The sequence below is a fragment of the Sinorhizobium sp. BJ1 genome (assembly GCF_002531555.1).
Taxonomy (GTDB): Bacteria; Pseudomonadota; Alphaproteobacteria; order Rhizobiales; family Rhizobiaceae; genus Sinorhizobium; species Sinorhizobium fredii_B.
In genome coordinates this window covers 1-54,929 of record NZ_NWTH01000035.1, presented here as the reverse complement: position 1 = coordinate 54,929, position 54,929 = coordinate 1, and the positions used below count along the sequence as shown (strand labels likewise).

The 54,929-nt window shown below is 63.2% G+C and carries 57 protein-coding genes and 1 pseudogene; 28 read left to right on the top strand and 30 right to left on the bottom strand.

Annotated features, from left to right (window positions below):
• The first annotated feature begins 116 nt into the window (after positions 1–116).
• The gene (locus CO676_RS28595) at positions 117–2,732 is read left to right on the top strand and encodes a TIGR02302 family protein (protein WP_097523574.1); all 2,616 of its coding nucleotides are present in this window, start codon (positions 117–119) and stop codon (positions 2,730–2,732) included.
• Between the two features lie 31 nt (positions 2,733–2,763).
• Here CO676_RS28595 and CO676_RS28590 read toward each other — a convergent pair whose 3' ends face one another.
• From CO676_RS28590 to CO676_RS28580, 3 genes are all read right to left on the bottom strand, one after another.
• A complete protein-coding gene (locus tag CO676_RS28590; protein ID WP_014765705.1) occupies positions 2,764–3,123 on the bottom strand; it encodes a response regulator in 360 nt (119 codons plus the stop codon).
• 269 nt (positions 3,124–3,392) lie between these two features.
• On the bottom strand, positions 3,393–3,938 hold the full coding sequence (gene hpt, locus CO676_RS28585) for a hypoxanthine phosphoribosyltransferase (RefSeq protein WP_014765706.1): 546 nt from the start codon (positions 3,936–3,938) through the stop codon (positions 3,393–3,395).
• Between the two features lie 164 nt (positions 3,939–4,102).
• Complete coding sequence (locus CO676_RS28580) at positions 4,103–4,756, bottom strand: hypothetical protein (protein ID WP_097523573.1); 654 nt, start codon at positions 4,754–4,756, stop codon at positions 4,103–4,105.
• 500 nt (positions 4,757–5,256) lie between these two features.
• On the opposite strand from CO676_RS28580, the gene ftsE reads away from it, so the two are divergent.
• From ftsE to CO676_RS28560, 4 genes are all read left to right on the top strand, one after another.
• Positions 5,257–5,880, top strand: coding sequence for a cell division ATP-binding protein FtsE (ftsE, locus tag CO676_RS28575; protein ID WP_231698945.1), 624 nt, complete (start codon positions 5,257–5,259; stop codon positions 5,878–5,880).
• Positions 5,873–6,877, top strand: coding sequence for an ABC transporter permease (locus tag CO676_RS28570; RefSeq protein ID WP_097523572.1), 1,005 nt, complete (start codon positions 5,873–5,875; stop codon positions 6,875–6,877). Before ftsE ends, CO676_RS28570 begins: the two co-directional genes overlap by 8 nt.
• Before the next feature lie 93 nt (positions 6,878–6,970).
• On the top strand, positions 6,971–7,630 hold the full coding sequence (locus CO676_RS28565) for a YdcF family protein (RefSeq protein WP_097523581.1): 660 nt from the start codon (positions 6,971–6,973) through the stop codon (positions 7,628–7,630).
• Positions 7,631–7,774: 144 nt separating this feature from the next.
• Positions 7,775–8,563: a 1-acyl-sn-glycerol-3-phosphate acyltransferase gene (locus tag CO676_RS28560; protein WP_014765711.1), complete on the top strand. Its 789-nt coding sequence runs from the start codon at positions 7,775–7,777 to the stop codon at positions 8,561–8,563.
• Here the strand turns inward: CO676_RS28560 and CO676_RS28555 are convergent.
• On the bottom strand, positions 8,554–9,108 hold the full coding sequence (locus CO676_RS28555) for a gamma-glutamylcyclotransferase (protein ID WP_097523571.1): 555 nt from the start codon (positions 9,106–9,108) through the stop codon (positions 8,554–8,556). The genes CO676_RS28560 and CO676_RS28555 overlap by 10 nt on opposite strands.
• A 344-nt stretch (positions 9,109–9,452) precedes the next feature.
• On the opposite strand from CO676_RS28555, the gene CO676_RS28550 reads away from it, so the two are divergent.
• On the top strand, positions 9,453–10,466 hold the full coding sequence (locus CO676_RS28550; protein WP_097523570.1) for a DUF2125 domain-containing protein: 1,014 nt from the start codon (positions 9,453–9,455) through the stop codon (positions 10,464–10,466).
• A gap of 15 nt (positions 10,467–10,481) precedes the next feature.
• Here CO676_RS28550 and CO676_RS28545 read toward each other — a convergent pair whose 3' ends face one another.
• The 3 genes from CO676_RS28545 to CO676_RS28535 form a co-directional block, all read right to left on the bottom strand.
• A complete protein-coding gene (locus CO676_RS28545) occupies positions 10,482–11,408 on the bottom strand; it encodes a prephenate/arogenate dehydrogenase family protein (RefSeq protein WP_014765714.1) in 927 nt (308 codons plus the stop codon).
• Positions 11,405–12,511 carry a histidinol-phosphate transaminase gene (hisC, locus tag CO676_RS28540; RefSeq protein ID WP_014765715.1) on the bottom strand — a complete coding sequence of 369 codons (1,107 nt, stop codon included), beginning with the start codon at positions 12,509–12,511 and terminating at the stop codon, positions 11,405–11,407. The genes CO676_RS28545 and hisC overlap by 4 nt, the downstream gene beginning before the upstream one ends.
• Before the next feature lie 82 nt (positions 12,512–12,593).
• On the bottom strand, positions 12,594–13,364 hold the full coding sequence (locus CO676_RS28535) for a class I SAM-dependent methyltransferase (RefSeq protein WP_041414639.1): 771 nt from the start codon (positions 13,362–13,364) through the stop codon (positions 12,594–12,596).
• Positions 13,365–13,448: 84 nt separating this feature from the next.
• Here CO676_RS28535 and gloB point away from each other — a divergent pair, with 84 nt between their 5' ends.
• Together gloB and CO676_RS28525 are read left to right on the top strand one after the other, a co-directional pair.
• A complete protein-coding gene (gene gloB / locus CO676_RS28530; protein WP_097523569.1) occupies positions 13,449–14,219 on the top strand; it encodes a hydroxyacylglutathione hydrolase in 771 nt (256 codons plus the stop codon).
• Complete coding sequence (locus CO676_RS28525; RefSeq protein WP_014765717.1) at positions 14,219–14,671, top strand: cupin domain-containing protein; 453 nt, start codon at positions 14,219–14,221, stop codon at positions 14,669–14,671. Before gloB ends, CO676_RS28525 begins: the two co-directional genes overlap by 1 nt.
• Before the next feature lie 127 nt (positions 14,672–14,798).
• Here CO676_RS28525 and CO676_RS28520 read toward each other — a convergent pair whose 3' ends face one another.
• Positions 14,799–15,590 carry a DUF3108 domain-containing protein gene (locus CO676_RS28520; protein ID WP_179875686.1) on the bottom strand — a complete coding sequence of 264 codons (792 nt, stop codon included), beginning with the start codon at positions 15,588–15,590 and terminating at the stop codon, positions 14,799–14,801.
• Between the two features lie 450 nt (positions 15,591–16,040).
• Between CO676_RS28520 and rpmB the strand changes: the two genes are divergently transcribed.
• Together rpmB and CO676_RS28510 are read left to right on the top strand one after the other, a co-directional pair.
• The gene (rpmB, locus tag CO676_RS28515) at positions 16,041–16,331 is read left to right on the top strand and encodes a 50S ribosomal protein L28 (protein ID WP_014329560.1); all 291 of its coding nucleotides are present in this window, start codon (positions 16,041–16,043) and stop codon (positions 16,329–16,331) included.
• Between the two features lie 141 nt (positions 16,332–16,472).
• Positions 16,473–17,111 carry a VUT family protein gene (locus CO676_RS28510; RefSeq protein ID WP_097523568.1) on the top strand — a complete coding sequence of 213 codons (639 nt, stop codon included), beginning with the start codon at positions 16,473–16,475 and terminating at the stop codon, positions 17,109–17,111.
• Positions 17,112–17,156: 45 nt separating this feature from the next.
• Here CO676_RS28510 and CO676_RS28505 read toward each other — a convergent pair whose 3' ends face one another.
• The 4 genes from CO676_RS28505 to CO676_RS28490 form a co-directional block, all read right to left on the bottom strand.
• Positions 17,157–18,206, bottom strand: a complete 1,050-nt coding sequence (locus tag CO676_RS28505) for an esterase-like activity of phytase family protein (RefSeq protein WP_014765721.1) — start codon at positions 18,204–18,206, stop codon at positions 17,157–17,159.
• Positions 18,207–18,308: 102 nt separating this feature from the next.
• Positions 18,309–20,204 (bottom strand): cobaltochelatase subunit CobT, encoded by a 1,896-nt coding sequence (cobT, locus tag CO676_RS28500; protein WP_097523567.1) that lies wholly within the window; start codon positions 20,202–20,204, stop codon positions 18,309–18,311.
• A gap of 31 nt (positions 20,205–20,235) precedes the next feature.
• Entirely contained in the window at positions 20,236–21,231 is a 996-nt protein-coding gene (cobS, locus tag CO676_RS28495) for a cobaltochelatase subunit CobS (RefSeq protein ID WP_014765723.1), read from the bottom strand.
• Positions 21,232–21,307: 76 nt separating this feature from the next.
• A complete protein-coding gene (locus CO676_RS28490) occupies positions 21,308–21,943 on the bottom strand; it encodes a J domain-containing protein (protein ID WP_097523566.1) in 636 nt (211 codons plus the stop codon).
• A gap of 123 nt (positions 21,944–22,066) precedes the next feature.
• Between CO676_RS28490 and CO676_RS28485 the strand changes: the two genes are divergently transcribed.
• A complete protein-coding gene (locus CO676_RS28485) occupies positions 22,067–22,348 on the top strand; it encodes a BolA family transcriptional regulator (RefSeq protein ID WP_014765725.1) in 282 nt (93 codons plus the stop codon).
• A gap of 15 nt (positions 22,349–22,363) precedes the next feature.
• On the opposite strand, the gene CO676_RS28480 is transcribed toward CO676_RS28485, so the two are convergent.
• Genes CO676_RS28480 through CO676_RS28470 form a run of 3 tightly spaced genes read right to left on the bottom strand, consistent with a single transcriptional unit; the run spans position 22,364 to position 25,382 of the window.
• Positions 22,364–23,671 carry an HlyC/CorC family transporter gene (locus CO676_RS28480; protein WP_097523565.1) on the bottom strand — a complete coding sequence of 436 codons (1,308 nt, stop codon included), beginning with the start codon at positions 23,669–23,671 and terminating at the stop codon, positions 22,364–22,366.
• Positions 23,668–24,798, bottom strand: a complete 1,131-nt coding sequence (aroB, locus tag CO676_RS28475) for a 3-dehydroquinate synthase (RefSeq protein ID WP_097523564.1) — start codon at positions 24,796–24,798, stop codon at positions 23,668–23,670. The genes CO676_RS28480 and aroB overlap by 4 nt, the downstream gene beginning before the upstream one ends.
• Entirely contained in the window at positions 24,795–25,382 is a 588-nt protein-coding gene (locus CO676_RS28470; RefSeq protein ID WP_014765728.1) for a shikimate kinase, read from the bottom strand. The genes aroB and CO676_RS28470 overlap by 4 nt, the downstream gene beginning before the upstream one ends.
• Positions 25,383–25,538: 156 nt before the next feature.
• Here CO676_RS28470 and CO676_RS28465 point away from each other — a divergent pair, with 156 nt between their 5' ends.
• The 7 genes and pseudogenes from CO676_RS28465 to CO676_RS36390 all read left to right on the top strand — a co-directional run bounded on the left by CO676_RS28465 (position 25,539) and on the right by CO676_RS36390 (position 30,020).
• Positions 25,539–25,688, top strand: a complete 150-nt coding sequence (locus tag CO676_RS28465; protein WP_014765730.1) for a hypothetical protein — start codon at positions 25,539–25,541, stop codon at positions 25,686–25,688.
• Positions 25,685–26,626, top strand: coding sequence for a site-specific tyrosine recombinase XerD (gene xerD, locus CO676_RS28460; protein WP_097523563.1), 942 nt, complete (start codon positions 25,685–25,687; stop codon positions 26,624–26,626). The genes CO676_RS28465 and xerD overlap by 4 nt, the downstream gene beginning before the upstream one ends.
• A gap of 64 nt (positions 26,627–26,690) precedes the next feature.
• Complete coding sequence (locus CO676_RS28455) at positions 26,691–27,644, top strand: acetyl-CoA carboxylase carboxyltransferase subunit alpha (RefSeq protein WP_014765732.1); 954 nt, start codon at positions 26,691–26,693, stop codon at positions 27,642–27,644.
• A 281-nt stretch (positions 27,645–27,925) separates the two neighbouring features.
• The gene (locus tag CO676_RS28450) at positions 27,926–29,353 is read left to right on the top strand and encodes a murein L,D-transpeptidase family protein (RefSeq protein WP_097523562.1); all 1,428 of its coding nucleotides are present in this window, start codon (positions 27,926–27,928) and stop codon (positions 29,351–29,353) included.
• A complete protein-coding gene (locus CO676_RS28445; RefSeq protein WP_014765734.1) occupies positions 29,353–29,589 on the top strand; it encodes a sulfurtransferase TusA family protein in 237 nt (78 codons plus the stop codon). The genes CO676_RS28450 and CO676_RS28445 overlap by 1 nt, the downstream gene beginning before the upstream one ends.
• 38 nt (positions 29,590–29,627) lie before the next feature.
• Positions 29,628–29,705 (top strand): annotated as a pseudogene (locus CO676_RS36870) (hypothetical protein); the annotation flags it as partial.
• An 87-nt stretch (positions 29,706–29,792) separates the two neighbouring features.
• The gene (locus CO676_RS36390) at positions 29,793–30,020 is read left to right on the top strand and encodes a hypothetical protein (RefSeq protein WP_245424522.1); all 228 of its coding nucleotides are present in this window, start codon (positions 29,793–29,795) and stop codon (positions 30,018–30,020) included.
• A gap of 30 nt (positions 30,021–30,050) precedes the next feature.
• Here the strand turns inward: CO676_RS36390 and CO676_RS28435 are convergent, their stop codons facing one another.
• The gene (locus tag CO676_RS28435; protein WP_097523561.1) at positions 30,051–31,172 is read right to left on the bottom strand and encodes a GTP-binding protein; all 1,122 of its coding nucleotides are present in this window, start codon (positions 31,170–31,172) and stop codon (positions 30,051–30,053) included.
• 66 nt (positions 31,173–31,238) lie between these two features.
• Positions 31,239–32,315 carry a D-alanyl-D-alanine carboxypeptidase family protein gene (locus tag CO676_RS28430; RefSeq protein ID WP_179875685.1) on the bottom strand — a complete coding sequence of 359 codons (1,077 nt, stop codon included), beginning with the start codon at positions 32,313–32,315 and terminating at the stop codon, positions 31,239–31,241.
• A 170-nt stretch (positions 32,316–32,485) separates the two neighbouring features.
• Here CO676_RS28430 and CO676_RS28425 point away from each other — a divergent pair, with 170 nt between their 5' ends.
• On the top strand, positions 32,486–33,649 hold the full coding sequence (locus tag CO676_RS28425; RefSeq protein WP_097523559.1) for a M20 aminoacylase family protein: 1,164 nt from the start codon (positions 32,486–32,488) through the stop codon (positions 33,647–33,649).
• A 20-nt stretch (positions 33,650–33,669) separates the two neighbouring features.
• On the top strand, positions 33,670–34,134 hold the full coding sequence (locus CO676_RS28420; protein WP_014329579.1) for an Lrp/AsnC ligand binding domain-containing protein: 465 nt from the start codon (positions 33,670–33,672) through the stop codon (positions 34,132–34,134).
• Between the two features lie 18 nt (positions 34,135–34,152).
• On the opposite strand, the gene CO676_RS28415 is transcribed toward CO676_RS28420, so the two are convergent.
• Positions 34,153–35,199 carry an NAD(P)-dependent alcohol dehydrogenase gene (locus CO676_RS28415; protein WP_097523558.1) on the bottom strand — a complete coding sequence of 349 codons (1,047 nt, stop codon included), beginning with the start codon at positions 35,197–35,199 and terminating at the stop codon, positions 34,153–34,155.
• A 219-nt stretch (positions 35,200–35,418) separates the two neighbouring features.
• Between CO676_RS28415 and CO676_RS28410 the strand changes: the two genes are divergently transcribed.
• The gene (locus tag CO676_RS28410; RefSeq protein WP_041414645.1) at positions 35,419–36,360 is read left to right on the top strand and encodes an AraC family transcriptional regulator; all 942 of its coding nucleotides are present in this window, start codon (positions 35,419–35,421) and stop codon (positions 36,358–36,360) included.
• A 2-nt stretch (positions 36,361–36,362) separates the two neighbouring features.
• Here CO676_RS28410 and CO676_RS28405 read toward each other — a convergent pair whose 3' ends face one another.
• Positions 36,363–39,293, bottom strand: a complete 2,931-nt coding sequence (locus CO676_RS28405) for an aminotransferase (protein ID WP_179875684.1) — start codon at positions 39,291–39,293, stop codon at positions 36,363–36,365.
• A gap of 28 nt (positions 39,294–39,321) precedes the next feature.
• Complete coding sequence (hutC, locus tag CO676_RS28400; RefSeq protein ID WP_097523557.1) at positions 39,322–40,065, bottom strand: histidine utilization repressor; 744 nt, start codon at positions 40,063–40,065, stop codon at positions 39,322–39,324.
• 129 nt (positions 40,066–40,194) lie between these two features.
• On the opposite strand from hutC, the gene hutF reads away from it, so the two are divergent.
• The 6 genes from hutF to CO676_RS28370 all read left to right on the top strand — a co-directional run bounded on the left by hutF (position 40,195) and on the right by CO676_RS28370 (position 46,500).
• Positions 40,195–41,571, top strand: coding sequence for a formimidoylglutamate deiminase (gene hutF, locus CO676_RS28395; protein WP_097523556.1), 1,377 nt, complete (start codon positions 40,195–40,197; stop codon positions 41,569–41,571).
• Positions 41,572–41,606: 35 nt separating this feature from the next.
• Positions 41,607–42,641 (top strand): ABC transporter substrate-binding protein, encoded by a 1,035-nt coding sequence (locus CO676_RS28390; RefSeq protein ID WP_097523578.1) that lies wholly within the window; start codon positions 41,607–41,609, stop codon positions 42,639–42,641.
• 135 nt (positions 42,642–42,776) lie between these two features.
• A complete protein-coding gene (locus CO676_RS28385) occupies positions 42,777–43,634 on the top strand; it encodes a proline/glycine betaine ABC transporter permease (protein ID WP_014765746.1) in 858 nt (285 codons plus the stop codon).
• Complete coding sequence (locus tag CO676_RS28380) at positions 43,627–44,454, top strand: betaine/proline/choline family ABC transporter ATP-binding protein (RefSeq protein ID WP_097523555.1); 828 nt, start codon at positions 43,627–43,629, stop codon at positions 44,452–44,454. The genes CO676_RS28385 and CO676_RS28380 overlap by 8 nt, the downstream gene beginning before the upstream one ends.
• A complete protein-coding gene (gene hutH / locus CO676_RS28375) occupies positions 44,447–45,928 on the top strand; it encodes a histidine ammonia-lyase (RefSeq protein ID WP_097523554.1) in 1,482 nt (493 codons plus the stop codon). The genes CO676_RS28380 and hutH overlap by 8 nt, the downstream gene beginning before the upstream one ends.
• Positions 45,925–46,500: a HutD family protein gene (locus CO676_RS28370; protein WP_097523553.1), complete on the top strand. Its 576-nt coding sequence runs from the start codon at positions 45,925–45,927 to the stop codon at positions 46,498–46,500. Before hutH ends, CO676_RS28370 begins: the two co-directional genes overlap by 4 nt.
• Positions 46,501–46,506: 6 nt before the next feature.
• On the opposite strand, the gene CO676_RS28365 is transcribed toward CO676_RS28370, so the two are convergent.
• The 3 genes from CO676_RS28365 to CO676_RS28355 form a co-directional block, all read right to left on the bottom strand.
• Positions 46,507–46,755 carry a hypothetical protein gene (locus CO676_RS28365; RefSeq protein WP_097523552.1) on the bottom strand — a complete coding sequence of 83 codons (249 nt, stop codon included), beginning with the start codon at positions 46,753–46,755 and terminating at the stop codon, positions 46,507–46,509.
• Between the two features lie 35 nt (positions 46,756–46,790).
• Complete coding sequence (locus tag CO676_RS28360; RefSeq protein ID WP_097523551.1) at positions 46,791–46,979, bottom strand: hypothetical protein; 189 nt, start codon at positions 46,977–46,979, stop codon at positions 46,791–46,793.
• An 80-nt stretch (positions 46,980–47,059) separates the two neighbouring features.
• Positions 47,060–47,455 carry a low affinity iron permease family protein gene (locus CO676_RS28355; RefSeq protein ID WP_097523550.1) on the bottom strand — a complete coding sequence of 132 codons (396 nt, stop codon included), beginning with the start codon at positions 47,453–47,455 and terminating at the stop codon, positions 47,060–47,062.
• A gap of 191 nt (positions 47,456–47,646) precedes the next feature.
• On the opposite strand from CO676_RS28355, the gene CO676_RS28350 reads away from it, so the two are divergent.
• Positions 47,647–48,045 (top strand): hypothetical protein, encoded by a 399-nt coding sequence (locus tag CO676_RS28350; protein ID WP_097523549.1) that lies wholly within the window; start codon positions 47,647–47,649, stop codon positions 48,043–48,045.
• Between the two features lie 34 nt (positions 48,046–48,079).
• Here the strand turns inward: CO676_RS28350 and CO676_RS28345 are convergent, their stop codons facing one another.
• The 7 genes from CO676_RS28345 to CO676_RS28315 form a co-directional block, all read right to left on the bottom strand.
• Positions 48,080–48,658, bottom strand: a complete 579-nt coding sequence (locus CO676_RS28345; RefSeq protein ID WP_097523548.1) for a hypothetical protein — start codon at positions 48,656–48,658, stop codon at positions 48,080–48,082.
• 252 nt (positions 48,659–48,910) lie between these two features.
• Positions 48,911–49,147: a hypothetical protein gene (locus CO676_RS28340; protein ID WP_037470299.1), complete on the bottom strand. Its 237-nt coding sequence runs from the start codon at positions 49,145–49,147 to the stop codon at positions 48,911–48,913.
• A 531-nt stretch (positions 49,148–49,678) separates the two neighbouring features.
• Positions 49,679–50,680 (bottom strand): aldo/keto reductase, encoded by a 1,002-nt coding sequence (locus CO676_RS28335; protein ID WP_097523547.1) that lies wholly within the window; start codon positions 50,678–50,680, stop codon positions 49,679–49,681.
• Between the two features lie 150 nt (positions 50,681–50,830).
• Complete coding sequence (locus CO676_RS28330; RefSeq protein ID WP_097523546.1) at positions 50,831–51,820, bottom strand: PQQ-dependent sugar dehydrogenase; 990 nt, start codon at positions 51,818–51,820, stop codon at positions 50,831–50,833.
• 105 nt (positions 51,821–51,925) lie between these two features.
• Positions 51,926–52,693, bottom strand: coding sequence for a TIGR04290 family methyltransferase (locus CO676_RS28325; RefSeq protein ID WP_097523545.1), 768 nt, complete (start codon positions 52,691–52,693; stop codon positions 51,926–51,928).
• Between the two features lie 2 nt (positions 52,694–52,695).
• The gene (locus tag CO676_RS28320) at positions 52,696–53,736 is read right to left on the bottom strand and encodes a UDP-glucuronic acid decarboxylase family protein (protein WP_097523544.1); all 1,041 of its coding nucleotides are present in this window, start codon (positions 53,734–53,736) and stop codon (positions 52,696–52,698) included.
• A gap of 18 nt (positions 53,737–53,754) precedes the next feature.
• A complete protein-coding gene (locus tag CO676_RS28315) occupies positions 53,755–54,873 on the bottom strand; it encodes a glycosyltransferase (protein WP_097523543.1) in 1,119 nt (372 codons plus the stop codon).
• Between the last annotated feature and the right edge of the window lie 56 nt (positions 54,874–54,929).

Genomic DNA, 54,929 nt, shown 5'->3' with positions numbered 1-54,929 from the left:
GTCGTCGGGCAATCACGGTTTGTTTTTCTATCCGCCCTCGCCTTCGCCACAAAGGATGTTATCCTGACCGCTGACCGCCGGGGCGGTCAAAAGGAATGGAAAGGGAATTTGGGCGGATGACGCAATTCCGGCAGGATGAAACGCCACAACCGCGGTCATTCGTCAGGATGCTGGCGACGAAGCGGTTCCTGGCGCGCCTGATCCTGCTGGCCGAACAGCTCCTGCCCCGGGCGCTTGCACCCGCCTCGCTCGTGCTCCTTTTCCTCTCCGCCGGCTGGCTCGGCTTATTCCGTGTTGCGCCGTTCTGGCTGCATGTCGTGGTTCTGCTCGCCTTCGTGGCCGGGCTCTTCCTGACGCTCCTGCCGCTCACCCGTGTTCGTTGGCCGGATATCACCGAAGCCGACAGGATGCTCGAAGACCGCAATCAACTGCCCCATCAGGCGATCCGCGTCCAGGACGACGCCCCGGCAACGGAGGGGGCCGTCGGTGCGGCGCTGTGGCGCGAGCATCAGGCGCGAATGGCCCGTCTCGTCCACGGCCTCGACACGGGCCTGCCGCGGCCCGACGTCGCACGACACGATCCCCTTGCGCTGAGGGCGGTGCCGATACTGCTCGCCTGCGTCGCCTTCGCCTATTCCTACTCGAATCGCGCCGGACTGATGTCGGATGCGTTTCGGCTGCCTGAGCGTCAGGTCACCGCTCCCGATATCCGCATCGATGCCTGGGTGACGCCACCGGCCTATACCGGTCGCGCACCGATTTTCCTGACCGGCCGAGAGGATATGGCGGCGGTCGAGGGGCAGGCTTCAATCACCATACCTCAGTTCAGCGATGTGACGGTTCGTATAACAGGCGCCGGACAGGATACGCAGGTCAGCTATGCCGACACGGGCAGCCCGCAGGCGACGGTCATCCCGGCCACGGCCGGGAAGCCGTCGTCGCAGCAACCGGCGGCAACGGAAGCGGCCGGAGCGCCTCCGAATGGCGCGCGCAATCATCTCTTCAAAATCACCCGGGACGGGACGCTCTCCGTCTCCGGACAGCGCTGGAACTTCAAGATCATTCCCGACAGCGTCCCAGGCATCGCCTTCGATGGCGCGCCTCGTCCGACAGCGAACGCGTCGCTTGAGATCAGCTTTCTCGGCCATGACGACTACGGCATTTCACAGGCGTGGGCGGAGATTAAACCTGTGGACGAACCCGCAGCCGATGCCCGGCCGCTTTATCCGCCACCGGAATATCGCCTCGACCTGCCGCGCCGCAATCCACGTGAAGCCAAGGGAACGACAAGCCGGAACTTGAGCGAGCATCCGCTCTCTGGAAAGCGCGTGCAGATCACCCTCGTCGCCCGCGATGCTGCCGGACAGGAGGGCCTAAGCGTGCCTGAGGAAATAGTATTGCCGGCACGGCGCTTCTTCGAACCGCTTGCCGGCGCGGTCGCCGAACAGCGGCAGGTCTTTGCGCTCGACGCCAACCAGCTGCCCCGTGCCATCGACCTCAACGATGCGCTGACGCTCTACCCCGAGGAGACGATCCCGAACCTTACGCATTTCTTGTTGATCCAGTCGGCCCGGACGCGGATGGAACTGGCGCGCAACGACGACATGCTGCGCGACGCGGCCGAGCATCTCTGGGAGATCGCGCTCGGCATCGAGGACGGCGACCTGTCGCTCGCCGAGCGCCAGCTGCGCGATGCCCAGCAGGCGCTCTCCGATGCGCTTGAACGCAACGCCTCGGACGAGGAGATCGCCAGGCTGATGCAGGAGCTGCGCCAGGCGATGCAGGAATATATGCGTGCGCTCGCCGAGCAGGCCGCCAAGAATCCGGCGATGGCCGCCAATCCGGACCTCAACAATATGCTGCGCCAGCAGGATCTGGAAAAGATGATGGACCAGATCGAGAACCTGGCGCGTTCCGGCGCGCGCGACCAGGCGCGCCAGCTGTTGTCCGAACTGCAGCGGATGATGAACAATCTGCAGGCCGGCCGCATGCAGCAGGGCGGCGAGCAGAACAATGCCATGCGCCAGCAGATGGACAAGCTCGGCCAACTGATGCAGCAGCAACAGCAGCTGATGGACGAAACATTCAAGCTGGACCAGGCCCTGCGCGACCGTATGCAGCGCGGCGATCCGCTCCAGGGCGAGGACAATGAGCTCTTCGGCCAGGATATGCCTCAGGATCCCGGACAGCAAAGCGATCCGAACGGACAGCCCAACCCGCTCGACGATATGACCGCCGAGCAGTTGAAGGAAGCCCTGAAACAGCTCCGGCAGCAGCAGGAGGCGCTCGGCAAGCAACTGGGTGAGTTGCAGAAGGGACTCGAGGATCTGGGCATAAAGCCAGGCAAGGGCTTCGGCCAGGCTGAGCGCGAAATGGGCGACGCCGCCGGCGCATTGGGTGAGGGTCAGGGCGAACGGGCCGTCGGCAGCCAGGGCCGGGCGCTGCAGGCGTTGCGCGAAGGCGCTCAGGACATGATGAACCAGATGCAGGCCCAGGGACAGGGGCCGGGCCCCGGACAAGGTGTTCCTCAATACGGTCAGAACGGGCGCGACCCGCTCGGTCGTCGCCAGCAGAACGCCGGACCGGATTTCGGCAATCAGGTGAAGGTGCCGGACGAGATCGACACACAGCGCGCTCGGCAGATTCTCGACGCGATCCGGCGCAAGCTCGGCGACAACCTGTCGCCGGAAGTGGAGCGGCAATATCTCGAGCGCCTGCTCGATATGCGCTGAGGCCCTGCAGGGGCAGAGCCTCAAGACGTCGTCAGGCGGCCAAAGCGTGCGCGACCGCCTTGCGGATGTCGGGCAGGGAAAACGGCTTGGAGATCACATCCACGACCTTGCCGGAAATATCATCGGCGCGCTCGCGCTGCTCGGCATAGCCGGTCATCAGCAAAATCTTGAGCTGCGGAAAGGCGGCCGATGCCTGATGCACAAGCTCGATGCCGTCCATGACCGGCATGCGGATATCGGATAGCAGCAGGTCAAAGCGCTGGTCCTTGAGCCGGGCGAGCCCGTCGGCTCCATCCCCCGCCTCGACTGTTTCGTGTCCATCGAGCTGCAACGCCCGCGCCACAAATGAGCGCAAGGCATCCTCATCCTCGGTAATCAGGATTTTCGCCATCATGGCCTCCCGTGTTCGCTCTCACAGAGCGCCGGCGTCATTCGCAAGAAGACGCTCCACGTCGTTGAACATATGTATCCCACGCCGCCTGCGGCCGTGACACCGTTCCAACCAAACAGCTTTGTGTTTGCTTTCGGTAAACGCGATCACTGCAATTTTCGGGATTCCGCGCTGCTAGGTAGAGAATTCGCAATTGCTCGCCCATGAAGAGCAAGGAGCCGTTGATATCCTGTAGCCGCGGCAACCGAGGATGGCGATACGGTGAAGCGCTATTCCGCGTCGCCCGTGACCACGCCGACGAAGGGTAGTTCGCGGAAGGCATAGGCGACGTCCATGCCGTAGCCGACCACAAAGTGATCGGGGCAGTCGAAGCCGACATAGTCCGCCTCCAGATCGATGCGGCGCTTCATGCGCTTGTCGAGCAGCACGGCGACCCTGACATTGCGTGCGCCGCGCTCGTAGAGCAGATCCTTGGCAAAGCGCAGCGTCCGTCCGGATTCGAGAATGTCGTCGATCAGGAGCACGTCTCGGTCGTGCACGTCGCTGTCGATATCCTTGGTGATCTTCACGCCCTTGGATTCGGTCCCGGTGCCGTAGCTCGAAAGCGTGATGAACTCGACCTCCGGCGCAAGCCCCGCCCCGTGCATCGCACGGATCAGGTCAGCCGCAAAAATGAAAGAGCCCTTGAGGATCGAGATGACGAGGAGGTCCTTGTGCGGCCCGCGCATGATCTCTTCCGCCATGTCTCGATTGCGAGCGGCGATCGCCTCGGGGCTGTAGAGGATCTCGATTTTCTTGCCGCGAACGACGGGCATGGCGGGTCTCCCTTTCCTACAGTGCCGTGCGTCTTTCGAGACGCACAATAGGTCGCCGTAGCACTTTGATTTGCTGCATGTTTTCATCTTTAAATCGGCTACGATCTAAGGAAACCTGCAGTCGGAAGAACGCCTGCCCTCCCTTCAAGCGCCGATTAGCACAATCAGCGAGGCGAAACACTGTTTTCCGCAAAGGAAACGGTGACGTCCGGCATTTTTCCACCCGCATAGGGAAGGCGAGTAACGAAGCGGCGGCTTTCGCCGGGCGCGATGGCGGCGCCCTCGGGCATCAGGCGCGTCGCCGTCACGGGCCGTCCGTTGCTCATGACTTCGACGACCACGGGCGGCAGACGCTGTTCGAGATCGGAGCGATTGTCGATGGCCCCGTAGACGGAAAGCACGTGCATGCCGCCGGTATAGCCGAGCGAGGTGGTGACCCCGTCGATCGCGAGCGGATGGGCGTCCGCCTCGCTTTGACCCCCGAGCCCTGCCATCAGCAGGAAGGCCGCCAAGCCAAGGCCGGCGGCGAGGCCGGCGAAGCGCCGCGCCGGCATTGCGCACAGTCGCGCCTGCGCGATCGCCAGCAACCGGGCTGCGGCTCCGCTTCGAATGGTCGTCGTCGGATGCGGCTCGGGCCGCGGGGCCGATCGCCGGTTGTCGTTGAAGACCGGATAGGGACTGGGTCGTGGACCAGGAACCACGGTCTCGAACTCGACGTCGATATAGTCGAGTTTCCGGGCCGCAGGGGTGTCCGAGCGCGGCACGCGCTCAGGCGGAATGAGGTCGATACCGGCCGTCCTCGTGCGAAATGCCTGCATGGGGCTCTCCCATCGGAGTGCCGCGCCCACTACAGCGCCGTGCCTCATTGCAGATGCACGAAGGTCGCTGCAGCACCTCTGGCCGCTGCATCTTTTTTCCTTTATCGGCTTCGATTCAAGGAAACATGCAGTAGGCGCGCCACACTCGCTGCGGCAATACTCCTGCAAGAAACAGGGCATTGCATCAAATCCTGACGAAACGTAAACCGGAATGGTTAATGTTTCGGAAAGAGCCGCGAAAGCGGCGTCTTTTCCTGGGACATTAACCGTCGCTTAACCATGGTTCCGCACTCGGTTTTGCCTTGGCACGCGCGCTGTCCTACTGCATGGTCCTTCAATCGGCACCGCAGTTCAAAACGATGCAGCGCGCTTCGTGCGCCCGGCGAGACGGTACGAACGCTGGATGTGCGAACGGCCGGTTGCGGCGGTTGTTGAGGGTCGTGACGAGAGATTGGGCTGTCCCGTTGATTCATTTTGAGAACGTCGGATTGCGCTATGGCATGGGACCGGAAATTCTCCGGGACCTGACATTCGACATTCCACGCCGGTCCTTTCAGTTCCTCACCGGCCCTTCCGGGGCCGGCAAGACGACGCTGCTGCGGCTGCTGTTTCTTTCGCTCAAGCCGACGCGCGGACTGATTCGCATGTTCGACCGCAACATCTCCTCTATCCCGCGCGAGGAATTTCCGATGCTGCGCCGCCGCGTTGGCATAGTCTTCCAGGACTTTCGCCTTCTCGACCATCTGACGACCTATGAGAACGTCGCCCTGCCGCTCAGGGTGCGCGGCAAGGAGGAGACGAGCTATCGCTCGGACGTGCTCGAACTTCTCAAATGGGTCGGCCTCGGCGAGCGCATCAATGTGCTGCCGCCGGTGCTTTCGGGCGGCGAAAAGCAGCGCGCCGCAATTGCCCGGGCGCTGATCGACCGCCCGGAAATCCTGCTCGCCGACGAACCGACCGGCAATGTCGATCCGCCGATGGCGAGGCGGCTGTTGAACCTTTTTCTCGAACTCAACAGGCTCGGCACCGCCGTGGTGATCGCCACGCACGACCTGTCGCTGATGGACCAGGTCGAGGCCCGGCGCATGATCCTTTCACAGGGGCGGCTCGATATCTATGAATGAGCACCAGCCCCGCCACGAGCCAGACCCGCCGCAGCAGCGCCGCAGCGAGATGCGCGTGCGCCCGACCGGGCCGATCGTACCCTCGACCAATGTCTCCGGCCATGCCCTGATGTGCGTCATTGCCATCATGTCTTTCCTCGCCTGTCTCACGCTCGGCGGCGTCAGCATGGTGCGGGCGACCGCGCAAAGCTGGCAATCGCAGATCTCTCGCGAGATCACCATCCAAATCAAGCCGGACGAGAATCTGGACATGGAGAAAGCGCTTGCCGACGCGCGCGATCTCGCCTTGACCTTCCCCGGCACGACGGGCGGCAACATCATCGACCGTGCCGCAACGGCCCGGCTCCTTGAACCGTGGCTCGGCGGCGGCCTCGACCTCGATGAATTGCCGGTGCCGCGGCTCGTCGTGATAACAATCGACGAAAACAACCCGCCGGACTTCGGCGCGATGCGCAAGGCTCTGACGGAAACGATCCCCGAAGCCTTCCTCGACGATCACCGTACCTGGGTCGACCGCCTGGTCGCCATGGCGAACACCACGACGATGATCGGGACCGGCGTGCTGGCGCTTGTTTTTTCGGCCATGGTGCTGACGGTCGTCTTCGCCACGCGAGGCGCCCTGTCCGGCAATCGCCATATCGTCGAGGTCCTGCATTTCGTCGGCGCTGAGGCGAGCTTCGTGGCGTCAGAATTTCAGAAACACTTCCTCAGAATCAGCCTCAAGGGCGCCGGCGCCGGCGGGCTGCTTGCGGCGCTGTCTTTCGCGATTGCCAGCTTCTGGCAATCTCGGACGCTCGCAACCCCGGAGACGGATCAGGCGACGGCCCTCTTCGGCACTTTCGCCATCGGCTATACCGGCTATCTGGGCATTTTCGCCATCATCATCGTCATTGCCCTGCTGACGACGCTGACGGCGCGGCTGACCGTGACGCGGACGATCTACGAGATCGACCTCATCCGGTCGGACCCTGGCCGGACGGACACTTATCAAGGTTGAGAGCCGTGATTCGCCCTTTATCCATCTATTCCCTGCCGCAATCGGCGGCTATGTGAGAGAATCACGATGGTTGAGGAGCTTCGCGAGAGCGGAATGGCCGACAGGGGCAAATGGCGGGACAGGGCCGCGCGCCGTCGGCGGTCTCGCAGCCTGCTGCGGAAAATTCTGCGCCGCGGCTTCTTCGCGCTGCTGGCCCTTCTCGCCGTCTTCGTCGCCGGCTTCCTGCAATTCGCCGACACGGTTGCCTCGATGCAACCGCCTCCAGCGCCCCGTGCGGATGGGATCGTCGTCTTGACAGGCGGCTTCCAGCGTATCGAGCAGGCGGTCGAGCTTCTGAAGTCCGGCGCCGGCAGGCGGCTTCTGATTTCCGGCGTCCATCCGACGACGACGGGGAGCCAGATACGCCGCAACACGCAAAGCTCGGCCGACCTCTTCAGATGCTGCGTCGATATCGGCCATGAAGCGATCGACACGATCGGCAACGCAACCGAGGCCGCGCAATGGATTCACGACCGCGGCTATCGGAGCATCCTCGTCGTCACCAACAACTACCATATGCCGCGCAGCCTTCTCGAATTGCGCCGCGTCCGGCCGGACACGGAGTTCATTGCCTATCCGGTCGTCAATTCGGATTTGAAGACGTCCAACTGGCTGCGCAATCCGCTCTTCATCAAGGCCATCCTGCTCGAATACGCCAAGTATTCCATCGCGTCATTGCGGGATCTTGCGAGCGAGCACTTGGGAAATAATTAGAGAATCAACGTCTCGCACGCCATCGGGCGGAAGAGTAGCGCACTGGACCTGAAGAACTGTTTTCCTCCGTGCGAGTTTCGTGTAGGCAGCGGAACGGCCAACCGTCTCGCGGTCAGCGTCGCGTTCCCATCGAGAGCCTGCCTGATGATCATCCTGCGTTCGATCCTCTTCAACCTGGTCTTCTATGCCAATCTGATCGTCCAGATGATCGTGCTGACCCCGATCTATTTTCTGGTGCCGCGCAAGACCGCTTGGTTCGTGCCGAAGAACTGGGTGCGCAGCAACCACTGGCTCCAGGCGAAGATCGTCGGAACGACCTTCGAGATCGAGGGTCTCGAGAATGTCCCCGACGGCGCCTACATCTTCGCGCCGAAGCACCAGTCCTTCTGGGACGCTTATGCGCTTCTGCCCTGGCTCGACGATCCCTTCTACATCCTCAAGCGCGAGCTGACCTGGATTCCGCTTTTCGGCTGGTACATCATCAAGCAGCGGATGGTGCCGGTGAACCGCGCCGCCCGGGGCAAGGCGATGACGGAGGTCATGGATCGCACCAAGCGGGAAATGGCAACCGGACGTCAACTGATCATTTATCCGGAAGGCACGCGGCGCCCACCCGGCGCCCCGCCGGAATACAAATACGGCATTGCCCGGCTTTATCGGGACCTGCAGGTGCCGGTTGTCCCGGTCGCCATGCATCCAGGCCTGTTCTGGCCACGCCGCAAGTTCCTGCGCTTTCCCGGCCACTTCAAGGTGCGTGTCTTGCCGCCGATCGAAGCAGGACTGGATCCGGACGCCTTTCTGGCCAAGCTGGTCGCGGTGACCGAGGCCGCAAGCGACGAGCTTCTCGTCGAGACCGTCAGGGCCAATCCGCATCTGCCCTTGCCGCCGACGGCGGAACAACGGCTGCGCGAGCTCGGCGCCGATCAAGCCTGAGCCGACGCTGGTTCGCCGGCGATGAGGTTGGCGGCGACCTCCTCGAGCCAGTGGTCCCGGATGCCCATCTCCCTGAGGTGGGCCAGCGTGTTGAGCACGTATTCCCTGTTGTGCCCCGACTTGCCCACGGCGGTTGCGACCGTCGCGGCTGCCGCATGCGCGGTTAGCGTACCGGCATATTGCACGTGATTGCGGTCGATCACATAGGCAAGCGCCGGCACGCGGCGACCGTCGGAGAGCTGTACCGGCATGGTCCGCTCCTTGTAGACATGGGTGACCAGTTCCCGCTCACGCAGATAGTCCGTCACCTCCGCCCTCTCGGCGGAGGCGACGCGAAACGCCATGCCTATGCAGGAGCCGCCATAGTCCAGCCCGAGCACGAGGCCGGGATGCCGCTCGGTGCCGCGATGCACCCAGGAGTGGACGCAGAGGGAGCGGCGATAACCGAAGGCCCGTGCCGTCTGCTTCTCCTCGAAGCGAAAGCCCGGATTCCACATCAATGAGCCGTAGCCAAAGACCCAAAATTCGTCCATATCCGCTGCCATTCAATCGATGTTGCCGCACTCGCCGAATCACCAACGGGCAAGGCAGCGGCCGACCAGAACTTTCTAGAGCGGGATGGGCAAAGGTGTGAAGCAGTTTTCCGCCTTCATCCCGTCGTAACATCTTGAGACCTTCTGCATGTTTCCTTGGATCGGAGCCTATCCAAGGAAACATGCAGCAATTCAGAGTGCTACAGCGACCTTTGTGCGTCTGATAAGACGCATGGCGCTGTAGAACGCGGCGCGGAAGAAAGATCCCGCGTATGCCGTGCATAAGTTAGTTTGCGGGAACGGAACCGGCCACCCGCAAAGCCGATTCCGACGCAGCAAGTGGAGTATGCGATACCATGACGGTAACCGAGGTCGACAATGGGCGGCCCGCCAGCCGGAAGTTTCTCTGGCTCGCAACGGGCATCATTCTTGTCGCCGGCATCTATTCCGGCGCCTGGTTCGTCGCCGCCGACCAGATCGAGAAACGGCTGCCGGCCTACCTGGCGGAAAAGCAGGCGAGCGGCCTTGGCGGCGAGTGCACCGACCTGGAGGTGCGCGGTTTTCCGTTCCGCATCGGCCTCTTCTGCGACAAGGTGCGCCTCGACGACACCCGCCACGGTGCGTCCGCATCCTTCGGTGCCCTGAGAACGGCGGCGCAGGTCTACCAGCCGGGACGCGCCGTCGTCGAACTCGATGGCCCCGCTGAAATCCGGGTCTCGCCCGGCGTTTCGGTGTCTGCCGATTGGACGCTCCTGCGTGCCAGTCTCGCCGCGACGCTCTCGGGCCTCGACCGTACGTCGATTGCCTATGACAACCTGACCGGCACGGTCCGTTCGCCGCTCATGGGCAAGGGCGTGGGCTTCGGCGCGAGCCACGGGGAAGTCCATCTGCGCCAGACCGGCGCAGATCTCGACGCGTCCCTCAGCGTCGAGAAACTCGACCTACGCCCGGAGGAAGGACCGAGCCTCGCCCCGCCCGCCAATGTTACGGCGGATCTCACGGTCTCGGGCAAAGCCGAATGGCTGCAGGGCGCCTCCGTCGCGCCGCACATGCTTCGCGGCACGAAGGGGGAACTGCGCCAACTGACGCTGGATGCGGGCGAGGGGATGACCGCCAAGCTCTCCGGGCCCTTCTCGGTCAACGATCAGGGGCTCATCTCGGGCGAATTCGCACTGACCTTGGTCAATATCAGCACCTGGCGGGAGAACCTCGTGAAGGCCATTCCCGAGGAAACCGACCTCATCAACAACGTCGCCAACGTGTTGGCCGCGCTCGCCGCTGGCAAAAACGAGGCGACCGTCAAGCTCAATGTGCGCGACGGAACCGCCTTTCTGGCTTTCGTTCCGATCGGTGTACTGCCGGCGCTTTGAACCCGACCGTCAGGTCTACTTCTGATCCATGGCATGCCGGCCGAAGTCCGGCATCGCCGTGTCCTGACCGGCTTGGATGATCGACCGGCGGATCGTCCGGGTGCGGGTGAAGAGATCGAACAGCTTGTCGCCGTCGCCCCAGCGGATCGCGCGCTGCAGCGAGGCAAGGTCCTCCGAGAAGCGCGCCAGCATTTCGAGGATCGCATCCTTGTTGTGCAGGCAGACGTCGCGCCACATGGTCGGATCCGAGGCGGCAAGACGGGTGAAATCGCGGAAACCGGAGGCCGAATATTTGATCACTTCCGACTCGGTCACGGTGGCGAGGTCGTCCGCCGTGCCGACGATGTTGTAGGCGATGATGTGCGGCAAGTGCGAGACGATCGCCAGCACCTTGTCGTGATGCTCGGGATCCATCTCGTCGACCATCGAGCCGAGCGCCTCCCAGAAAAGCCGGAGTTTGGCGACTGCCTCCTCATCCGTGCCCGGGGGCGGCGTCAGGATGCACCAGCGGCCGCGGAAAAGCCCGGCAAAGCCGGCATCCGGACCGGAGTGCTCCGTACCGGCGATCGGGTGACCGGGCACGAAATGCACCGTGTCCGGCAGATGCGGCGCCATCTGCGCGATCACCGAGCCCTTCGTCGAGCCGACATCGGTGACGATCGCACCAGGCTTCAGATGCGCGGCGATTTCAGCGGCGACGGCGCCCGACGCGCCGACCGGCACGGAGACGACGACGAGATCGGCATTCTTCACCGCCTCGGCGGCCGAGAGCGTGTAGCGATGCCCGAGGCCGAGCTGCTCGGCGCGCTTCAGCGTTGCTTCGCTGCGGGTGGCGACGACGATCGTTCCGGCGAGTTGCCTGTCGAGGATATCCCGCGCGATCGACGAGCCGATCAGGCCGATGCCGATGAGGGCGATGGTTTCGAACTGCTGAGCCATCATTTCCGTCCCATGAATTCTGTTAGGGCCGCGATCACGCCCTCGTTCGCCTCTTCCGAGCCGATGGTCATGCGGAGCGCATTGGGGAAGCCATAAGCCCGCACTGCGCGCAGAATGAACCCACGGCCCGTCAGGAATGCATCCGCTTCCTCGGTCGATTGACCGCCGGCCTCCGGGAAATGGATCAGCACGAAATTGGTGACCGAAGGCGTGACGCGCAGGCCGATCGCTGTCAGCGCCTCGCTTACCCTCGGCAGCCAGGCCAAGTTGTGATCGAGCGCAGTCACGACGAAGGCTTGGTCTCGGATCGCCGCCGCTCCGGCCGCAATCGCCGGCGCACTGAGGTTGAACGGGCCGCGCACGCGGTCCAATGCATCGACGACCTCGCGCGGCGCATACATCCAGCCGATACGCAGGCCGGCAAGGCCGTAGATCTTAGAGAAGGTGCGTGTCATCACCACGTTGCGGTTGGCCGAAACCAGCTCGATTCCCGCCTCGTAATCGTTGCGCCGGACATATTCGGCATAAGCCGCATCCAGCACCAGCACGACGCCGGCCGGCAATCCGGCATGGAGGCGCCGCACCTCGTCCACGGGGATATAGGTCCCCGTCGGGTTTCCCGGATTGGCAATGAAGACGATCTTCGTTCGCTCGGTGACGGCAGCGAGGATGGCGTCAACATCGACGCGCGCATCGCGCTCCTCGACGGTCACCGGCGTGCCGCCGGCGGCCGTGACCTGGATCTTGTAGACGAGGAACCCGTGCTCGGTGACGATTCCTTCGTCGCCGGGGCCGAGATAGGTGTGGCAGAGAAGCCCGAGCAGCTCGTCCGAACCGTTGCCGCAGAGGATATTGGCAGGATTGAGCCCGTGAACCGCAGCGATCGCGTCCTTGAGCGCGTGGGCCTGGCCATCCGGATAGCGCTCGAGATTGAACGCCGCCTGCTGGAATGCCTCGATTGCGCGCGGGCTCGCGCCGAGCGGCGTTTCGTTCGACGACAGTTTGTGAACCTTCGCCACGCCCGGCGCATGTTCCCTGCCAGGCACATAGGCGGCGATGTCCAGGATGCCGGGACGCGGCTCAGGGCTCTTCAGGGCAAGGTTCATCGGCTCGGCTTTCGCGGGGAAGAATGCGGTTCAGCCAATACCGGGGCGGAGCAAATTTGTCGAGTGCGACGTCGTGGCCGCCTTAGGGGGCTTTCAACTCCGGCGCTCCAACGCGGGTGCTGGGGACGCCATGCGGTGCCAGTACCGGAACGAAGACGCGGCGCGAAGCACGCACCGCCAAAGGCAGGCCCTGATAGAGCCGCTTTTGTGCCTCGACGATGATCACCCCGGAAAAGACCGGCCACAGCGAGCGCCCGAAGCGCTCGAGCCCGTGACGCAGGCGCAGGATCATCTTTCGCCTGGAAGGGGGAAAGAAGAGCGCTTCGGCGCTGGCCCCCGGCGTGAAGTTCGTCTCGCGCAGAAGCGCAGTGAGCTGTCCTCGCGAATAGGGCCGGCCGGAACCGAAGGGCGTGTGCTCCATCCGTGCCCAGACGCCGCGACGGTTCGGCACCACGATGACGAGCCGGCCGCCGGGGGCGAGAACACGCCAGATCTCCTTCATCGTTTCACGCGGGCTCTCGGCGAATTCCAGCGCGTGAACCATCAGCACCCGGTCGATCGAGGCATCCGGCAGCGGCAACTCCTCGTCGAAGACCAGTGCCGTGGAGGAGAGCTCGGCTACCGGCCAGTTCACCGCCCCCTGCCCCGCCGGCATGAAGGCGAAGGTCCGCTCGGTGTCGGCGCGGAAACGCTCGAGATAGGGAACCGCATAGCCGAGGCCGACGAGCCGCTCTTCCGGCATGCGCGCCCAAACGGAAGCGAGCGCCATGCTGACGGCTTGCTCCGCCATCCGGCCGAGCTCGGAATGATAAAATTGGCGGAGATCGACGATATCGGTGTGCATGCGCAACATGTTAGCCTTGAAGCGGTAGACTTCAAGGCGAGGCTCACTACATTCGGCTAGACCCGCCGCATGCCCAAATGGGAGGACCAAGCCATGGCCGCGCTCGAACTTGACCTCTTCCTCTGCCGCACCGACAATTTTGGTGTGCTTATCCACGATCCGGAGACCGGCGCAACGGCGTCGATCGATGCTCCGGAGGAGCAACCGATCCTCGAGGCGCTGGAGCGGCGCGGGTGGCGGCTTACCCACATCCTGACGACCCATCACCACGGCGACCACGTGGCGGCGAATGTCAGCCTGAAGGAACGTTTCGGCGTGACGATCATTGGCCCGAAGGGCGAGGCGTCGAAGATCCCGGGGCTCGACAAGCAAGTGGCTCATGGCGAACGCTTCGACTTCGCCGGCCATCCGGTCGAGGTGATCGAAACGCCGGGGCATACCGCGGGGCACATCTGCTTCCATCTGCCCCAGGACAAATTGCTCTTCGCCGCCGATACGCTGTTCGCGCTCGGGTGCGGGCGGCTGTTCGAAGGATCGGCCGAGACGATGTGGCAATCGCTCAATCGGCTGATGGCGCTTCCCGACGATACCTCCGTCTATTTCGGCCACGAATACACCCTCTCGAATGCCCATTTTGCCGTGACGATCGATCCGGACAACACGGCGCTGAAAGAACGCGCCGCCGAGATCGAGGAGACCCGTTCGGACGGTGGCTTCACCGCACCGACGACGATCGGCGTCGAGAAAAGGACGAACCCGTTCTTGCGCGCCGGCGATCCGAAAGTCCGCACCCATCTCGGCATGGAGAAGGCGAGCGATGCCGCCGTCTTCGCGGAGATCCGCAAGCGCAAGGACAATTTCTGATGCGCACCTCGCGGGAGACGACGGCGGCAACGATTATCGAAACGCTAGGGCTGGTCAGACATCCGGAAGGCGGCTGGTACGTCGAAACCTTCCGGGATGCCGATGGCGGATCGCGCGGCCATTCGACGGCAATCTACTATCTCCTCGAGAAGGGCGACCGATCGCATTGGCATCGCGTCCGCGACGCCGTGGAGATCTGGCACTATTACGCCGGGGCACCGCTCGAACTCAGCATTGCCGAACCGAATAGGCCTGCGGTGCACGTGCGACTCGGCCCGGACCTTCCCGGCGGAGAGAGGCCACAACAGGTCGTCCCCGCCGACTGGTGGCAATCGGCCGCTTCACTCGGAGACTGGACGCTGGTCGGCTGCACGGTCGCACCCGGCTTTGATTTTTCCGCTTTCGAGATGGCGCCGCTCGATTGGCGGCCGCGACAAGATCACGAACGATAGAGCGCCCGCCCCTGATCCAGCCTGCCGACTACCTTCTCCCCGCTCGCCATGCCTGCCGGGCCTTTCGACGTGTCGTTGATCTAGCGCTCTTCCGCGATTTTCGAACGAGACGGTCGGGCCGGCAGAACTACCCGCCAAACCGCGTCGCGGAGACGGTCACCGGTCCGATCTTCGTCGGAATGCGAACATAGACCGGGGCATAGACGTCGACCGTATTCGACTTCGCGTACCATATTTCCATCGTTTCCAGGCGGCGCAGATATTCGACGTCCTCGCGACCCTTCCTGTATCCAGCCTTCGGCACGAAACGGACGCCGCAGACGATGACTTCGCCGTCGAAGCCCTTGGTCTTGAAGTTCCGCGTCCCCTTGGCCGACAGCTTTATGTCGAGTCGCGACTCGCCGTCGAAGATAGGCAGCGTGTTGGGACAGACGCGGGTCGCCGCCGGAATGATCAATCCAGAGAGCGGATCGAGCACGTTGCGCATGTCGCGGCTCGTCACCGGCACCCAATTCTTCGGCAAAGGCGTGCGCTTCGGGACCATGCTTGCGCGTACCACATTGCCGTTGCGGAAGCTGACGCTGATCGCCCGCGCCTTTTTTCCGCTGCGATAGGACATCGAATATTGGGTCGCTCGAAGGCGGTCGCGGCCGATCATGCCGGAAACCCGTGTCTGCCCGGAGGTCGGGCTGATAATGTTCACCAAGCCGGCTGAATTCAACGTTCCCGAAATCGTGTAGCGATTCTGCTCGACCTCGGTGTGAAACGAGGCGCGCGCCAGCGGCAGGCCGGCAAGCGCTATGCTGTAGTCCGTTTGATGCTCGATTTCCGCGGCGAAGCAGGCTGTGGAAAACGTCGCGGCGGCCAGGAGTGCCGGCACGCGAAAACCAGTGCGCAACATCATGCCCGAAAGCCCCATACTTATTCTCTTGCATGGATCCGTGAAGCGGAACCGATTCGAGGTCAAAACCATGCAGCAGCTCAAAGTGTTGCAGCGTCTTTGGTGCGTCTGAACGATGCCCCGCGCGGCTATGTCGCAATGCCTTGAAATGCAGGCGGTTTGCGGCATTTCTGCGCCCGGTGCGTCACATTCATTCGGCAGGCGAGACCAATGACGAGATTCCGCCTATGCCCGAAAGGAGATAGCGCGGCGCGGCACGGCCGGAAAGATGAAGGGGTCGTAACGGCGCTTAATTTTTGCTAATCCTTGGAAAGGCGCGGATTTTGAGGAAAGCGCAGGTTTGGCTTGACTGGCGGCCCATCACTGACTATAGAACCGCGACTTTCCAATAATGGCCAGTAGGAACGCGGCCTGGGCTCTGGGCCCGCTACCGCATTGTCCCGGCGGCGAAAAGAAAATAGGTGTACCATGTCCCGTAGTTGCGAATTGACCGGCAAGGGCGTCCAGTCGGGTCACAATGTGAGCCACGCGAACAACAAGACGAAGCGCAAGTTCCTGCCGAACCTGTGCAATGTCACGCTGATCTCGGATGCGCTCGGCCAGCGTTTCCGCCTGCGCGTCTCCGCTGCGGCTCTCCGTTCGGTCGAACACCGCGGCGGTCTCGACGCCTTTCTGCTGAAGGCCGACGAGAACGAGCTGAGCATGCGCGCTCGCCTGCTGCGCCGCCAGATCGTCAAGAAGGCTGCCGCAGCCGCCTGATCGGCGCCAGCGCCTTCCTGAGCACGGCTTGAAAGGCTTGCGGATCCGTCCGGCAAGCCTTTTTCTCGTGCTCGATATCATCGGCCGGATGCCTCTCTCCGGTAGGACCCTCTAACTGGTGGCATCACCCAGGATAAAAAAATGCTGATCAACCGGATGTTCTTTGTCTATGTGGCGCTGATGACACTGGTGGTCGTCGCGTCGAATTTCCTTGTGCAGTATCCGCTGCCCGGCTCGATCGCCGGCATGCAGCTCGGCGATCTCCTGACCTGGGGCGCTTTCAGCTATCCCTTCGCCTTCCTCGTTACCGACCTGACAAACCGCCATTTCGGCCCGCGCATCGCGCGCCGCGTCGTCATTGTGGGTTTCGTCGTCGCCGTCGCCCTCTCCTTCTTCGCCGCAACGCCGCGCATCGCGATCGCCTCGGGCTCTGCCTTCCTGCTCGGCCAGCTCCTCGACATATCAGTGTTCAACCGGCTGCGGCGCCAAAGCTGGTGGCGCGCGCCGCTCGCCGGTTCGCTGATCGGTTCGGGGCTCGACACGGCGATGTTTTTCTCCTTCGCCTTCGCACCGTTCTTCGTCTTCCTCGGTCCGAACGACAGCTTCGCGCTCGAAGCCGCGCCTCTGCTCGGCCTCATGGCCCTCGATGCGCCACGCTGGATTTCCTGGGCACTCGGTGATCTTGCCGTGAAGATTTTGTGCGGTATCGTCCTGCTGCTGCCCTATGGCGCGCTGATGAGCGTCATCAAACCGATGCCGGCGGCCAAAGCCACCGCGTGAATGCTGAAGGCGACGACGTTTTAACAGGGCCGATTTGGCCCTGTTTCAATTTAAAGCGGATGAGGAAGAGTCGGCGTTGTTTCGATCCGCGCCTGTTCGGTTGGCGTCGTCTTTCAGTCGAAACTCAAGCATCAGGTTGCGCTCGAGGATCGAGTGATTGTCGTCGGAAACCAGGATCACCCGCATGTCGCCATCGGGCCGGGAGACCACATCGAGGCCTTCCATATTGTCGATCTGGTAGCTCATGTCGGCCTCGAGCAGCACCTCGCCGTCGACCACCGCACCCGGCCGGATATCGGCGGCCGCGAGCCGGCGAATGCGCATTCCGAGCCCCGAAGAGAAATTGAAGCGGCGTTCGAGGATGAGCATATCCCCGTTCGGCAAGAATGCGCCATCAGTGACCGCATAGGGGTCTTGGCGCACCACCGAGAACGCGCCCCGCATCGGTCCGTCGAGGATGCCAGCCAGGAGATTGCCGGACGTGTCGACGCTGCGTTCCGCGACGATCACGGCAGCACCGGAAAGCGGCCCATCCTTCGGTGCAATTGCGATCGTCTCCAATCCGCCATTGCTGCGCAGTTCCTCGACCGGAAAGGGCAGGCTGATCTGGCCGATGGGCCTCGAGGCGGCACAGCCCGGGTCGGGATAGACATCGACGCGTGACGCCTGCTCGAAGCTGACGATCACCGCGCCATCGCGCAGCGCCAGCCCTTCGGAATCCACCTTCCACTTTTCGAGCTGCGCCGCACCATTGCCGTCGGTCATCGCGGTGATGGCAAGGTCGGTCAGCCCCTGAAGCATACCCGCCTCGTCGCGAACGACGGCGCCCTCGACCCAATGCCCTGTATCCAGGACGGCGGCGAAGGATTCTCCGTCGGGCCGGAAGCGGATCGCCGAAACTGCGCCGAACAGCGCATTGGGCGAGGTCATTTCGATGCCGCCGATGAATTCGAGCCTGCCGAACGTCGTGGCGTCGGAACCGACCTTGAACTGTGAGATTTGCCGGCTTCGGATCGGAACGATCTCACACGGCGCTTCCGCCTCGGCGGCGGCGGTCGATGCCAACAGGAAGAGAACGGCAAGGGTTCGGAGCATTTCGAGGCATAACCTTCCAGGGAGGCAACACAGGCGCTGAGGGACGGGCAGCCTCTTAGCAGATGATGGAGATACAGGCGAATTTGCGGCGCGGCAAACCGATCAGCCGGCCCGGCGCAGGCGTCCGACGCGGCCGTGCCGGTGCTCTTCCTCGAACAGGGCGGCAAGCTGCTCCGTCATCGCGCCCGCAAGTTCGTCCGCATCGACGATCGTCACGGCGCGGCGATAATACCGCGTCACGTCATGGCCGATGCCGATCGCCAGAAGCTCGACCGGCGAACGCGTCTCGATCTGCTCGATGACAGCGCGCAGGTGTCGCTCGAGATAGTTGCCAGGATTCACCGACAGGGTGGAATCGTCGACCGGTGCACCGTCCGAGATCATCATCAGGATTCGTCGTTGCTCCGGCCGGCCGAGCAGGCGGTCGTGCGCCCACATCAGCGCCTCGCCGTCGATATTCTCCTTGAGCAGCCCTTCCCGCATCATCAGGCCGAGATTGCGGCGCGCGCGGCGCCAGGGCGCATCGGCCGACTTGTAGACGATGTGGCGCAGATCGTTGAGGCGGCCCGGCGCTTGAGGCTTGCCGCCCGCGAGCCATTTCTCGCGCGCTTGCCCGCCCTTCCAGGCCTTGGTGGTGAAGCCGAGAATCTCGACCTTGACGCCGCAGCGCTCCAGCGTGCGGGCGAGAATGTCCGCGCAAGTGGCGGCAACGGTGATCGGCCGGCCGCGCATCGAGCCGGAATTGTCGATCAGCAGCGTCACGACGGTGTCGCGGAAATTCGTATCCTTCTCCCGCTTGAAGGAAAGCGGCTGCATCGGATCGATGATGACCCGCTGCAGGCGGGCGGTATCCAGAACCCCCTCCTCGAGATCGAACTCCCAGGACCGGTTCTGCTGCGCCATCAGCCGCCGTTGCAGGCGGTTGGCGAGGCGGCCGACGGCCCCCTGCAGATGGGCGAGCTGCTTGTCGAGGAAGGCGCGCAGACGATCGAGTTCCGCCTCGTCGCAAAGCTCCTCGGCCGTGATGGTCTCGTCGAACTCGCGCGTATAGATCGCGTAATCGACCTTTTCGTTCAGGTCCGCAAAGGGGTGGTTCGGCCGCTTGACCTCGCCGGGCGTTTCGCTGTCCTCGTCGCCCTCGTCCTGAAGGTCGTCGTCGGAGATCTCGGCGCCGTCCATCTCGCCTTCTTCCATCTGCTCCTCGGCAGACTGGTTTTCGTCGGCGGGGGCGGCGTCGGAGCCCTCTTCCTCCTCGCTGGCGTTGTCGTCCTGCTCCTGGCTGCGCGGCTGGTCCTCGTCGGGCTCGCTTTCCTGGTCGTCTGGCTCGATATCGTCCTCGCCGTATTTTTCGGCGACATCCATCGAAGCCAGCATGTCGCGCACGACCCGGGCGAAGGCCTGCTGGTCGTTAACCGCCGCGGGCAGGTTTCTGACGTCGGCGGCGGCCTTCTGCTCGATGAAATCGCGCCAGAGGTCGAGCACCTTGCCGGCGGAAGCCGGCGGCTTCTTGCCGGTCAGCTTCTCCCGCACCAGGAGCGCCACCGCCTCCTCGAGCGGTGCATCCGACTGGCTGTCGATCGCGCCGAAATTGGCCTTGGCATATTTCTCCTCGAGCATTGAGGAGAGATTGTCGGCGACGCCGGGCATCCGGATCGCCCCGATCGCCTCGACGCGCGCCTGCTCGACGGCGTCGAAGATTGCCCGCGCATCCGCGCCTTGCGGCGACATGGTCACATGGATGCGGTCGTTGTGGCACGCCTTGCGCAGCGCCATCGAGTCACCCAGACCGCGCGCCACGGCGAGCTCGTGCCGAGTCGGACGCTTGGAAAGCTCCGGCAGTCGGATGCGCTCGCCGGTCATCCCCGGACGCTCGTTCGCAAAGGCGACCTCGAGCTCCGCATCCCCGGCAATCGACCGGACGCAGCCGGAGAGCGCCCGCTTGAACGGTTCGGCGGCGTTCTCCCTCGTTTGCGGCTTCGCCTTGGAATTCGAGCTCACGACAGTTCCTTCTTCAGCCTAGACGAAGCGATCAGGCCGTGGCTTCCAGCACGATGTTGGCGGCGCTTTCCTTCAGTTCGACGCCAAAGGCACGCTGGTAATGCTCGGCGACCAACGCCCGCTCCAGCTCGTCGCACTTGTTGAGGAAGGTCACACGGAAGGCGAAGGCGATATCGCCGAAGATATGGGCGTTTTCGGCCCAGGTGATCACCGTTCGCGGGCTCATGACGGTCGACAGATCCCCGTTGATGAAGGCGGCGCGGGTGAGATCGGCGACGCGCACCATCTTCGACACGGTATCGCGGCCCTTGTCGGCGGTGAACCCCTTCACCTTGGCAGCGACGATGTCGACTTCCTTGTCATGCGGCAGGTAGTTGAGCGCGGTTACGATCGACCAGCGGTCCATCTGCGCCTGGTTGATCTGCTGCGTGCCGTGATAGAGCCCGGTCGTATCGCCGAGGCCGATCGTGTTGGCGGTGGCGAACAGGCGGAAGGCCGGGTGCGGGCGGATGACGCGGCTCTGGTCGAGCAGTGTCAGCCGGCCGGAGGACTCCAGCACGCGCTGGATGACGAACATCACGTCCGGCCGGCCGGCATCATACTCGTCGAAGACGAGTGCGACGTTGTGCTGATAGGCCCAGGGCAGGATGCCGTCCTTGAATTCGGTGATCTGCAGCCCATCCTTGACGACGATTGCATCCTTGCCGACGAGATCGATACGGCTGACATGGCTGTCGAGATTGATGCGCACGCAGGGCCAGTTGAGGCGCGACGCCACCTGCTCGATATGGGTCGATTTGCCGGTGCCGTGATAGCCGGAAACCATCACGCGTCGGTTGTGCGCAAAGCCTGCAAGAATGGCGAGCGTGGTTTCCCGGTCGAAGAGATAGTCGGGATCGAGTTCGGGCACATAGGCATCGCCCTTCGAATAGGCGGGAACGCGCAGATCCGTATCAATGCCGAAAGCCTCCCGGACAGAGACCGTCGTGTCGGGGAGGTTGGAAATGTCGAGGTCAATCTTGCTCATCATGTCTCCAGAGCGGCTGCCGGACGGCACCCGCGCATACGCCTGCAAAAAGTGCTTTCTGTCATAATGCGCGTTGTTAGCAGAAACCAGCCTGTTTTAACAATTGATAGGCTTGAATCACGGCCCGAAAACGGTCTTCCGAGCCTCTGTCTCCGCCATTCGCATCGGGGTGGTGTTTCTTGACGAGTTCCTTGTAGGCGGCCTTGATATCGGCGGGGGTCGCCGAGGCGGCAAGCCCAAGCGTTTCGAAGGCCTTGGCCTCGAGCGTCTTCAGTTTGCGCAGCCGCGGCTCGTGCCGCGCCGATCGGGCCCGCGCCTCGTTGAAGAAGCCGAACGGATCGCGCATGCGCGCCTGTGCGCCCGCGCTGCCGGAGCGCATCTGGGATTGCGTCGGGCCGTTGCGGGCACTCTTGTTGACACCGACCGTCCAGGTGGGACGATGCCCGGTAACCGCTTCCTTCTGGTAGCGCGCGATCTCCGTGTCCGAGAGCCCGGAGAAATAATTGTACCCCTTGTTGTATTCCTTCACGTGCTCGAAGCAGAACATGAAATATTCGCCCTCGGCATTGCGGCCGACGGGAGCCCGATGCACGCCCGTCTTGTCGCAGCCGTCCCACTGGCACATGGGCGCAGACGGCTCCACGCGCGCCTCTGGCTTGCGGCGCGTGCGGATGCGATCAAAGTATTTTGAATCGAGCTTCATGGCATCCATTATGGGGGTTGCGACGGGTCACAACAAGAATTGACAAAGCGGAATGTTGCTGGCTTTGTGCGCGCATTTTGCATCGCCGGCGCCTTCGAGCCGTAAGAGCAAACAGGGAAATGGGACGGAAGCATGTCGCTGCAAAGCCGTATCGAAGAGAAGCTTGAGAAGGCCTTCCATCCCGAACGGCTGATGGTGATCAACGAGAGCCATCTGCATGCCGGCCACCAGCCGGGTTTCGACGGCGGCGGCGACACCCACATGCGCATCCGCATCGTGTCCAGTGCCTTCGCCGGCATGAGCCGTGTGGCCCGCCACCGGGCCATTAACGACCTGTTGAAATCCGAGCTCGATGCTGGCCTGCATGCGCTTGCCGTCGAGCCGGCTGCGCCAGGCGAGCCGACGCGCTGGTGAGACTAGGGTCAGGTCCTAGAGCCCTGCCGCCTCCTCTTCGGCCGGGCGGATACGTAGCTTGGTGATCCGGTTCTTCACCCGCTTCATGACGATGAAGCGCTTGCCGTAGAAGGTGAAAGCCTGCCGCTCCTCTGGAATGCTCTTGGCTTCGTGGATGACCAGACCGGCGACCGTCGTCGCCTCCTCGTCCGGCAGCGACCAGTCGAGCGCCCGGTTTAGGTCGCGGATCGGCACGGAGCCATCGACGACGATCGATCCGTCGGCTTCCTGGCGAACGCCCTGGATATCGAGATCGTGCTCGTCGGCAATGTCGCCGACGATTTCCTCGAGAATGTCCTCCAGCGTGACGAGGCCTTGGACTTGGCCGTATTCGTCGACGACGATGGCCAGATGCAGCTTACGCCGCAGGAAGGCGTTGAGCTGGTCCTTGAGATTGGTCGTGTCTGGCACGAACCATGGCTTCTGCGCGATCCTGACGATGTCGATCGTGTGCGGTTCGACGCCGGGTTCGGCCAGCGCCCTCTGGAGATCCTTCGAATGGACGACGCCGATGATGTTGTCGGTCGAGCCGCGCCACAGCGGCAGGCGCGTGAAGGGACTTCCGAGTATCTCCCGGACGCAGACCTCCGGCGGCTCCTCCGTGTTGACCGCCTGCATGGCGGTGCGGTGAATCATGATGTCGGACACCTCGAGTTCGCCGAGGTCGAGCACGCCGCCGAGCCGGTCGCGGTCCGCCTTGATCACCGCCCCTTCCCGATGCAGCAGGTCGACGGCGCCGCGCAGTTCCTCCTGGGCCGAAAGCATCGGCCTGTCAGAGGCGACATTCACGCCGGAGAGGTTCAGGAGGCGGCGGACGATCGCATTGATAAGCGCGGATATGGGGCCAGCGACCGCCACGAAGCGTCTTACCATAGGCGCCACGGCAAGCGCGAACCGATCGGGAGAGGCGATCGCCCAGCTCTTCGGCAGCACCTCGCAGAAGAGAACGAGCAGCACCGTCATGCTGACCGTGGCGATCAGAACGGCAAAGTTGCCGACGAGGCCGAGCAATAGGCTGGTCGTCAGCGACGTCGCGAGAATGGTGACGAGGTTGTTGCCGAGGAGCAGCGTTCCAACCAGGCGGTCACGCCGCTCGATCAGGCGATTGACGACGCCGGCCCGCCGGTCGCCATTGCTCTCGAGTGTGTGCATGCGCGCCCGGGAGGTTGCGGTCAAGGCCGCCTCAGACCCGGAGAAGAAAGCCGAAAGGAGCAGAAGGCAGATGACCGAAAGGAGCGGCAGCCAATGGTCCGCCAGAAAGAGCCATAACGCCTCGGCGCTCATCGCGGATGCTTTTCCTTGAGGAAGCCCAGCACCTCCGAAGCCGGAACGTCGTCGGCGACGAAGGACTGGCCGATGCCTCGAGTCAGGATGAAAGTGAGCTTGCCGCCCTTGACCTTCTTGTCCTGGGCGATCGCCTCCATCAGCCGCTCGGCCGGCGGAAGGTCGTCGGGAATATCGGCCATGCGCGTCGGCAGTCCGACCGCCGCGAGGTGGGCTTCGACGCGCCGCGCATCGTCGGGGCTTGCAAGGTTCATCCGGGCGGAAAACTGGTGCGCCAGGACCATGCCGATCGCAACGCCTTCCCCATGCACGAGCCTGCGGCTGTCGTATTCGGTCGCGGCTTCCAGGGCGTGGCCGAAGGTGTGGCCGAGATTGAGCAGCGCACGCAGGCCGTTCTCGCGCTCGTCCGCGGCGACGACGTCGGCCTTGGCCTGACAACTGACGGCAATAGCCTCGATGCGCGCCGCGCCCCCGGAGAAGACCGCCTGCCAGTTGCGCTCGAGCCAGTCGAAGAATTCCGGCTTGTCGATCAGGCCGTATTTGGCAACCTCGGCATAGCCGGCGCGAAACTCGCGTGGGCTCAGCGTATCGAGGACGTCCGTGTCGGCGAGCACGAGATCCGGCTGGTGGAAGACGCCGATCAGGTTCTTGCCGTGCGGCGAGTTGATGCCGGTCTTGCCGCCGACGGAGGAATCGACCTGCGCCAGGAGCGAGGTCGGGATCTGGATGAAGCGCGAACCGCGCCGCACAATGCCGGCCGCAAAGCCGGTCAGATCGCCGATCACGCCGCCGCCAAGCGCGATCACCGCGTCATTGCGCTCGATTCTCGCGGCGAGAATGGCATCGCACACCGGGATCAGCTGCTCGAAGCTCTTGGTCTTCTCGCCTGCGGGCAGAATGAGCGAGACGGCGTCGATGCCGCTCTCCTTCAGGCTCGCCATCAGCGGCTCCAGATAGCGTGGTGCCACGTTTTCATCCGTGATCACCGCCATCCGGCGGCCCTTGAGGCGGGACGCGATTTCCCTGCCCGCCGCGGCAATCAGGCCGGGGCCGATGAGAATGTCATAGGAACGGTCTCCGAGGTTCACCCGGACCCTGCGCTCGGCGGGCGTCGCATGATTGTTCATGGCATATCGACCTTCTTGCAGTCGGCGATGGCGGCGAGGACCTCGTCGACCATCGTTTCCTTTTTCACGTCGCGCGAAAGGACAACGAGATCCGCCTCGGCGTAGATCGGATAGCGGGCGCGCATCAGGTTCTCGAGCGTCTGCCTCGGGTTTTCCGTCTTGAGCAGCGGCCTTGTATCGCGCTTGTTCACCCGCTCCCAGAGAACGTCGAGATCCGCATTCAGCCAGACGGTCAGGCCGCCCTTCCTGATCTGCCGGCGGGAGCGTTCGTTGATATAGGCGCCGCCGCCGGTCGAAACCACCCTTGGGCCCGACCGCAACAGTCGCTTCAGCACCCGCGCCTCTAGCGCCCGGAACTCCTCTTCGCCATAGGCGGCGAAAAGCTCGCTCACGGTCATGCGCGACACGCGTTCGATCTCATGGTCGGAATCGACGAAGGGAACGCCGAGCGCCTGGGCGGTCAGCCGACCAATCGCCGATTTTCCCGCTCCCATCAGGCCGATGAAAATCAGGTTGCGCTTACCGAGTGCGAGCTTCGCCCGTTCGGCGAGCGTCGCGAAAACCGGTTCGGTCACGTCGTTCATTAGGCGTCATAGTCCCCATTCCCCTTCGGTATCGACAAATCGGCCGGGGGCGTCAAGTCGTCGCGCGGAGCCGCGCCACGCTTCTTGAACTTGCCGGGCGAGCCGTTCATATAGATCACGGTCCGCTATGGCGTCACCTGCGTGCTGGAGACTGAAATGCCAACCCTGTTCCGGTTCCTGTTCTTCTGCGCCGTCGCGGCCGGGATGATCTATGGAACCATGGTGGCGCTCGTCACCTTCGTCGAGCCGGTGGAGCGGGACGTGACGGTGCGCATTCCGTCCGAACGGATCAATAAGCCGCAATGACGGATCTTTCGGAGGCCCACCTCGAAGCGTTCCTGGAAATGATGAGCGCCGAGCGGGGTGCGGCGGTCAACACGCTCCAATCCTACGAACGCGATCTCAGGGACGCACGCTCCTTCCTGCGCTCTTCAGGAACGCGGCTCAATGCCGCCACGGCGGACGATCTGAGACGTTATCTCTCGCATCTGGCCGGCGAAGGTTTCAAGGCCTCCTCCCAGGCGCGCCGGCTGTCGGCGCTCAGGCAATTCTACAAGTTCCTCTATGCCGAGGGCCTGCGTGGCGATGACCCGACCGGCATCCTCGACGCGCCGAAGAAAGCGCGCACCTTGCCCAAGACGCTCAGCATAGACGACGTCACCCGGCTGATCGGCGAGGCCGAGGCCCAGGCCGCCGCCGACGGCGAGGACGCCTTCGCGAAGCTTCGCATGCACGCGCTGATCGAGCTTCTCTATGCGACCGGCATGCGCGTCAGCGAGCTCGTGTCGCTGCCTGCAAGCGTGCTTGCGCAGAACGGCCGCTTCCTTGTCATCCGCGGCAAGGGCAACAAGGAAAGGCTTGTACCGCTGTCGCAGGCGGCGATCCGCGCCATGCAGACCTACGGCGATGCGCTGCGCAAGAGAGCGGTCGAAGTGGAGAGCCCCTGGCTGTTCCCTTCCTCCGGAAAATCCGGCCACCTGCCGCGCCAGGTCTTTGCCCGCGACCTCAAGACTCTCGCGGCGCGCGCCGGTATCAGGGTCGCAGCGATCTCGCCGCACGTGCTGCGCCATGCCTTCGCCAGCCACCTTCTCGCCAATGGCGCAGACCTTCGCGCCGTCCAGGAACTGCTCGGTCATTCGGACATTTCGACGACACAAATCTATACGCATGTGCTGGAAGAACGGCTGCACGAGCTGGTGCAAAACCACCACCCTCTTGCCAAACAGGCGAAAAAACAGGATTAGGACCGGCGGGGCAGGTTGGCTTTGCCGGGCGGTCCTTGTCGCAAAATGATCGGAAACGCATCTCATGCACAACTACCTCGACTTCGAAAAACCCATCTCTGATCTCGAGGGCAAGATCCTCGAATTGAAGAAGCTTGCCGGCGAAGACGAGAGCGTGAACACGTCCGACGAGATCTCGCGGCTCGAAGGGCGTGTGCGCGACGCGATGGCGGAGATCTATTCCAAGCTGTCGCCCTGGCAGAAGACGCAGGTCGCGCGCCACCCGTCCCGCCCGCATTTCCTCGACTATGCCGCGGAGCTCTTCACCGAGTTCACGCCCCTTGCGGGCGACCGCAACTTCGCCAATGACGACGCCATCCAGGCGGGCCTGGCGCGGTTCCGCGGCTCGCCGGTTGCGGTGATCGGTCAGGAGAAGGGCAACGACACCAAATCGCGCATCAAGCACAATTTCGGCAGCCCGCGCCCCGAGGGCTACCGCAAGGCGGTCCGCGTGATGGAGATGGCCGACCGGTTCGGCCTGCCGCTCATCACGCTGGTCGATACGGCAGGCGCCTATCCCGGCGTTAACGCCGAGGAGCGCGGCCAAGCCGAGGCGATCGCCCGCTCGACCGAAATGTGCCTCAACATCAAGGTGCCGATCGTCACCGTCGTGATCGGCGAAGGCGGCTCCGGCGGCGCGATCGCGATTGCAACCGGCAACCGCGTCTTCATGCTCGAGCATGCGATCTATAGCGTCATCTCGCCGGAAGGCGCGGCCTCGATCCTATGGCGCGATTCGACGCGCGCCAAGGAAGCGGCCAGCAACATGAAGATCACTGCCGAAGACCTGAAATCGCTCGGCGTAATCGACGGCATCATTCCCGAACCGGTCGGCGGCGCCCACCGCGATCCGCAGGCCGTGATCGGCCGCACCGGCACCGTCATTGCCGACGCGCTGAAAGAGCTTTCCGGGCGCAATGGCGACGAATTGCGGACCGACCGCCGGCAGAAGTACCTGAATATCGGCCGCAATCTCTAGGAGCGGATGAAGAAAAGCGCGAGTGGCGACCGCCATTCGCCTCAACCTTGATCAGAACCCAGGATTAACCACTGCGATTAGATTGACCCGCTCGGCAACCGGAAATCGGGACTGTGGCCAAATCTTGGCCATATTCGTGAGGTCATGAGAAACTGCCGTTTCGCAGGGGGCGCCTGCACGGTTAAGATTTCGTGAAGAATAATGACTTACTGATTCGTTGATACCTCTCCTTCGCGGATGAGGCATATACGGATGAATCTGGCTAAAACGGGCTTTTGCCGATGCGTTTCAGGAATCTTGCAATCATCACCGCCGTCGCAGCCGCGCTTGCCGGGTGCACCAACGAAACGCTCGATTCGGTCAACCTCTCCTCCGTCAAGAACAAGACGGAATACCAGCTTTCCAGCAAGATGGTCAGCAAGATGAGAGAGTTGGGGATGCAGAAGACATCCGCGATCCTGTTGCGCATCTTCAAGGAGGAGGGAACGCTCGAGGTATGGAAGGCGAATGCGTCGAGCCGCTTCCAGCTTCTGAAGAGCTATAAGATCTGCGCCTGGTCCGGCAAGCTCGGCCCCAAGGTGAAGGAGGGCGATCGTCAGGCGCCGGAGGGATTCTACCCGCTCTATCCGCACCAGATGAATCCCAACTCGAACTACTATCTGGCGATCAATACCGGTTTTCCCAACACTTATGACAAGGCGAACGGCCGCAGCGGCACGCACCTGATGATCCACGGCGCCTGCTCGTCTTCGGGCTGCTATTCGATGACCGACGAGCAGATCATCGAGATCTTCGCGCTCGCCCGCGATGCGTTCAAGGGCGGCCAGGAAAACGTCCAGCTGCAGGCCTTCCCCTTCCGGATGACAGCGGAGAACATGGCCCGCCACCGCGACAATTCGAACATCGAATTCTGGAAGATGCTGAAGGCCGGCTACGACCAGTTCGAAGTGACCAAGCGTCCGCCGCAGGTCAATGTCTGCGAGAGGAAATACGTCTTCAACCAGCAGAGCGACGGCAGCTTCAATCCGGCCGGCCAGTGCCCCGCCATGTCGACGCCGCCAGCCTTGCAAGTAGCCATGGCCAATTTCGACAAGGATTATCAGCGCGACTATCAAAAGGCGCTGAAGAAATACGACGGCATGGTCTGGTATGAACCGAGCGAAGCGGAGCGCAAGGCGATCGTTGCCGAGCAACGCAAGGGCCGCGAGCTTGCCTATGCGCCGACCGGCACGTCGCTCGACGCCGGCAAGCTGATGAAGGTGAGCGATCTCGAAAAGCGGCTTGCCGAGCAGAAGGAGGCCCAAGAGGCCAAGCAGGCGGCGCTGATCCAGAAGGAGGCGCTGGAGAAGGCGACCCGTGAAGGCAAGGCCGTGCCCGTCCCGCAGCAGAGCCCGATCGAACGACCCGTTCAACAGGCGGCGCTGCAGACGGCGCCTGTCCAGAAGTCCTTCTGGAAGCTGTTCTCGAAGAGCGAACCCGAGGCGCAGGCGACGGCACCCGTCAACGCGGCACCTGCCGAGCAGAGTGCGGCCCAACCGTCGGCTCAGCCGCCCGCCGAGCAGCGACCTGCCGCTGGTCAGCAGCGGGCAGCCACGCCGGCGGCCGCGCCCAATCCGCAGGTGGCCACCGCCCCTGTGGCCGGCGGAGATGCGGCACCGGCGGAGCAGCCGCCGAGGAAGCGCCCGTTCTGGAAGATCTGGGGCAATTGATGCCTGACGAGGCGAGGGTCGTCTACGACTTGAGGGGGCTGAAATGCCCCCTTCCCGTTTTGAAGACGCGCAAACGCATGGAGAGCCTGGCGCCCGGCGCGCTCATCGAAATCGAAACGACCGATCCCCTGGCAGTGATCGACATTCCGCACTTCTGCAGCGAGGACGGACACCGGCTGGAGCAGGCTGCGTCCACCGCGGGCGGCCACCGTTTTCTCATTCGCAAGAAGACATAGCCACGCGGGCAAGCATCAGTTGAAAAGGCAACGCACTCTCGAACACGATCACCGGCAATGCCGCTGCCAACAGGCTGGATGGCGCAGCCGGCAGCGACATACTGTCCGGGGGCGCAGGCAAGGACCAATTCGTCTTCAGCACGGCGCTCGGCGCGAGCAATGTCGATCATATCCGAGACTTCTCGGCGGTCGACGATATGATCGTGCTGTCAAGCAAGATCTTCACGACATTGACGCCCGGCTCTCTGTCGACGGGTCTTTTCAAGGACATCGCAGCGGCCAAGATCGATGCAAGCGATCGGCTTCTCTATAACGGCGATACCGGCGCTCTCTTTTATGATGCCGATGGTTCTGGCGCCGACAAGGCGGTGCAATTCGCCCATCTCGACAACAAGGCGGCGATTACGTCTGCCGACTTCTTTGTCGTGTGAGGCCACCCGCCGCGTTCGAGCGGGCGCGCGTCAAAATTTCAGGCCGGGTACGGCGAGCGGATTGTCGGTAAGCGCCTGCGCATCGGGGCGATCGACGCGCGGCTTGCCAGTGAAAGCATCGAATAGATCCCGCACGAAAGCCTCTTCCAAGCCCTTGGTGATCAGCACCATCCGCGTCCGGCGGTCGGTCGGGTCGGGCCAGGCGGCAAGCCGTTCGGGCGCGTGAAAGACGGTCTGTACGCCATGCAGCACCACCGGCCGCTCCGGCTTGTCCGCGACGCAAACGATCGCTTTCATACGCAACAGCTTCTCGCCATGCGCCGAGCGCAGGAGGTCGATGAACATCTCCAGCGCCATCGGCTCGATCGGTCGGTCGTGAACGATGCTGAACGAGCGGATGTCGGAGCCGTGGCGATTGACGTCGTGATGGTGGTGATGATGCCCATGATCATCATGATTATGATCATGATCCCCGCCGGACTCGTCCTGCAGCCAGCGGCCGACATCGGCGACCTTGGTCGACGGGTCGTAGAGGCCGCAGTCGAACAGTTCGGCGCGCCCGGCCTCTTCCCTGTCGGCGTCGATGATCGGCGCGCGCGGGTTGAGGTCCTTCAGAACATCTAACGATGCGTCGAGCTGTTGCTTGCTCGCGAGGCCGGTCTTGCTGATCACCAGCCGGTCGGCGACGGCCACCTGCTTCCGGGCCTCGACGTGATTTGCGATCGTCTGCTCACCATTGACGGCGTCGACGACGGCGACCACGCCGTCCAGGCGAAAATTCTGGGCGATCACCGGATTGCCGAGGACCGATTGCAGCACCGGCGCCGGATCGGCAAGGCCGGTCGTTTCGATGACGACCCGCTTCAGCGGCTTGATTCGCCCGGTCTGCATTCGGTCCATCAGATCGGCCAGCGTGTCGACGAGTTCGCCGCGCACGGTGCAGCACAGGCAGCCGTCGGAAAGTTCGATCACCCCGTCGCTCGACGCCTCGACAAGCAGATGGTCGATCGACACATCGCCGAATTCGTTGATGATGACCGCCGTGTCGGCCAGCTGCGGGTCCTTCAGCAAGCGGTTCAGAAGGGTCGTCTTGCCGGCACCCAGAAAGCCGGTCAGGATCGATACCGGCACGACCGGCAATGGACCGTTCATGGAAAGACTCCGTTTTTGAATTGAGCGGGATGCGGGCGGAAAACCGCCCTTACGTCCTTGTCCTCTCTAGAAACTCGGGCGCGGCACCGGGACCGGGATATTGGCGACATCGCCCTGGCCGGCGACGTCGCTGCCCGCCTTGGCGGTCTTATCACCGCTACCCGGAATAAGTCCGGCGAAGGCAAGCTTCAGCGGTCGGTCGATTTCGTGGATATAGGGCGAAAGCAGCTTCTGCCGGCCGGCCTCGTCGCGGCCTTCGCTACGAACCTTCGCCGCCTGCTTGGAGCAGATCTCCTTGCTGACGTCGGCAACCATTTCGCGGCTTTCACCATAAGGCGTGATCGCGGTCAGCGACGGCTTTTCAGCGGCACTGGTCGTCAGTGCGATCTGCAGAAGCCGGGCCGACTCGTCGGCGCGGGCGCCGAGGCTGTCCTCGCCGAGCACCACGGATACGACGCTGCGGCCATCCCGGGTCGCCGACGACACCTGGTTGAAGCCCGACGCGCAAATGAATCCGGTCTTCATGCCGTCGGCACCTTCGAAGCGGCCGATCAGCATGTTGTAATTGGCATAGTCCTTCTTGCCGGTGGTGAAGCCTTCCAGCGAAAAATAGGAAGCGTATTGCGGAAATTCGCGCTTAAGCGTGATCGCCAGAACGGCGAGGTCGCGCGCGGTCGTGTACTGGCCCGGGCCTGGCAACCCGTTGGCGTTGATGAAATGCGACGAGGTCATGCCGATCCGCCGCGCTTCCGCATTCATCCGATCGATGAACGCCTGTTCCGATCCGCCGACCGTTTCGGCAATTGCCACGGCCACGTCGTTGGCCGACTTGACGAGCATCATCTTCAACGCGCTGTCGAGCGTCATCGCCTGGCCGGGCTTGTAGAACATCTTGCTCGGCGGCTCGGACGCAGCGTTCTTCGTCATTACGACCGGGCTTTCCAGCGTCAACTGTCCGGCCTTGATCGCCTGAAACGTCGTATAGGCCGTCATCAGCTTCGTCAGCGACGCCGGATACCATTTCTGGAAAATGTCCTGATGCTCGTAGACTTTGAGAGTTGCGACGTCGACGACGAGCCGCGGATTGGCCGACGCCGGAAGCGCCGCCGCCAATGCCGCACAAACACCGGCAAGGACGCCCATCGCTCCTACCCTGTTGCGCATCCTAAGTCGAACTGTCACCACTATCCTTAACCTCGAATTTCCGCAGTTGCCTCGTATCGTCCGGCTATTTAGCCTATATGGCAAGGAGATGGCAAAGCCATTCACCTGGCCTCGGGGCCATCCACCGAACAGACCCACAGGGAATCATCATGCCGATATTGAACCGTGCCGCCGAACTCCAGAACGAAGTGACCGAGTGGCGGCGCCATCTGCACATGAACCCGGAGCTCCTTTTCGCGGTGGAAAATACGGCAGCCTTCGTCGAAAAGAAACTGAAGGAATTCGGCGTTGACGAGATCGTGACCGGCCTCGGCCGGACCGGCGTCGTCGGCCTCATCCGCGGCAATTTCGGCTCGGGCCGCACCATCGGCCTGCGGGCCGACATGGACGCCCTGCCGATCACCGAGACGGGCGGCAAGGCCTGGTCCTCGACCACGCCCGGCAAGATGCACGCCTGCGGCCACGACGGTCACACGGCCATGCTGCTCGGTGCCGCGAAATATCTCGCCGAGACGCGCAATTTCGCCGGCAGCGTCGCCGTCATCTTCCAGCCGGCCGAGGAAGGCGGCGGCGGCGGCAACGAGATGGTCAAGGACGGCATGATGGAGCGCTTCGCCATCGAGGAGGTCTACGGCATGCACAACATGCCCGGCATGCCGGTCGGCCATTTCGGCAGCCGCGTCGGCCCTATCATGGCCTCCACCGACGAGTTCACCATTACGGTCAAAGGCCGCGGCGGTCACGCGGCACAGCCGCACAAGACCATCGACCCGATCGCCATCGGCGCGCAGGTCGTCAACGCGCTGCAGACGATTGCCTCGCGCACCGTCGACCCGCTCGCGTCGATCGTCGTCTCCGTCACCAAGTTCAATGCCGGCTTCGCTCACAACGTCATTCCGGAACAGGCGGTGCTGGCCGGCACGGTGCGTGCGCTGACGCCGCAGGTGCGCGACATCGGCGAGGCGCGGATCCGCCAAATCGCCGAAAGCATTGCCGGCGCTTATGGCGCGACCGTCGACGTCTGGTACGGCCGCAACTATCCCGTGACGGTTAATCATGCGGAAGAGACCGGCCACGCACTTGCCGTCGCCGCGACGGTTGCCGGCGACGGCAATGTCAACGCCGCGCTCGACCCGATGATGGGCGGCGAGGATTTCTCCTACATGCTGCTTGCCCGGCCCGGCGCTTTCGTCTTCATCGGCAATGGCGAATCCGCCGGCCTTCATCACCCCGCTTACGACTTCAACGACGAGGTGATCCCGCACGGGATCACCTACTGGGTGAAGCTCGCGGAAACGCGGCTAGCCGCCTGAAAGACCTGAGCGGGGGGCAAATGCATCAGATCGACAAGACCGATCGCAGAATCCTGAACATCCTGCAGGCGGACGGGCGGATCACCAATCTCGAACTGGCGGACCGGATCGGCCTCTCTCCGACCGCGACGAGCGAGCGGCTGCGGCGGCTCCTGAAGGAAGGGTATGTGTCCGGCTTTGGGGCACGGCTCGATCCGCACAAGCTCGGCTTCGGGCTGCTGGTCTTCATCGAGGTAATGCTCGACAAGACGACGCCGGAAGTCTTCGATCAGTTCGCCGCCGCCATCAAACAGGCGCCGGCCGTGCTCGAATGCCACATGGTCGCCGGCGGCTTCGACTACCTCGTCAAGACCCGCTTCGAGGACATGGCCGCCTACCGCAATTTCCTCGGCCAGGTGCTGTGGACGCTGCCGGGCGTCAAGGAAACCCGCACCTATGCGGTGATGGAGGAAATCAAGAACGATGGGCCGCTGCCGCTCGTTTGACAGCAGCAGCCTATCGGGTCACGCCTTTATAGACGCCATGTCGATGACGAACCGATAGCGCACGTCGCTCTTCAGCACCCTCTCATAGGCTGCATTGATCTCTTGCATCTGGATAATCTCGATCTCCGAGACGATGCCGTGCTCGCCGCAGAAATCCAGCATCTCCTGCGTTTCCTTGATGGAACCGATCATGGAGCCGGAAATGCTGCGCCGCGCCGGCACCAGCGAGAAGGCATGGACCGGTACGGGGTTCTCCGGAATGCCGACGACCACGAAATCACCGTCGACCTTCAGGAGATTGAGATAGGCATTCCAGTCGATCTCGGTTCCTACGGTGCAGATGATCAGATCGAAGCTTCCGGCGAGCTTCTCGAAGGTCTGCGGATCGTTGGTTGCATAGTAATGGTCGGCGCCGAGTCTCAGCCCGTCTTCCTTCTTTGAAAGGCTCTGGCTGAGGACGGTGACGTCTGCGCCCATCGCATGGGCGAGCTTGACGCCCATGTGGCCGAGACCGCCCATGCCGACGATCGCCACCTTCTTTCCAGGCCCGGCTTTCCAGTGGCGGAGCGGCGAGTAGAGGGTGATCCCAGCGCAGAGCAGCGGCGCTGCCGCATCAAGCGGCAGGTTCTCCGGGATCGAAAGGACATAGCCTTCCTTGACGACGATGTGGTCGGAATAGCCGCCCTGGGTGGGAGTCTTTCCATCGGCCTCGACGCCGTTATAGGTCACGACCAGGCCCGGCATATAGTGTTCGAGATCGACATCACGGGTGGCACAGGTCGTGCAGGAATCGACGAAGCAGCCGACGCCGACCCGGTCGCCGAGCTTGAACTTCGTCACCTTCGAGCCGACCGCTCGAACGATGCCGACGATTTCGTGGCCCGGCACCATGGGGAAGGTCGCGTTTCCCCATTCATCGCGGGCCTGGTGGATATCGGAATGGCAGACGCCGCAATATTGGATGTCGATGACGACGTCGTCGTCACGCGCTTCGCGACGCTCGAAGGTGAAAGGGGCGAGCGGCTTCGATGCGTCCGTTGCCGCATATCCTCTTGCAATGGCCATGGGTCTTTCCTTCATGTCTGGGAATAGCGCGCCTAGGGAGGCATGGACCTCGGGCGGCAAGGCGGACTATGCTGTCCCGACGGCCGTTGCGTTAGTGCGATCCTGCAAAGTTTTTGCACAATCCTGCAAGAATGAATGAAACGCGGTGGCGGCATCGCGTTTTCTTCCTATCTGTGTCGCACCCCGCAAAGATCTAAAGCACTGGAAAGAACGCCGAATATGACCGTTACGACACCGACGCCGCGCCAGGAGATGATCGAGATCATTGCCCGAATTGCCGGGCACGACGGCGACCATCCGACCATCGTGCCTGGCCTCAGTGTTCACCGGCATTCGAGCTCCGCCAAGCCGAACTGTGCCGCCTATAAGCCGAGCCTGGCCATCATCGTCCAGGGCGCCAAGCGCGTCGTTCTGGGCGGGGAACTCTTCGTCTATGGAGCGTCGGACTATCTGCTGACCTCGATCGACCTGCCGGTACTGTCGCAAATCTCGCTGGCTTCCAGCGAGGAGCCCTATCTCAGCATGAATTTTCAGATCGATACGGCGAAGATTCCGGCGCTTCTCGACAGGATCGGCGACCAGCCGGCGGGGTCGCCCGCCTCGCCGCGCGGCATGACGGTCAACAAGCTTACGACCGATCTGGAAGATGCGGCGCTGCGCCTGCTGCGGCTTCTCGATAGGCCCGTCGAGATGGCCGTCCTGTTTCCCCTCATCGAACAGGAAATTCTCTATCGGCTGCTGGTCGGGCCGCATGGGGCGAGGCTGCGGCAGATGACGACGGCCGAGAGCCAGCCACACCAGATCGGCCGCGCCGTCGCCTGGCTGAAGGAACATTATTCCCGGCCGCTGCGCATCGACGATCTGGCAAGCCGGGTCAGCATGAGCGTCTCCTCGCTGCATCATCATTTCAAGGCGATTACGGCGATGAGCCCGCTGCAATACCAGAAGCAGCTCCGCCTGCAGGAGGCGCGACGTCTGATGCTGGAGGAGCGCCTCGACGCGGGCGACGCCGGCCACCAGGTCGGCTACGACAGTCAGTCGCAGTTCAGCCGCGAATATGCCCGTCACTTCGGCGAACCGCCCGCGCGCGACATTGGCCGCGTTCGCCGCAGCCTCGTCGACCGCCTGACCGGCGAGGCGGAGATGCTGAGCGAAGGCTAGCCTTACCAACCCTCGTCAAGCACCTTTGCCAGCATGTCGGCGAAGAAGTCGGCGCTCTCGCGGCTGAGGCAGAGCGGCGGCTTGATCTTCAGCACGTTGAGGTGGTCGCCGGTCGGCTGCATGATGACGCCGAGATCAAGGAGACGGTTGCAGATTGCCGCTGTCTCTTCCGTCGCGGGCTCGAGCGTCTCGCGGTCGCGGACGAATTCGACACCGAGATAGAGCCCCATGCCGTGAACCGCGCCGACGATCGGGAACCGTGCCCGAAGCGCCTCGAGCCGATCCCTCAAGTGGTCGCCGACGGTGCGGGCATTCTCCTGCAGGGCCTCGTCATGCAGGATGTCGAGGACGGTTAGTCCGACGACGGAGCTCACCGGGCTGCCGCCGGCGGACGAGAAGAAATAGCCCTCCCCCTCCAGCGCGTCGGCGATCTCGCGGCGGGTAATCACGGCACCGAGCGGGTGGCCATTGCCCATGCCCTTGGCGACGGTGATGATATCCGGCACGACGCCCTGTTGCTCGAAGCCCCAAAAATAATGCCCGAGCCGGCCATAGCCGACCTGCACCTCGTCGGCGATGCAGATGCCGCCGCGCGCCCTCACCATTGCATAGACGGCTTCGAGATAGCCGGGCGGCAGCGGTATGCCGCCGGCATTGCCGTAAACAGTCTCGCAGATGAAGCCGGCGAGGCTTCCCTCCTTCTCGTCCAGTTCCGCGAGCTTTGCAGCGACGGTGCCGACGTATTCACCCGTCGAGCTTTCGCCGCGATATGGCCCGCGATAGGTGTTCGGCGAGACGACCGGATGCACCCAGTCCGGCCGGGTGGTCAGCGCCTGCGGATTGTCGGCAATCGAGGTCGAGACCGCGTCGCTCGCCGCCGTCCAGCCATGATAGGCTTCCAGCAGAGAGAGAATGTTGCGCGCGCCGGAATAGGCCCAGGCGAGCCGTATGGCGAGGTCGTTGGCCTCCGATCCGCTGTTGACGAGGAAGACGGTATCGAGCCCTTCCGGTGCAAGCCCTGCAAGCCGCTCTGAAAACTCGGCGACCGCCGCGTAGTGAAAGCGCGAGTTCGTATTGAGCAGCGACCATTGCCGCCCGACCGCGGCGGACATACGCGGATGGCCGTGGCCGACGATGGTGACGTTGTTGACCATGTCGAGATAGGCCCGCCCTTCGACGTCGAAGAGGTGCTCCTTCCAGCCGCGCTCGATTTCGGGCGGCTTGCGGTAGTAATTCTTCTGCGGGCGCGCGAAATGGCGTTGACGCCGTTCCAGCAGCGCCGCCGCATCGGGCGCGGGCGCATCGCAATCGAAACCGAGGACACGCGCCGGCGACGGGCAAAGCCGACGCCAGGCCCCCGCCTGATGCGCGGCCGCGAAGGGTGGCGGATTGATTTCCCCGGCTGTGCAGAGTTGGACACGCATGAAACCGAGCGACGTGGGGTTGGCGGGGATCGTTCCGATCCGGTCCCCTGCCTCGACGCTTCCACCGTCACCTGCTGCCGGCTCGATACCCAGCAGATGAAGGTGGAGGCCTTGTGCCGAGAGGATCAGCCTGCCACCGCGCTGGTGGAGTTGGCCGGCAAACGGGGCGTGAACCGCCGTCTGTCCGTGCAGGCAAAGGTCGACATGGAGGGCGAGGGTCTTGGGAGCCTTCGCCTGAACAAGCCGCGTTTCCGTCAGGCGGAACTCGCCGTAGCGGGTCGCAGCAGTGCCCGCCGCACGCGCCGCCGACTGCAGAAGCAGCGCCTCGGTGTCCTCATAGTGCCAGCGGTCGGCGGGCAGATGCGGTCCGAGCAACGACAGGTCGACAATCCCGACACGGCCCGGGTCGACATCCGGCAGCAGGCGGCCAGGCATCGGAAGGTCGGTCGGCAGCGCCTCCTTGCCGACGGCCTGACGGATTGCACAGTCCATAAGCTCGAAGGGAACGGAGACGGCGACATCGAAGATCTCGCGCTCGTGCGCGGCGTTGCCCTGGACATAGGCATTGTCCGGCTCGATCTCGAGCTGATGTTCAGAGCTGGCGACCAGAATGCCGGCTCTCGCGACGATCAGCGGCCAGAGCGCCTTGAGTTCCGCCTCCGTCAGCGGGCAGACCGCATGGAAAGCCTTGACCGCCGGCAGGATGCGGAAAGGATCGCCATCCGCGTGGTGAAGCAGCGACGCACAGGTAACGGCAAGATCCGCGACCAGCCAGCCCTTCAGCACGTCGCCGAAATCGATGACGCCCTCGGGAACGAGGCGGCCGCTCTTCTCCGCCCTGCTCACCACATTGTCGTCGGTGACGTCCTGATGGATCGCCTGCAGGCGGAGCTCCGGCATCAGCGGCTGCACACGGCGCATCGCACCCACCATCGCTTCGGCGATGCGCTTGCGCATATCGACGTCCGTCATCGCCGAAAGCAGCTGGAGCGCCACCGGACCCGCCCGCCGCAGATCCCATTGCAGTTCTCGCTCGAGTCCCGGATGATCGAAGTCCACGAGCGCCGCGGCGAGCCGGCCAGCGAGGTCGCCGAGGGCCGAAACGGTTTCTACCGAGAGATGCTTGCGGCGCGTCAGCGGCGTGCCCTCGAGATAGCTGAGCAGCCGGAACTGGTAGGTGACGTCGCGCACGACGGCCGTGACAATCTCGTCGCCATCGAGTGAAGCCACGACCCTCGGCACCAGCGGCGCATCGGCCTTGGCGCCCACATGCCGCAACGCCGCGTTCTGGGCCTCGAGCTCGACGCGCGCGTATTCCGCTCTCGCGATCTTCAGCACGAAGCGACCGTCGCCTGTGTCGACGCGATAGTTGCGGTCCTGCTGGCTGCCGAGCTCGACGAGTTCGCCCGAGAGGCCGTAGTGCTCCTGCAGGATCGCCTTCGCTTCGTCGGCCGACACGTCGGGCCTTGCGAGCTCAGTGCGGCGCTTCAGCGAGTCCTCTTCCATCATTCCGCTCCCGTCCATCTCAAGGATGTCTTTACGATGAAACGCCCTCGAGGCGATAGCGCGTGCCGGGATAGAGCAGCCGCGCGACCGTGACATTCCTGTTTTCCGACCAGGTTCGCCGACGGATCATCAGGCAGGGTTCGTTGCGGCCGATCGAAAGCAGCTTGCACTCCCAGGGCTGCGGCAACACCGCCTCGACGACCTGCTCGGTGCGGGTGATCGGTGCCACCTGCGTCAGGTAGGCATTGGGAGTCATGCTGGTGAAATCCTGTCCCAGGTAGTCGGGACAGATCAGGGGGTTTACGAAACGATCCTCGATCTGGATCGGCACGCCATTCTCCGCGTGAACGATGATCGAGTGGAAGACGCGCGCCCCGGTCGCCAATCCCAGCGCAACGGCAATTTCGGGGTTCGCCGACCCTTCTTCGAGGAGATCGATACTGGAAGTGTGACGGTGGCCCCGCTCTCGAATTTCGTCGGCAATGTTGCGGACTTCGAGCAGCGCCGTGCTGCCCTTGTGCGGAGCAACGAAGGACCCCACACCTTGCACCCGTGTGATCGCGCCCTCGCTTGCCAGCTCGCGCAAGGCGCGGTTTGCGGTCATGCGGCTGACCCCTAGGTCGGCAACGATGTCGTTCTCAGACGGGATGCGATGATGCGCTGGCCATTCGCCACTTTCGATGCGGCTACGGATGAACTGCTTCACCGCTTCGTAGCGCGGGATAGGCCCGTCCTCAAAGGCGGATACGTCGCTTTTGCGCTCCATTGACGTCATAAAATGCTCCGTTCGTCGGCACTGAACCGACATGCCGCCGGCAATTCAGGACTGTTTTCGACGATTTTGAGCTTGCGCGCCACCAGAAAATATCTATAGTTCCATATACAACCACGTACAGGAGGAAGCATGTCTGCCTTTTCCGCTCACCGGCTTTTCGCCGAGCAGGCGCTTCTGTCGACGGGTTGGGCGGAAAACGTCGTCATTTCCATCGACAGTGACGGGTGCATCGCGGCGGTCGAAGCCGACCAGGCGACAGCTCCGGGCGACGAGCGAACCGCCGGTCCCCTCGTTCCGGCCATGCCGAACCTGCACTCCCACGCCTTTCAGCGCGCCATGGCCGGTCTTGCCGAAGTGGCGGGCAGCGGCGACGACAGCTTCTGGACCTGGCGCGAGGCGATGTACCGCACCGTCGGCCTTGTCGACCCAGACGACGTCGAGGCGATCGCCGCAAAACTCTATGTTGAAATGCTGAAGGGCGGCTTCGGCCGCGTCGTCGAGTTCCACTATCTTCACCACATGGCTGACGGCACCCCTTATGCCGATCCGGCGGAGATGTCGCTGCGCATCCTGAACGCGGCGCAAGCGACCGGCATCGGCCTCACGCACCTGCCGGTCTTCTACGCGCACGCCAATTTCGGCGGCGTGGCTCCCAATCCGGGCCAGCGCCCGTTCCTGCACGATGCGGATCGCTTTCTCGCTCTCCTCGAGCGGCTGGTTCCGGTCAGCGCCGAAGCTGGCGCCGAGCTCGGCTATGCCATCCATTCGCTGCGCGCCGCGACCCCTGACGAGATGCAACGGATTCTCGGCGCGGCTCCGGTTTCCGGACCGATCCACATCCACGTCGCCGAGCAGACCCGCGAGGTCGAGGATTGCCTCGCCTGGAGCGGCCGCCGCCCGGTCGAGTGGCTCCTTGACGAAATGCCGGTCGACCGGCGCTGGTGCGCCATCCACGCGACACACATGACGGCGGCGGAGACCGAACGCCTGGCGAAGTCGGGCGCGGTTGCCGGCCTCTGCCCGGCGACCGAAGCCAATCTCGGCGACGGCATCTTCCCGGCCACTCACTTTCTGGCCGCCGACGGGCGGTTCGGAATCGGCACCGACAGCCATGTGGCGACCAGCGTCGCGGAAGAGCTACGGCTCCTCGAGTATGGCCAGCGGCTGCGCGACCGCCGGCGCAATCGGCTCGCCGCCGGCCCGGGCGCTTCCGTCGGCCGAACGATTTTCGACGCCTCGCTCGCCGGCGGCGCCCAGGCGGCCGGCCTCGGCACGGCAGGTATCAGGGCCGGTGCTCGGGCGGACCTCGTCGTGCTCGACGGTGCCAATCCCTACATCGCCGCCGCCAGCGGCAATCGGATTCTGGACCGCTGGCTCTTTGCGCTCGGCGGCGAGACTGTCCGCGACGTCATGATCGCGGGCCAATGGAAGATCCGCAACGGACACCATGACCGGGAGGAAGACATCGACCGCGCCTTCGCGCGGGTTCTGACCAAGCTGAAATAGCGAACCATTCGACGATCAAAAAAAGGGGAATGCGCATGTCGATCAGCACAATGAAACTCACCTTCGCTGCCGCCGGCCTGATGCTGGCGGTCTCTACCGGCGCTGCCAATGCTTCCTATTGCGGCGATGGCAAGACCGTGACCTTCGCCGGCATCGATTGGGAAAGCGGCGCCTTCATCACCGAGGTCATGAAGACGATCCTCGCCAAGGGCTATGATTGCCTGGTCGATTCCATTCCCGGCAATTCCGTGACGCTGGAACAGGCGACCGCCAACAACGACGTGCAGATATTTGCCGAAGAATGGCTCGGCCGCTCCGACATCTGGAACAAGGCAGTGGAAGAAAAGAAGGTGGTTGCCATCGGCAAGACCTTCGTCGGCGCCAGCGAGGGCTGGTTCGTGCCCGACTATGTCGTCCACGGCGATCCGGCTCGCAATCTCGAAGCCAAGGCGCCGGACCTCAAGAGCGTTTCGCAGCTTTCCGATCCGAAGGTCGTCGAGGTCTTCGCCGATCCGGAGGAGCCGTCCAAGGGCCGCTTCCTGAATTGCCCCTCCGGCTGGACCTGCGAGGGCGTCAGCACCGCCAAGCTCGAAGCCTACAATCTCGGCGAGGCCTATGTGAACTTCCGCCCCGGCACGGGCACGGCGCTCGATTCGGCGATCACCTCCGCCTATCTGCAGGGTGAGCCGATCCTCTTCTATTACTGGTCGCCGACCGCGATCATGGGGAAGTTCAAGCTCGTCCAGCTCGAAGAGCCGGCCTATAACGAAGCCTGCTGGAAGGAACTGAGCAGCGCCAACGGCAAGCGCGAGGAAGGCTGCGCCTTCCCCTCGGTCGACGTCGCCTACGGCGTCAACAGCACCTTCGCTTCGGAAGCACCCGAGATCGTCGCGATCCTTGAAAAGGCAACCTTCCCGCTCGAAGAGGTCAACGGCAGCCTTGCCTATATGGTCGACAACAAGGTCGACGCGGCCGCGGCCGCGGCTGAGTTCCTGAAGACGAAGGCCGACATATGGGGCAAGTGGGTCTCCGACGAGGCCCGCGGCAAGATCGAGGCAAGCCTCAAGTAAGGCGAGCTTAACCCCGCAGGCGTTCGCCGTGCCTTACCGTTCGTGACGGAAGGCGCGGCGGCTCGCAGGCTGCCAAGCTGCCCGCGGTCAGGCGACAATGACCGCCAGCGGCTCTCTGAGCAAGGAACGGTTCCGATGTTTCCGGACTCTCTCAATCTTTCGATCCGCGCCCCGGTGAATGAGTTCATCCAGGCGCTCGTCACCAATTATGGCTGGGTGTTCAAGGCGATCAGCGGCGTCATCCTGAAGGCCGTGTTGTTCCTCGAATGGATCCTGCGCGGCCTGCCCTGGTGGCTTGTCATTCTCGCCTTCATGGCACTCGCCTGGCAGAGTTCGAAGCGCTGGACGCTGACGCTTGCCGTCGGTGTCCTCCTTCTCGCCGTCGGGGTGCTCGGTCTCTGGGACCTGACGATGCAGACGCTCGCCCTGATGCTGATGGCGACCATCGTCTCGGTGGTGATCGGCGTGCCGATCGGCATCCTCGTCGCCAAGAGCCGCGTCGTGCGCAACGTCACCCTGCCCGTTCTCGACGTCATGCAGACCATGCCGAGCTTCGTCTACCTCATCCCGGCGCTGATGCTCTTCGGTCTTGGCAAGGTGCCGGCGATCCTCGCGACCATCATCTATGCGGTTCCGCCGCTGATCCGCCTGACCGATCTCGGCATCCGCCAGGTCGATGGCGAGGTTGTCGAAGCGGCAACCGCCTTCGGCGGCAGCCCTACGCAGATCCTTTTCGGCGTCGAGCTGCCGCTCGCCACGCCGACCATCATGGCCGGCCTCAACCAGACGATCATGATGGCGCTGTCGATGGTCGTCGTCGCCTCGATGATCGGTGCACGCGGGCTCGGCGAACAGGTGCTGAACGGCATCCAGACACTCGATGTCGGCAAGGGCCTGGAGGCGGGCATCGGCATCGTCATTCTCGCAATCGTGCTCGACCGCATCACGCAGGGCTTCGGCAAGCCCCGGACGGAGGACGCCCGCAATGGCTGATATCGAAATCCGCAACGTCTACAAAATCTTCGGGCATGATGCGAGGAAGGCGCTCGCAATGGTCAAGGACGGCCTGGACAAGGCCGATATCCTGGCCCGCTCCGGCTGCAGCGTCGGTCTCAACGATGTCAGTCTAAAAATCGGCGCCGGCAAGATTTTCGTGATCATGGGGCTGTCCGGATCCGGCAAGTCGACTTTGGTGCGCCATATCAACCGGTTGATCGAGCCGACGAGTGGCGAGGTCGTCTTCGACGGCAGCAACATCCTCGACCTAGACGCGAAGGCGCTGCGCGCCTTCCGCATGCGGCGCGTCAGCATGGTCTTCCAGAGCTTCGCCCTGATGCCGCACCGGACCGTGCTGCAGAATGTCGTCTACGGTCAGCGCGTGCGCGGCGTCTCGAAGGCCGATGCCCGCGAGATCGGCATGAAGTGGATCGAGACGGTCGGTCTATCGGGCTACGATGCGAAATTCCCGCACCAGCTCTCGGGCGGCATGAAGCAGCGCGTCGGGCTAGCACGGGCGCTCGCCGCCGATACCGACGTGATCCTGATGGACGAGGCCTTCAGCGCCCTCGATCCGCTGATCCGCAGCGACATGCAGGACCAGTTGCTGCAACTGCAGCAGAATCTTGCAAAGACCATCGTCTTCATCACCCACGATCTCGACGAGGCGCTGCGCATCGGATCCGAGATCGCCATCCTGAAAGACGGTCAGGTCGTGCAGGTCGGCTCGCCCGGTGATATTCTAGACAATCCGGCAAACGACTATGTCGCGCGCTTCGTCCAGCGCCGGCAGGGAAGACCCGAGAAGCATGACTAAGACGATCACCATCCATGGACCGCTGACATGGCGCGAGATCGCCGCCGTTGCTGACGGCGCCCACCTCGCCTTGGCCGAGCCGACGCGTCAGCGGATCATCGATGCCCGCCTGATCGTCGATGCGCTGGTCGAGCGCGGCATCCGCGGTTACGGCATCAATACGGGCGTCGGCGCGCTCTGCGATGTCGTGATCAGCCGCGAGAACCAGCAGGCCCTGTCGCGCAACATCATCCTGAGCCACGCCTGCGGCGTTGGCGACCCGCTCGCGCGAGCCGAAGCCCGCGCCGTGATGGCGGCGCAGATCGCCAATTTCGCGCACGGCTATTCCGGCGTTCGGATCGAGACGGTCGAGGCGCTGCTGGCGCTGCTCAACGCCGACATTATGCCGCTCATCCCCTCGCGCGGCTCGGTCGGCTATCTTACCCACGCCGCCGCCATAGGCCTGGTCTTGATCGGTCATGGCACGGCCATGCGCGGGGCCGAGAAGCTCAGCGGCAGGGAGGCGCTTGCCCGGGTCGGGCTGAAGCCGCTGAGGTTGCATGCGAAAGAAGGGCTCAGTCTCGTCAACGGCACGCCCTGCGCCACCGGTCAGGCGGCGCTGGCGCTGGCGCGCATGGAACGGCTCTTCGTCTGGGCCGATGCGGCCGCGGCGATGACCTATGAAAATCTGGGCAGCCAGGCCGAGGCCTTTGCCGAGGGCCCACTGGCACTGCGGCAATCGCCGGGCCTTCAGGCGGTCGGCAAGCACCTGCGCGACTGGCTGGCCGAGAGCCCGATGCTCGCCGAGACGACCCGCACGCAGGATCCTTTGAGTCTGAGAGCCGTTCCGCAGGTGCATGGAGCAGCGCGCGATGCCTTCGCTCAGGTCGCCGAGATCGTCGACCGCGAGCTTTCGAGCGTCACCGACAATCCGGCCGTCTCCGGCGCGCCGGAGGCTCCGCGGGTGCATTCGCAGGCCCATGCCGTCGGAGCGGCGCTCGGCCTCGCCATGGACAGTCTCGCCGTCGCCGCAGCCGAAGTCGCCGCGATTTCGGAGCGCCGCATCGACCGTCTGGTGAACCCGCTCGTCAGCGGTCTCCCGGCGTTTCTTGCCGATGACAGCGGCGTCTCCTCCGGTTTCATGATTGCCCAGTACACGGCCGCGGCCCTTGTCGCCGAAAACCGCCGGCTGGCAGCGCCGGCAAGCCTTGACGGCGGCATCACCTCTGCGCTGCAGGAGGACATCCTGACGCATGCTACGCCTGCCGCTTGGAAGGTCTTGTCGATCCTCGACAATCTCGAACGGATCCTTGCGATCGAACTGTTGGCGGCAACGCAAGCCTATGAAATGCAGCCCAGTTCCCGCGGCAGGGCACCGCGCACCGATGCACTTTATGGCCGCATTCGCGGAGCAATCTCAACCTACACCGACGACCGGCCGATGAACGAGGATTTCGACCGGATGTGCAACCTCATGCGAGGAGTGGCACCATGAAGATCCTGCGCTCTAACGACTACAGGCACATGCCCTGGAAGAACGGCGGTGGCGAGACTGTCGAAATCGCCGTATCGCCGGATCGTGCGCCGCTTTCCGATTTCGACTGGCGCGTCAGCATGGCGACGGTTGCCAATGACGGCCTGTTCTCCAGCTTTTCCGGCATCGACCGAACGCTCTCCATCCTCGAAGGCGCCGGCATGACGCTGCTGATCGAGGGTCGGCCGCCGAAGCTTTTGACAACGGCCGATGCACCCCTCTCCTTTCCCGCCGATGTCACGACGTCGGCCAAACTCGCGAACGGCCCGATCACCGACCTCAATGTCATGACCCGCCGGCAGACGCTCAGGCATCGGGTGCGAAAACTCCATGTCGACCATTCGCAACCGATCACCACCCACGCCCGGGAACTCGTTCTCTTCTGCCACCGCGGCAGCGTCGCGCTGTCAACCGAAGGCGTCTCTGCGACCTTGCACGCACTGGATACGGCGGTGCTCCAGCACCCTGTCGCCCTCACTCTGTCGGCCGACATCGCCTCCGAAGTCTTCCTGGTAGAGATCAGTTCAGCTTAGAGCACCTTAGAGCACCAAGGCATATCGGATCGCACCGAAGAGCAAGAGGATTGCACCGGCAGCCATCAATGCCGCCGCGTGCCAGTTCCGCGTCAGCCCGAGGAACCTCAAGCCCTGGTGCCGGGGCTCCAGCGTCTTCGGATCGTTTTCATAGGGATTTGGCGGTTCACTTAGCCGTCGTCGGCCAAGCGCCTCCCACGTCATCACGAGAACGCCGCAGATAAACAGGAATGCACCGGCGAGGACTGCCCACACGCGCTTTGCTCCGCAAATCGACGCGCGATCACGCCTCAGCGTGTGCGCGTTTGAGGACGCACGACATTCATCTGAAGCTCATGGGCCGAAGCATATCTGCCGAGGACCTTGATCAGGCGCTGCTCCTCGGCCTTGTGAATGCCGCTCCGCCTGCAATACTCCGCGACGTCCCAGACATGCTTGGCATCGGTCTTTTCGAGCTTGCGGATGTCCATGTGTCTCATTCTTCACCTCCCACCTCTGCCGAAAAACGCCGGCAGGCCGGTTTGGTTCCACATTCCTCGCCAAGGTTCGCGACAACCAGTCACGCCTTTCCGGCCGCGGCCGTGACGCCGTTCGCTGCCTCCCTGGCCTCCGTACCCTCGGACATGCAGTCGCGGCGAACCTCCTTCAGCTCTAGCCCGTCGAGCTTTTCTATTCCCATGAAGCGGTTCTCGGCGTCGCTCACGCGGATCAGCTCGTCGATCTTGGCCTGCAGCGCGATATCGTCGCGGTTCTGAGAGTTCGGAAGCACGAACACCATCAGAAACGTTGTGATCGTCGTGCAGGTGTTGACGGCGAGCTGCCATTTTGCCGGGAAATCGATGAGCGCCCCGCACACGGCCCAGATGTCGATCGCAGAGAACGACACGGCAAAAGTGATCGGCCTCCCGGCGAAACTGGAAATTTGGTTCGAAAATCGGGTAAAGATCGACTGCATCTGGCGGTCTCCTTTCGAAAACCGCGAACGCGGCGACGGCTCCGCTTGGTTCCTATCGGCCAGATTCCCGGACAGTCCATATACGGAACAAATCGCCCTGCCTGCCGTTCAGCCTGTGCCGATACGAGCGGCAGCCGAAGCCGCCACCAGAGCGACGGGGAGGAGAAAATGCCAGGACGGAAGAGGTTCCGATGCCTCAGAAAGAGAACAAGCTTCAGAAACTCACATTGATGCTCGGCCAGACTGTCGCCGCGATGCGCGTTAACGAGATGTTGATGTGCCGTTTGATGCACTGGATTGCCGCGCAGACTGACGACCCGCAACGGTTCATTGCAGAGGCCGTGGAGGACGTCCGAAACGAGCTGCGGAGCGGGGCCGCAGTGGATGGCAGTACGGTCATGGCCGAGGCGGCCAAGGAGGCTCTGGAATATCTCGACAATCTCTCCACCGAGATGTTGGCCATCAGGAGGCGCACACGTCGCCCCGGCGAGACCAAGGGTCTCTCGCCGTTGGACGGTCATCGCTTCCCCTCGTTCACATCCGCCCTGGAGGGGCATTTGAACACCTCCCCTCAACACCATGATCGCTGACAAATATGCCGGAGGAGCCTCGGCGCCTCTCTTCTCACTGCGCCCCGTGGTGCGGCACGAATTTCGGCGCCTCTTCCAGGAGGGTATAGGGGCCCTCCGGACATTTGACGTCCGGATTGACCAGATGGAACAGGCCGAGCGGGTTCGGTTTGAAGATCCAGGCATGCAGATCGTAATGATGCAGTTGTGCCGGCAGGAGCGGCTCATGACCCTCCATAGGCCCGTCAAAGGGCTGCCCGAACAGCTCAGGTTTAGGCTTGACGCCCGTCGCGAGTGGTATCAGCCATTCGACCGCAACCAGCTGCAGCTTGTCGCCAACCGGCTCGTAGACCAGCAGAGTGGGCTTCATCGGATCGGGCACCGGGCCGATCAAGGCGGGGTTCAGGAAATGCACCCCCATCGTGCCGCTCGCGAACGTGACGCAGCCCAGCGTCGAGAAGTAGCCGTCGCGCACGGCAACCACCGGATCCTGGTATTTTTCCAGCGACGCCTTGAGCTTCTCGAGCTCCGGCGGAAGCTTGTCGGACGCATTCACCAGATGTGCGGACATGAAAGCAATGGCTGCCGCCAGACAGCTTGGCCACAGACAACGCGGCACCGAAGACATAGGCATGGCTCGGTCCTCCCTCGCTCCACCGCCTCCCGCGAGGAGCAGGCGCCATAATACTGCGGGCTACGTCTGCGCACCATTCATGCGATTGGGTTAGTGCCGTTCTCCATCATGCGGGAAGCAGGAAAACTCCTACTCCGGCCCGCGGCCGCTGACGTCGGGTTGGCCCCACTGATCGAGCAGGCCAGAAAACGTAGGAGGGGCGCCCATGGCACCCCTCCGCGGACCCCGCGCTCGCCCCGGTCGGGCGGCACTTCAAAGCCGTACATCCCAAAGGGAAAATCTGGCTTCCAGCAGCCGGTCCTCATTCTCGGGAAGACCGATGTCGCGGCGCATGCGATCGGACAGATGGGAGACTTGGTTCGTCATTTGACGATGTCTCCAGAGTGCCAGAAGCAACGCACGCGCAGTCTTCCTGGCGCCAAATTTCCGGAACAGGTCATCGACCGTTGCGGCAAGGGTATCAACAACTAATAATTGTGTTTCGCGCATGATTTTCCGTCCCGGCGCACGACGCGGCCAGGTCCTCTCGAAGGTAAGAAAGACGCACGGGTGCGGACGCGAAATACGAGCAAATCGCTCCGTCAGCCGGTCACGTCAGGTCAAATTGGGATAGCGCCAATCAGCGGAAATCCGGGCTTTAATAGCCCTGGACACAAAGTCGGCTCGGGCTGGATGCACGATGCATCGAGGCCACAGCAGCCGTTCCGCGAGTGAGGCGCACAGTCACGAGAATAGTATCCATTTCACGCCTCCTCTGGCTTGAATTGCAAGTGGCGCCAACATACACGAGTCCGGCCGATTGGCAAATACACAATTTCGGATTGCAGCAATCGCCACCGGATGCGTTGCAGGACCGCAACACTTTGCCGCTCCCATCAACGGCCAGTCAGCGTACATGCGGTTTACAGCCTCCGGCCGTTCGCAACACGGCTCGAGACGAACATATTGGACCGGCCTTGAGCGGCCGGTCCAACCAGAGCCTGCATGGGGCTGATCGCGGCTGAGCGATCGCTGATTGCCCTAGTTGCCGAGAATCGCGTCGATTTCCGCCATCGTGGCTGCCGGCAACGCGCCCTTCTCGAGCACGGCGAGATTCTCGCGCACCTGCACCTCCGTCTTGAATCCGGGAATGGGAAAGGTGTTGGGTGAACGGGCGAGAATCCAGCCGAGTGCCCCTTGCGCCAAGGTCCGGTCGCCGGTCTGCAGCAGCTCCCGCACTTCGGCAAGGCGCTTGAGATAATCGGCACGCGGCCGCCCGTCCTCGAAGAAACGCACCCAGCTGTGCCCGGCCGCGCGCACGTCGTTTGCGGGCAAGCGCGTATCTGCCCGGAACTTTCCGGTCAGGAATCCCATCGCCAAGGGCGAGCGATTAAGGCTGGCAAGGTCGTTGCTTTCGCACATCGCAAGCATGTCCGGCCCATCCGTGAAAACATTCAGCTCCTGCTGAACCGCGACGAAATGCGGAAATTTCACCAGTCGCTTCGCCGCGGCGGCGTTATCCGTACTCCAGCCCCAGAAACGGATGGCACCTTGTTCCACCAGCTTTTCGAGCGTCTCGCCGGCCGCATCCGCCTGATCGCCTGAAAGTTCCCCGACATGAATTTGATAAAGGTCGATATAATCGGTGCTGAGACGCTGGAGCGATGCCGCGCAGGCCTCGTTGATGTAAGCGGGACTGACATCGGTGCTGATGAGAGCGCGGGCGGCGCGATCGTAGGTGTATCCGAACTTGGTTGCGATGATAGCGTCGCCTCTTCGCCCGCTGAGTGCCCGGCCGATCACCTCTTCGCTGCGCCCGGTTCCGTAGGCATCGGCCGTGTCGATCAGCGATGCACCCATTTCGAGCCCGAGACGAATGGCGCGGATCGACTGCTCGTCATCGACCTCACCCCAACCATCCGGCTTTCCACGAAGGGTGAAATAGCCGCCGATCGCCCAACCACCTAAGCCAATGGCTCCAGCCGAGAGGCCGGAACGTCCCAATGGTCTGCGTCCGATCGTAGAGATGTCGCTGGCAAGCATGGCGGTCCCTTCCCTTCGTGGTGCGGCGGTGAGCAACCATGTCATCGGAAGTCGGCGATCAGAAGCTCGGATTCCGCAAGGTGTTTTTCAGAAATGAAAAACTACTTCACGATAGGAAATGAAAAGCGCCGCTGACAGGACCCTTGGGGGTTATCGTCTGAAGATGTAGATCGCGCCGCCGGCATCGTCGGATACGAGGACCGAACCGTCCGGCGCTTCCTTAACGTCCACCGGCCGGCCGACATCCCTGAGGAAGGTCGTCGCCGACACCGGCCGGCCGCCCCGAAAGCGCAGCCGCACGACCTGATACCCGACGGGCACGGACCGGTCCCAACTGCCATGCTGGGCGACCAACGCGTCGCCGCCGAGGCTGCGGAAGAAATGGATGCCCAACGCCGCGACATGGGCCTGAAAGTTGAAGACGGGTGCTATCTGGCGGGCGGGCGGCGGCGCCTGCTCAAACCCTTTAAGCCGGATCTGGCCTCCGAAATAGGGAAAGCCGTAAAAGCCGCCCGGTCGGAGCGCGTTCAGCTCGTCGGGCGGGATGTCGTCGCCCATCCGGTCGGCGCCGTTGTCGGTAAAGAACATGGTGCCGCCGCGCCAATCGAAGCCGACCGAATTGCGCACGCCCCAGGCGACGCGTCGTAGGCCGGAGCCGTCCTGGTTCATGCTGACGATCGTGCCTTGCAGCCCGCGCGGCAAGCAGATGTTGCAAGGTGATCCGAACGACACATAGAGCCGCGAATCGGGACCGACGGCGATATAGCGAAAACTATGGGCTCCCGAATTCGGCAGGTCCCGGCGAATATCGCGCCGGCCGCTGAGAGCGCCGCCGCGCCCGATGTCGAAGGCCGTAACGCTGTCCCTCGACGCGACGAACAAGCGGTCGCGGGCGCATGCGACCCCGTTCGGAGCGGAGAACCCGGAGGCGACACGCCGGGCACGGCCGCCTGACAACGGCACGGCATAGACCGAGGAGCCCTTCGTCCCGACGAACAACATGTCGCCACAGACCGCCATTTCGCGCGCGGCGGGAACGCGGGCAAGCAGTTCGGCCCGTGCCCGGCCGACAACGCCGAAGGCGACAGTCGCGACAGCGGCAAGCGTGAGAAATCCGGCTTTAGCGGCAAAGACGGCCATCGGCGCCCTCCGAATACAAGCTGAATTGCTGGAGGGAATTGGAGCGGTTTATTGTGGTTTCAAGCCGGAGCCCAGACCTCACGGTGAAGTGATCGATTCGTGGACCTACCGGTTCGTGGAGCCGATGAGCGGCGTCGGCTCGCCCATGAAGGGCCGCTCCCCTTTGCGCACCAGATAGACCTCCCGCTCGGGGTTCGCTTCGATGACGAAGCCGGCGCTGCGCAGCATCGCCTCGACGCCGGCGCAGTTCGGGATGAACCAGTTGGTGGGATCGTCGGCGAAGCGATGCTCGACGAAGAACAGCTTGGGATAGTCCGGACGATCGAAAATATCCCACTCACCGAAGTCGTAATCGGCTTCGAGCGGCGAGACCGACTTGGCTCCGCGCTGCATGCACTGGAAAAGCATCTGGTCACCGACCACGTGCTCGTAGAGGAGATCGAGCGCCAGCAGCGGATGGCGCAGATGGTAAAGAACACCCATGAAGATCACCAGGTCGAACCTGTCGCGAAGCTGCGCCACGTCATAGACGGACATCAGCCTGAACTCGATCCGCATTCCGGCCTGTTCGGCGGCGAATTTCGCTTGCCGCAGATAGCGCGGATCGGAATCGATGCCAAGCACCCGGCCGGCGTTGCGGCGCTTCATCTCCTGCGAATAGAACCCAGCATTGCAGCCGATATCGAGCACGCTGCGGCCTTCGAGGTCCTCCGGCACCACATGCTTGAACGCTTTCCATTTCACCGCAGGGTAATCGCCGAGAAAGTGATCGGGAGACGTTTCGACGCCCGCGATCCGCATGTTGTGGAACCAGGGTCCGAGTGCCAGGATCTCGTCCTCGATCGCCGTTCGGTATTTCGTCTCCTGAACCATGATCAAAGATCCTGAGAGAGGACGGACATTTTCGGCTGAAGCTCGGAACGGCCGCCCCGGCGCACTGGCCTTTGCTTCGGAATCATCCTCTCGAACCAGGCAATGGTGTGCGTCAGCCCCTCCTGCAGCGGAACCTTTGGCTCCCAGCCGAGAAGTGATTTTGCCCGGGAGATATCGGGCTGGCGGCGCTGCGGATCATCGGGCGGCAAGGGCGCGTAGGCGATCGTCGACGCCGTCCTGACTTTGGAAAGCACGAGTTCGGCCAGTTCGATGACGGTAAACTCGCCCGGATTGCCGAGGTTCACCGGTACACCTGGATTCGGATCGCGATTCATCAACTTAACCAATCCTTCGACGAGATCGGACACAAAACAGAAGGACCGCGTCTGCTCGCCGCTGCCATAAACCGTCAGCGGCTCGTCGTTCAGTGCCTGAACGATGAAGTTCGACACGATCCGCCCGTCGTTCGGACGCATGTGCGGGCCGTAGGTGTTGAAGATGCGCGCCACTTTCGCGTCAACGCTGCCGGCGCGCAGGCTGTCGAAGCACAGCGTCTCGGCCGCCCGCTTGCCTTCGTCGTAGCAAGCCCGCGGACCGGTGCAATTGACATGCCCCCAATACTCCTCCTGCTGCGGATGCTCCTGCGGATCGCCATAGATCTCGCTCGTCGAGGCTTGAAGGAACCTGGCACCGTGCCGTGCCGCAAGCCGCAGCAGATTTCCCGTTCCGGTCACGCTGGTCATCATCGTATGGATCGGGTCGGCCTGGTAGGACGGCGGCGAGGCGGGGCAAGCGAGATTGTAGATCTCGTCAAGCGGCTCATCGCTGGCGATCTCGTCGCAGACATCCTGTTCGACCATGGTAAAGTACGGGTTGCGCTGAAGGCCGGCGACATTGGCCGGGGATCCCGTCAGATAGCTGTCGAGACAGATCACCCGATTGCCGGCAGCAAGCAGTGCTGAACAAAGGTGGGACCCGACGAAGCCGGCCCCGCCGGCAACGAGGATGACCTTGCCGCGATTTGCTCCGTTTCTCTTTGCCATAGGCCGTTCTCCTTTCGGTTATACCCGAAGCCGCCGCTCGGAATGTCTCGTGGCGAGATCGGTCTTGGGCGCGATGCTTCCGATGGCCTCGACGAAGGTTCCGGCGCGCACCGCAGCGCTGTGCGCGTTTGCGACACGCTGATAGGCGTTGTCGGCGATGGCCTTGCACCGACGATCGTCGAAGCTCGTCAGTGCTGCGACGACGTCGTCGCTGCTGCGCGCGATGATCGCGGCCTGTTCGGGCGGGAAGAAACTGTCGATGCCCTCCCACCAATCGCTGATCAGGGGTGTGCCGCAGGCGGCCGCCTCGAAGAGCCGCACGCTCGGCGACCAGCCTGCCGCGAGCATGTCGGCACGCGTCACGTTCAGCGTGAACCGCTGGCGGCTGTAGAATTCGGCGTGTTCGGCAGGCGGCAGATGCTCAATGCGCTCCACATTTCCCGGCCAATCGATCTGGGGGGGATAGTTCGGGCCGGCAACGACGAACCGCATTTCCGGCAATCGCCGCGCCGGCTCGATCAGCAGGCGCTCGAGCGTCGGCTGTCGGTCGGGGCTGAAGGTTCCGAGATAGCCGAGGTCCCATTCTCTCGGCGCACCGGTATTGCGATAGATGTCCAGATCGACGGTGCAGTAGAGCGGCATCGGTCGCCTCGCCCCGAACTCGCCGCGAAGCCGATCGAGCATCTGGCCGCCCGAAAAAGAGAAGTAGAGATCGAAGAACGGCACCTGCCGCCGAGCCAGATATTCCTCGTCGCCGCGCCCGAGCTTTGCGAGCGTTACCGGCGTGTCGATGTCGTAGAAGCACAGCCGCCTCGGACCTAGATCGACGACCGCGTCGATCACCTCGACACCATCCGGCACGTAGGAGCCGATAACCACGGCGTCGGCACGAGCCAGCCTGCCGGCATGCAGCGTGAGCAGCTCGTCGACGCTCCCATAAAGGACAAGCTCGCAGAAGTCCGGCTCGGTCAGGTCGCGGTGGCGCGCGTACCAGGGCACGTCGCGTTCCAGGAAAGTCACTCGGTGGCCGGTCGCGTGGACACCCCGAAGCAGCGCTCGAAAGGTCGTCGCATGGCCATTGCCCCAGGAGGAGGAGAGCGAGAGGCCCAGAATGGCGATGTCGAGCGGACGGCTCATTCGGCCTTACCCCTTTTCAACGTGCCATTGATTGCCGCAAGCTGTCGTGGCGCAGG

Excerpts from the sequence above, each read along its gene's own strand:
- CO676_RS28595 (WP_097523574.1), top strand. The coding sequence starts at position 117 with ATGACGCAATTCCGGCAGGATGAAACGCCACAACCGCGGTCATTCGTC.
- CO676_RS28590 (WP_014765705.1), bottom strand. The coding sequence starts at position 3,123 with ATGGCGAAAATCCTGATTACCGAGGATGAGGATGCCTTGCGCTCATTT.
- hpt (WP_014765706.1), bottom strand. The coding sequence starts at position 3,938 with ATGCCCGTCGTTCGCGGCAAGAAAATCGAGATCCTCTACAGCCCCGAG.
- CO676_RS28580 (WP_097523573.1), bottom strand. The coding sequence starts at position 4,756 with ATGCAGGCATTTCGCACGAGGACGGCCGGTATCGACCTCATTCCGCCT.
- ftsE (WP_231698945.1), top strand. The coding sequence starts at position 5,257 with ATGGGACCGGAAATTCTCCGGGACCTGACATTCGACATTCCACGCCGG.
- CO676_RS28570 (WP_097523572.1), top strand. The coding sequence starts at position 5,873 with ATGAATGAGCACCAGCCCCGCCACGAGCCAGACCCGCCGCAGCAGCGC.
- CO676_RS28565 (WP_097523581.1), top strand. The coding sequence starts at position 6,971 with ATGGCCGACAGGGGCAAATGGCGGGACAGGGCCGCGCGCCGTCGGCGG.
- CO676_RS28560 (WP_014765711.1), top strand. The coding sequence starts at position 7,775 with ATGATCATCCTGCGTTCGATCCTCTTCAACCTGGTCTTCTATGCCAAT.
- CO676_RS28555 (WP_097523571.1), bottom strand. The coding sequence starts at position 9,108 with ATGGCAGCGGATATGGACGAATTTTGGGTCTTTGGCTACGGCTCATTG.
- CO676_RS28550 (WP_097523570.1), top strand. The coding sequence starts at position 9,453 with ATGACGGTAACCGAGGTCGACAATGGGCGGCCCGCCAGCCGGAAGTTT.
- CO676_RS28545 (WP_014765714.1), bottom strand. The coding sequence starts at position 11,408 with ATGATGGCTCAGCAGTTCGAAACCATCGCCCTCATCGGCATCGGCCTG.
- hisC (WP_014765715.1), bottom strand. The coding sequence starts at position 12,511 with ATGAACCTTGCCCTGAAGAGCCCTGAGCCGCGTCCCGGCATCCTGGAC.
- CO676_RS28535 (WP_041414639.1), bottom strand. The coding sequence starts at position 13,364 with ATGTTGCGCATGCACACCGATATCGTCGATCTCCGCCAATTTTATCAT.
- gloB (WP_097523569.1), top strand. The coding sequence starts at position 13,449 with ATGGCCGCGCTCGAACTTGACCTCTTCCTCTGCCGCACCGACAATTTT.
- CO676_RS28525 (WP_014765717.1), top strand. The coding sequence starts at position 14,219 with ATGCGCACCTCGCGGGAGACGACGGCGGCAACGATTATCGAAACGCTA.
- CO676_RS28520 (WP_179875686.1), bottom strand. The coding sequence starts at position 15,590 with ATGGGGCTTTCGGGCATGATGTTGCGCACTGGTTTTCGCGTGCCGGCA.
- rpmB (WP_014329560.1), top strand. The coding sequence starts at position 16,041 with ATGTCCCGTAGTTGCGAATTGACCGGCAAGGGCGTCCAGTCGGGTCAC.
- CO676_RS28510 (WP_097523568.1), top strand. The coding sequence starts at position 16,473 with ATGCTGATCAACCGGATGTTCTTTGTCTATGTGGCGCTGATGACACTG.
- CO676_RS28505 (WP_014765721.1), bottom strand. The coding sequence starts at position 18,206 with ATGCTCCGAACCCTTGCCGTTCTCTTCCTGTTGGCATCGACCGCCGCC.
- cobS (WP_014765723.1), bottom strand. The coding sequence starts at position 21,231 with ATGAGCAAGATTGACCTCGACATTTCCAACCTCCCCGACACGACGGTC.
- CO676_RS28490 (WP_097523566.1), bottom strand. The coding sequence starts at position 21,943 with ATGGATGCCATGAAGCTCGATTCAAAATACTTTGATCGCATCCGCACG.
- CO676_RS28485 (WP_014765725.1), top strand. The coding sequence starts at position 22,067 with ATGTCGCTGCAAAGCCGTATCGAAGAGAAGCTTGAGAAGGCCTTCCAT.
- CO676_RS28480 (WP_097523565.1), bottom strand. The coding sequence starts at position 23,671 with ATGAGCGCCGAGGCGTTATGGCTCTTTCTGGCGGACCATTGGCTGCCG.
- aroB (WP_097523564.1), bottom strand. The coding sequence starts at position 24,798 with ATGAACAATCATGCGACGCCCGCCGAGCGCAGGGTCCGGGTGAACCTC.
- CO676_RS28470 (WP_014765728.1), bottom strand. The coding sequence starts at position 25,382 with ATGAACGACGTGACCGAACCGGTTTTCGCGACGCTCGCCGAACGGGCG.
- CO676_RS28465 (WP_014765730.1), top strand. The coding sequence starts at position 25,539 with ATGCCAACCCTGTTCCGGTTCCTGTTCTTCTGCGCCGTCGCGGCCGGG.
- xerD (WP_097523563.1), top strand. The coding sequence starts at position 25,685 with ATGACGGATCTTTCGGAGGCCCACCTCGAAGCGTTCCTGGAAATGATG.
- CO676_RS28455 (WP_014765732.1), top strand. The coding sequence starts at position 26,691 with ATGCACAACTACCTCGACTTCGAAAAACCCATCTCTGATCTCGAGGGC.
- CO676_RS28450 (WP_097523562.1), top strand. The coding sequence starts at position 27,926 with ATGCGTTTCAGGAATCTTGCAATCATCACCGCCGTCGCAGCCGCGCTT.
- CO676_RS28445 (WP_014765734.1), top strand. The coding sequence starts at position 29,353 with ATGCCTGACGAGGCGAGGGTCGTCTACGACTTGAGGGGGCTGAAATGC.
- CO676_RS28435 (WP_097523561.1), bottom strand. The coding sequence starts at position 31,172 with ATGAACGGTCCATTGCCGGTCGTGCCGGTATCGATCCTGACCGGCTTT.
- CO676_RS28430 (WP_179875685.1), bottom strand. The coding sequence starts at position 32,315 with ATGGGCGTCCTTGCCGGTGTTTGTGCGGCATTGGCGGCGGCGCTTCCG.
- CO676_RS28425 (WP_097523559.1), top strand. The coding sequence starts at position 32,486 with ATGCCGATATTGAACCGTGCCGCCGAACTCCAGAACGAAGTGACCGAG.
- CO676_RS28420 (WP_014329579.1), top strand. The coding sequence starts at position 33,670 with ATGCATCAGATCGACAAGACCGATCGCAGAATCCTGAACATCCTGCAG.
- CO676_RS28415 (WP_097523558.1), bottom strand. The coding sequence starts at position 35,199 with ATGGCCATTGCAAGAGGATATGCGGCAACGGACGCATCGAAGCCGCTC.
- CO676_RS28410 (WP_041414645.1), top strand. The coding sequence starts at position 35,419 with ATGACCGTTACGACACCGACGCCGCGCCAGGAGATGATCGAGATCATT.
- CO676_RS28405 (WP_179875684.1), bottom strand. The coding sequence starts at position 39,293 with ATGATGGAAGAGGACTCGCTGAAGCGCCGCACTGAGCTCGCAAGGCCC.
- hutC (WP_097523557.1), bottom strand. The coding sequence starts at position 40,065 with ATGACGTCAATGGAGCGCAAAAGCGACGTATCCGCCTTTGAGGACGGG.
- hutF (WP_097523556.1), top strand. The coding sequence starts at position 40,195 with ATGTCTGCCTTTTCCGCTCACCGGCTTTTCGCCGAGCAGGCGCTTCTG.
- CO676_RS28390 (WP_097523578.1), top strand. The coding sequence starts at position 41,607 with ATGTCGATCAGCACAATGAAACTCACCTTCGCTGCCGCCGGCCTGATG.
- CO676_RS28385 (WP_014765746.1), top strand. The coding sequence starts at position 42,777 with ATGTTTCCGGACTCTCTCAATCTTTCGATCCGCGCCCCGGTGAATGAG.
- CO676_RS28380 (WP_097523555.1), top strand. The coding sequence starts at position 43,627 with ATGGCTGATATCGAAATCCGCAACGTCTACAAAATCTTCGGGCATGAT.
- hutH (WP_097523554.1), top strand. The coding sequence starts at position 44,447 with ATGACTAAGACGATCACCATCCATGGACCGCTGACATGGCGCGAGATC.
- CO676_RS28370 (WP_097523553.1), top strand. The coding sequence starts at position 45,925 with ATGAAGATCCTGCGCTCTAACGACTACAGGCACATGCCCTGGAAGAAC.
- CO676_RS28360 (WP_097523551.1), bottom strand. The coding sequence starts at position 46,979 with ATGAGACACATGGACATCCGCAAGCTCGAAAAGACCGATGCCAAGCAT.
- CO676_RS28355 (WP_097523550.1), bottom strand. The coding sequence starts at position 47,455 with ATGCAGTCGATCTTTACCCGATTTTCGAACCAAATTTCCAGTTTCGCC.
- CO676_RS28350 (WP_097523549.1), top strand. The coding sequence starts at position 47,647 with ATGCCTCAGAAAGAGAACAAGCTTCAGAAACTCACATTGATGCTCGGC.
- CO676_RS28345 (WP_097523548.1), bottom strand. The coding sequence starts at position 48,658 with ATGCCTATGTCTTCGGTGCCGCGTTGTCTGTGGCCAAGCTGTCTGGCG.
- CO676_RS28340 (WP_037470299.1), bottom strand. The coding sequence starts at position 49,147 with ATGCGCGAAACACAATTATTAGTTGTTGATACCCTTGCCGCAACGGTC.
- CO676_RS28335 (WP_097523547.1), bottom strand. The coding sequence starts at position 50,680 with ATGCTTGCCAGCGACATCTCTACGATCGGACGCAGACCATTGGGACGT.
- CO676_RS28330 (WP_097523546.1), bottom strand. The coding sequence starts at position 51,820 with ATGGCCGTCTTTGCCGCTAAAGCCGGATTTCTCACGCTTGCCGCTGTC.
- CO676_RS28325 (WP_097523545.1), bottom strand. The coding sequence starts at position 52,693 with ATGGTTCAGGAGACGAAATACCGAACGGCGATCGAGGACGAGATCCTG.
- CO676_RS28320 (WP_097523544.1), bottom strand. The coding sequence starts at position 53,736 with ATGGCAAAGAGAAACGGAGCAAATCGCGGCAAGGTCATCCTCGTTGCC.
- CO676_RS28315 (WP_097523543.1), bottom strand. The coding sequence starts at position 54,873 with ATGAGCCGTCCGCTCGACATCGCCATTCTGGGCCTCTCGCTCTCCTCC.